Origin of the sequence: Streptomyces sp. NPDC101234 (assembly GCF_044767525.1) — a bacterium.
In the GTDB taxonomy this organism is placed as follows: domain Bacteria; phylum Actinomycetota; class Actinomycetes; order Streptomycetales; family Streptomycetaceae; genus Streptomyces; species Streptomyces sasae.
Genome location: NZ_JBIWOA010000038.1, coordinates 56,077 through 107,009, shown reverse-complemented (window position 1 = coordinate 107,009; position 50,933 = coordinate 56,077). Strand labels below are relative to the sequence as shown.

General features: G+C 70.8%; 42 protein-coding genes (1 of these 42 running past the window's edge). 24 read left to right on the top strand and 18 right to left on the bottom strand.

What is annotated here, in order from left to right:
• The first annotated feature begins 254 nt into the window (after positions 1-254).
• From ACIRR9_RS45215 to ACIRR9_RS45200, 4 genes are all read left to right on the top strand, one after another.
• Complete coding sequence (locus ACIRR9_RS45215) at positions 255-7,037, top strand: polymorphic toxin-type HINT domain-containing protein (RefSeq protein WP_403764812.1); 6,783 nt, start codon at positions 255-257, stop codon at positions 7,035-7,037.
• A gap of 127 nt (positions 7,038-7,164) precedes the next feature.
• A complete protein-coding gene (locus ACIRR9_RS45210; protein WP_403764810.1) occupies positions 7,165-7,761 on the top strand; it encodes a hypothetical protein in 597 nt (198 codons plus the stop codon).
• 53 nt (positions 7,762-7,814) lie between these two features.
• On the top strand, positions 7,815-8,204 hold the full coding sequence (locus tag ACIRR9_RS45205; protein WP_403764808.1) for a hypothetical protein: 390 nt from the start codon (positions 7,815-7,817) through the stop codon (positions 8,202-8,204).
• Positions 8,205-8,367: 163 nt separating this feature from the next.
• Positions 8,368-11,118, top strand: coding sequence for an AAA family ATPase (locus tag ACIRR9_RS45200; protein WP_403764806.1), 2,751 nt, complete (start codon positions 8,368-8,370; stop codon positions 11,116-11,118).
• On the opposite strand, the gene ACIRR9_RS45195 is transcribed toward ACIRR9_RS45200, so the two are convergent.
• Positions 11,102-11,521, bottom strand: coding sequence for a hypothetical protein (locus ACIRR9_RS45195; RefSeq protein ID WP_403764804.1), 420 nt, complete (start codon positions 11,519-11,521; stop codon positions 11,102-11,104). The two genes, ACIRR9_RS45200 and ACIRR9_RS45195, sit on opposite strands and share 17 nt — an antisense overlap.
• Before the next feature lie 294 nt (positions 11,522-11,815).
• Between ACIRR9_RS45195 and ACIRR9_RS45190 the strand changes: the two genes are divergently transcribed.
• Together ACIRR9_RS45190 and ACIRR9_RS45185 are read left to right on the top strand one after the other, a co-directional pair.
• Positions 11,816-12,709, top strand: a complete 894-nt coding sequence (locus ACIRR9_RS45190; RefSeq protein WP_403764802.1) for a glycosyltransferase family 2 protein — start codon at positions 11,816-11,818, stop codon at positions 12,707-12,709.
• A gap of 436 nt (positions 12,710-13,145) precedes the next feature.
• The gene (locus ACIRR9_RS45185) at positions 13,146-16,337 is read left to right on the top strand and encodes an AfsR/SARP family transcriptional regulator (RefSeq protein ID WP_403764826.1); all 3,192 of its coding nucleotides are present in this window, start codon (positions 13,146-13,148) and stop codon (positions 16,335-16,337) included.
• 13 nt (positions 16,338-16,350) lie between these two features.
• On the opposite strand, the gene ACIRR9_RS45180 is transcribed toward ACIRR9_RS45185, so the two are convergent.
• The 3 genes from ACIRR9_RS45180 to ACIRR9_RS45170 form a co-directional block, all read right to left on the bottom strand.
• Positions 16,351-18,039, bottom strand: coding sequence for a bifunctional 3'-5' exonuclease/DNA polymerase (locus ACIRR9_RS45180; RefSeq protein WP_403764800.1), 1,689 nt, complete (start codon positions 18,037-18,039; stop codon positions 16,351-16,353).
• A 108-nt stretch (positions 18,040-18,147) separates the two neighbouring features.
• Entirely contained in the window at positions 18,148-18,912 is a 765-nt protein-coding gene (locus ACIRR9_RS45175; RefSeq protein WP_403764798.1) for a Clp protease N-terminal domain-containing protein, read from the bottom strand.
• Between the two features lie 51 nt (positions 18,913-18,963).
• Complete coding sequence (locus ACIRR9_RS45170) at positions 18,964-19,590, bottom strand: LysE family translocator (RefSeq protein WP_403253077.1); 627 nt, start codon at positions 19,588-19,590, stop codon at positions 18,964-18,966.
• A 134-nt stretch (positions 19,591-19,724) separates the two neighbouring features.
• Here ACIRR9_RS45170 and ACIRR9_RS45165 point away from each other — a divergent pair, with 134 nt between their 5' ends.
• Positions 19,725-20,855 carry a DUF2786 domain-containing protein gene (locus ACIRR9_RS45165; RefSeq protein ID WP_403764796.1) on the top strand — a complete coding sequence of 377 codons (1,131 nt, stop codon included), beginning with the start codon at positions 19,725-19,727 and terminating at the stop codon, positions 20,853-20,855.
• A gap of 106 nt (positions 20,856-20,961) precedes the next feature.
• On the opposite strand, the gene ACIRR9_RS45160 is transcribed toward ACIRR9_RS45165, so the two are convergent.
• Together ACIRR9_RS45160 and ACIRR9_RS45155 are read right to left on the bottom strand one after the other, a co-directional pair.
• Entirely contained in the window at positions 20,962-21,495 is a 534-nt protein-coding gene (locus tag ACIRR9_RS45160) for a DUF4232 domain-containing protein (RefSeq protein WP_403764824.1), read from the bottom strand.
• A 153-nt stretch (positions 21,496-21,648) separates the two neighbouring features.
• Positions 21,649-22,122 (bottom strand): hypothetical protein, encoded by a 474-nt coding sequence (locus tag ACIRR9_RS45155; RefSeq protein ID WP_403764822.1) that lies wholly within the window; start codon positions 22,120-22,122, stop codon positions 21,649-21,651.
• Between the two features lie 306 nt (positions 22,123-22,428).
• Here ACIRR9_RS45155 and ACIRR9_RS45150 point away from each other — a divergent pair, with 306 nt between their 5' ends.
• The 4 genes from ACIRR9_RS45150 to ACIRR9_RS45135 all read left to right on the top strand — a co-directional run bounded on the left by ACIRR9_RS45150 (position 22,429) and on the right by ACIRR9_RS45135 (position 24,093).
• Complete coding sequence (locus tag ACIRR9_RS45150) at positions 22,429-22,806, top strand: VOC family protein (RefSeq protein WP_403764794.1); 378 nt, start codon at positions 22,429-22,431, stop codon at positions 22,804-22,806.
• Positions 22,807-22,819: 13 nt separating this feature from the next.
• On the top strand, positions 22,820-23,173 hold the full coding sequence (locus ACIRR9_RS45145; RefSeq protein ID WP_403764792.1) for an ArsR/SmtB family transcription factor: 354 nt from the start codon (positions 22,820-22,822) through the stop codon (positions 23,171-23,173).
• Entirely contained in the window at positions 23,170-23,673 is a 504-nt protein-coding gene (locus tag ACIRR9_RS45140) for an SRPBCC domain-containing protein (RefSeq protein ID WP_403764790.1), read from the top strand. The genes ACIRR9_RS45145 and ACIRR9_RS45140 overlap by 4 nt, the downstream gene beginning before the upstream one ends.
• A 150-nt stretch (positions 23,674-23,823) precedes the next feature.
• Positions 23,824-24,093, top strand: a complete 270-nt coding sequence (locus tag ACIRR9_RS45135; RefSeq protein WP_185149204.1) for a DUF397 domain-containing protein — start codon at positions 23,824-23,826, stop codon at positions 24,091-24,093.
• A 90-nt stretch (positions 24,094-24,183) separates the two neighbouring features.
• Here ACIRR9_RS45135 and ACIRR9_RS45130 read toward each other — a convergent pair whose 3' ends face one another.
• A complete protein-coding gene (locus tag ACIRR9_RS45130; protein ID WP_365338643.1) occupies positions 24,184-24,663 on the bottom strand; it encodes an ATP-binding protein in 480 nt (159 codons plus the stop codon).
• A 354-nt stretch (positions 24,664-25,017) separates the two neighbouring features.
• Between ACIRR9_RS45130 and ACIRR9_RS45125 the strand changes: the two genes are divergently transcribed.
• The 3 genes from ACIRR9_RS45125 (at position 25,018) to ACIRR9_RS45115 (ending at position 28,104) form a co-directional block, all read left to right on the top strand.
• A complete protein-coding gene (locus ACIRR9_RS45125; RefSeq protein ID WP_365338768.1) occupies positions 25,018-25,842 on the top strand; it encodes a helix-turn-helix transcriptional regulator in 825 nt (274 codons plus the stop codon).
• Positions 25,843-25,997: 155 nt separating this feature from the next.
• Positions 25,998-27,458, top strand: a complete 1,461-nt coding sequence (locus ACIRR9_RS45120; protein ID WP_403764788.1) for an aldehyde dehydrogenase family protein — start codon at positions 25,998-26,000, stop codon at positions 27,456-27,458.
• Between the two features lie 109 nt (positions 27,459-27,567).
• Positions 27,568-28,104: a DinB family protein gene (locus ACIRR9_RS45115; protein ID WP_403764786.1), complete on the top strand. Its 537-nt coding sequence runs from the start codon at positions 27,568-27,570 to the stop codon at positions 28,102-28,104.
• Positions 28,105-28,110: 6 nt separating this feature from the next.
• Here the strand turns inward: ACIRR9_RS45115 and ACIRR9_RS45110 are convergent, their stop codons facing one another.
• Both ACIRR9_RS45110 and ACIRR9_RS45105 read right to left on the bottom strand, forming a co-directional pair.
• Complete coding sequence (locus tag ACIRR9_RS45110) at positions 28,111-29,520, bottom strand: glutamate decarboxylase (protein WP_403764784.1); 1,410 nt, start codon at positions 29,518-29,520, stop codon at positions 28,111-28,113.
• Positions 29,521-29,551: 31 nt separating this feature from the next.
• Entirely contained in the window at positions 29,552-30,838 is a 1,287-nt protein-coding gene (locus ACIRR9_RS45105; RefSeq protein ID WP_403764782.1) for an ion channel protein, read from the bottom strand.
• Between the two features lie 113 nt (positions 30,839-30,951).
• Here ACIRR9_RS45105 and ACIRR9_RS45100 point away from each other — a divergent pair, with 113 nt between their 5' ends.
• Positions 30,952-31,713 carry a MerR family transcriptional regulator gene (locus ACIRR9_RS45100; protein ID WP_365338633.1) on the top strand — a complete coding sequence of 254 codons (762 nt, stop codon included), beginning with the start codon at positions 30,952-30,954 and terminating at the stop codon, positions 31,711-31,713.
• 12 nt (positions 31,714-31,725) lie between these two features.
• Here the strand turns inward: ACIRR9_RS45100 and ACIRR9_RS45095 are convergent, their stop codons facing one another.
• Positions 31,726-32,091, bottom strand: a complete 366-nt coding sequence (locus ACIRR9_RS45095; RefSeq protein WP_365338631.1) for a YbjQ family protein — start codon at positions 32,089-32,091, stop codon at positions 31,726-31,728.
• Positions 32,092-32,247: 156 nt separating this feature from the next.
• Between ACIRR9_RS45095 and ACIRR9_RS45090 the strand changes: the two genes are divergently transcribed.
• Entirely contained in the window at positions 32,248-33,174 is a 927-nt protein-coding gene (locus ACIRR9_RS45090; protein WP_403764819.1) for a DedA family protein, read from the top strand.
• Between the two features lie 124 nt (positions 33,175-33,298).
• On the opposite strand, the gene ACIRR9_RS45085 is transcribed toward ACIRR9_RS45090, so the two are convergent.
• Together ACIRR9_RS45085 and ACIRR9_RS45080 are read right to left on the bottom strand one after the other, a co-directional pair.
• A complete protein-coding gene (locus ACIRR9_RS45085) occupies positions 33,299-34,954 on the bottom strand; it encodes a threonine/serine exporter ThrE family protein (protein WP_403764779.1) in 1,656 nt (551 codons plus the stop codon).
• A gap of 129 nt (positions 34,955-35,083) precedes the next feature.
• Positions 35,084-35,575, bottom strand: a complete 492-nt coding sequence (locus ACIRR9_RS45080; protein WP_046730908.1) for an inorganic diphosphatase — start codon at positions 35,573-35,575, stop codon at positions 35,084-35,086.
• A gap of 124 nt (positions 35,576-35,699) precedes the next feature.
• On the opposite strand from ACIRR9_RS45080, the gene dacB reads away from it, so the two are divergent.
• The 6 genes from dacB (at position 35,700) to folE (ending at position 43,446) form a co-directional block, all read left to right on the top strand.
• Positions 35,700-37,331: a D-alanyl-D-alanine carboxypeptidase/D-alanyl-D-alanine-endopeptidase gene (dacB, locus tag ACIRR9_RS45075; protein ID WP_403764817.1), complete on the top strand. Its 1,632-nt coding sequence runs from the start codon at positions 35,700-35,702 to the stop codon at positions 37,329-37,331.
• A 78-nt stretch (positions 37,332-37,409) separates the two neighbouring features.
• Positions 37,410-38,543 carry a zinc-dependent metalloprotease gene (locus ACIRR9_RS45070; RefSeq protein ID WP_316780070.1) on the top strand — a complete coding sequence of 378 codons (1,134 nt, stop codon included), beginning with the start codon at positions 37,410-37,412 and terminating at the stop codon, positions 38,541-38,543.
• Between the two features lie 192 nt (positions 38,544-38,735).
• Positions 38,736-39,830, top strand: coding sequence for a tRNA lysidine(34) synthetase TilS (tilS, locus tag ACIRR9_RS45065; protein WP_403764777.1), 1,095 nt, complete (start codon positions 38,736-38,738; stop codon positions 39,828-39,830).
• Positions 39,831-39,896: 66 nt separating this feature from the next.
• Positions 39,897-40,457 carry a hypoxanthine phosphoribosyltransferase gene (hpt, locus tag ACIRR9_RS45060; RefSeq protein ID WP_123981585.1) on the top strand — a complete coding sequence of 187 codons (561 nt, stop codon included), beginning with the start codon at positions 39,897-39,899 and terminating at the stop codon, positions 40,455-40,457.
• Between the two features lie 209 nt (positions 40,458-40,666).
• Positions 40,667-42,706 (top strand): ATP-dependent zinc metalloprotease FtsH, encoded by a 2,040-nt coding sequence (ftsH, locus tag ACIRR9_RS45055; RefSeq protein ID WP_403764775.1) that lies wholly within the window; start codon positions 40,667-40,669, stop codon positions 42,704-42,706.
• A 134-nt stretch (positions 42,707-42,840) separates the two neighbouring features.
• On the top strand, positions 42,841-43,446 hold the full coding sequence (gene folE, locus ACIRR9_RS45050) for a GTP cyclohydrolase I FolE (protein ID WP_384483346.1): 606 nt from the start codon (positions 42,841-42,843) through the stop codon (positions 43,444-43,446).
• A gap of 12 nt (positions 43,447-43,458) precedes the next feature.
• Here folE and ACIRR9_RS45045 read toward each other — a convergent pair whose 3' ends face one another.
• From ACIRR9_RS45045 to ACIRR9_RS45020, 6 genes are all read right to left on the bottom strand, one after another.
• Entirely contained in the window at positions 43,459-43,944 is a 486-nt protein-coding gene (locus ACIRR9_RS45045) for a DUF3180 domain-containing protein (RefSeq protein ID WP_123975255.1), read from the bottom strand.
• 50 nt (positions 43,945-43,994) lie between these two features.
• Positions 43,995-44,606: a 2-amino-4-hydroxy-6-hydroxymethyldihydropteridine diphosphokinase gene (folK, locus tag ACIRR9_RS45040; protein ID WP_365338621.1), complete on the bottom strand. Its 612-nt coding sequence runs from the start codon at positions 44,604-44,606 to the stop codon at positions 43,995-43,997.
• Complete coding sequence (gene folB / locus ACIRR9_RS45035) at positions 44,603-44,962, bottom strand: dihydroneopterin aldolase (RefSeq protein ID WP_365338619.1); 360 nt, start codon at positions 44,960-44,962, stop codon at positions 44,603-44,605. Before folB ends, folK begins: the two co-directional genes overlap by 4 nt.
• Before the next feature lie 296 nt (positions 44,963-45,258).
• Positions 45,259-45,762: a nuclear transport factor 2 family protein gene (locus ACIRR9_RS45030; protein WP_365338617.1), complete on the bottom strand. Its 504-nt coding sequence runs from the start codon at positions 45,760-45,762 to the stop codon at positions 45,259-45,261.
• Positions 45,759-46,673, bottom strand: coding sequence for a dihydropteroate synthase (folP, locus tag ACIRR9_RS45025; protein ID WP_365338615.1), 915 nt, complete (start codon positions 46,671-46,673; stop codon positions 45,759-45,761). The genes ACIRR9_RS45030 and folP overlap by 4 nt, the downstream gene beginning before the upstream one ends.
• A 100-nt stretch (positions 46,674-46,773) precedes the next feature.
• Positions 46,774-48,585, bottom strand: a complete 1,812-nt coding sequence (locus tag ACIRR9_RS45020) for a phosphatidylglycerol lysyltransferase domain-containing protein (RefSeq protein WP_403764771.1) — start codon at positions 48,583-48,585, stop codon at positions 46,774-46,776.
• Positions 48,586-48,808: 223 nt separating this feature from the next.
• Here ACIRR9_RS45020 and ACIRR9_RS45015 point away from each other — a divergent pair, with 223 nt between their 5' ends.
• Positions 48,809-49,936: an alpha/beta hydrolase gene (locus ACIRR9_RS45015; protein WP_403764769.1), complete on the top strand. Its 1,128-nt coding sequence runs from the start codon at positions 48,809-48,811 to the stop codon at positions 49,934-49,936.
• 97 nt (positions 49,937-50,033) lie between these two features.
• A protein-coding gene (locus ACIRR9_RS45010) for a hypothetical protein (protein WP_403764767.1) crosses the window boundary here: on the top strand, positions 50,034-50,933 show its 5' portion. The gene runs 309 nt beyond the window's last position; 900 of the gene's 1,209 nt are visible here — the first part of the coding sequence; the start codon lies at positions 50,034-50,036; its stop codon lies beyond the right edge, outside the window.

The following is a 50,933-nucleotide window of genomic DNA, read 5'->3' as shown; positions in this document are numbered from 1 at the left end:
ATTACGCAACACCGCGCGGTGGTTTGGGGGGGGGGGGCCCCCGCGGCCCCCCGGGGCGAGTTCGGGCACCCCCCCCGGTTTGGGGGCCCGGCCCGCCGCGGGGGGGGCCGGGCCCCCACTCCCGGGCCACCTGCCTCACTCCGCCGTGTGCGGCCCCCTGCTGCCCGCGGAGCACTCAACGGGAGGAAGACAGCCCCGCAATGAAGACCAGACGACGCACACGAACGGGCCTTCGGCCATGGCCCCGGGTGGCCATGGCCACGGCCGCTGTGCTGACCGCGACACTGCTGCAGGCGTCGGGAGTGCCCGCCGTCGCCCAGGGCTGGCGCAAGCCGGCGCTGCCGCAGGCCGAGTCGCCGGTCGCCGGCGGTCCGGTGGGCAAGGCGTTGCCCCGCAAGGTGATGAAGGGGCCCCGGACGCCCGCCGAGGCGCCGGCCACCGGCTGGCCGAAGGCGAGCACGGTGAAGGTGACGCTCCGTCATGAGCCCACCCCGGTCAAGGGACTCCCGCTCACCCTGGGCACCGAGGCGGAGCGGTCCGCGGCCGCCGGCGCCTACACCGTGAGCACACTGTCGCGCGGCGCGGCGCGGAAGACGGGTGTCGACGGACCGGTCTTCGCACTGACCCCCGGCCGCAGCGGTGGCACCCAGCGCGGCGGCAAGGTGCGCGCCGGGCTGGACTACTCCTCGTTCGCCGGCCTGTACGGCGGCGGTTATGCGTCCCGGCTGACCCTCGTCCGGCTGCCCGCGTGTGCACTGACGACCCCGCAGAAGAAGCAGTGCCGTACGACCCGGCCGGTGGCGACGGTCAACGACACCGAGAAGCAGACGCTGACCGCGAACTCGGTCACCCTCAGCGCGAGCACGGCGACCGTCCTCGCGGCGACCGCCTCGGCGAGCGGCGACAGGGGCGACTACAAGGCCACCTCCCTGTCCTCCTCGTCGACGTGGAGCACGGATCAGAGCAGCGGCTCGTTCGCGTGGTCGTACGACATGGCGGTGCCGCAGGTGCCCGGCGGGCTGACCCCGCAGGTCGGGCTCTCGTACTCCTCCGGTGGCGTCGACGGCCGTACCGGCAACACCAACAACCAGGCCTCGTGGGTCGGTGACGGGTTCGACCTGTCGCCCGGCTTCATCGAGCGCAGCTACAAGGGGTGCGCGGACGACGGCGCGACCAACGCCGACGGGAACAAGCCGGGCGACCTGTGCTGGGCGTACGACAACGCCACGCTGTCGCTGAACGGTTCGGGCGGGGAGTTGGTGCCGAACGGCACCAACTCCTTCAAGCTGCAGAACGACGACGGCACGAAGATCGACCGGATCTACGGCTCGTCGTCCGACGTGCGCTCCAACGGCGCCCGCAACGACGAGTACTGGCGGGTGACGACCCCCGACGGCACCCAGTACTACTTCGGCTACAACCGGCTGCCGGGCTGGGCGACCGGCAACGAGACCACCGACTCGACCTGGACGGTGCCGGTCTTCGGCAACAACACCGGCGAACCGTGCAACGCCTCGACGTTCGCGGCCTCCTGGTGCCAGCAGGGCTGGCGCTGGAACCTCGACTACGTCGTGGACCCGCACGGCAACGCGGTCGCGTACTACTACGACAAGGAGACCAACTCCTACGGCCGCAACCTGACCGCCGCCGACGACACGACGTACGTCCGCGGCGGGACGGTGGACCGCATCGAGTACGGGCTGAAGAACACGGCCATGTACTCGGCGAAGGCGCTGGCCAAGGTCAACTTCACCAGCAGTGAGCGGTGCATCCCCGACAGTTCGACCACGTGCTCGTCCATCTCCACGGACTCCCAGTACTGGTACGACACCCCGTGGGACCTGAACTGCGAAGCGGGCACTGACTGCGACAACGGCCGCTACTCCCCGGCGTTCTTCACCCGCAAGCGGCTGACCGGTGTCACCACCCAGGTACTGGTGTCCGGTTCCTACAGCAACGTCGACGGCTGGAAGCTCACCCACCGGTGGGGGATGGCCGACACCGACTACCAGTTGCTGCTGGACTCCGTCCAGCGCACCGGCTACGACGGCACCAGCTCGGTCACCCTGCCGAAGGTCACCCTCGCCTACACCCAGCTCGCCAACCGGCTGGACAAGATCGGCGACGGCTACGCCCCGTACATCAAGTCCCGGCTGTCCACCGTCGCCGACGAGTCCGGCGGCCAGATCGACGTCGGCTACTCGGCCCCGGTCTGTGACGCGGCCGCGCTGCCCACGCCGCAGACCAACACGACCCGCTGCTTCCCGCAGTACATCGGCGGCAGTACGACCGACGACCCGGACCGGCAGTGGTTCAACAAGTACGTGGTCGACACGGTCACGTCGACCGACCGCACCGGCGGCGCGCCCGACCAGGTCACCATGTACGACTACCTGGACGGCGCCGCCTGGCACTACGACGATGACGACGGGATGACCAAGGAGAAGTCCAAGACCTGGTCGCAGTGGCGCGGTTACGGCCATGTACGGGTGCGCACCGGCGGGCAGGGCGGCGCGTCGGCGATGAAGTCGCAGACGGACACGTACTTCCTGCGCGGTATGGACGGCGACCGGCAGAGTTCCTCCGGCGGCACCAAGAGCGTGTCGGTCACCCTGGACTCCGGCGAGGGCGACCCGATCACCGACCACGAGTCGCAGGCGGGGTTCGCCTACAAGACCGTCACCTACTCCGGTCCCGGCGGCAAGGTGCTCTCCAAGACGGTGAGCCGGCCCTGGTACCAGCAGACCGCGAAGAAGGTCCGGGACTGGGGCACCGTCACCGCCAACCTCACCGGCTCCGCCTCCACCAGGTCCTGGACCTCGCTGGACGACGGCGCGGGCGTCAAGTGGCGGACCACCGCGGGCTCCGACACCCATGACACCACCACCGGCCTGGTCACCCAGAGCGAGGACCTGGGCGACACCACGACCGCGGCCGACGACCAGTGCACCCGCACCACCTACGTCTCCGGCAGCGTCCCTGTCGACGCCCCCGTGCGGGTCGAGACGGTCGCCAAGGCCTGCGACGCCACCACCAGCCGCCCGGCCGACGTGCTCTCCGACGTCCGCACCGCCTACGACGGCGGGGCGTACGGTGCCGCAGCGACGAAGGGCGACGCCACCAGGACCGCGAAACTCAAGGCGTACAGCGGCACCACCGCGGCCTATCTGGAGTCCGCCTCCACCTACGACGGCTACGGACGGGCGCTGACCACCACCGACCTGACCGCCGACGTCACGGTCACCTCCGGCGGCACGCTCACCCGCACCGCGCGTTCGGACGGCCGTACCACCACCACCGCGTACACCCCGACCACCGGATTCCCGACGAGCAGCACGGTGACCACCCCGCCCGCCACGGCCGGGGACAGCACGACCGCCCAGACGTCGACCACCGCCTACGAGGCGCTGCGCGGGCAGCCGCTCACCGAGACCGACACCAACGGCAAGGTCACGACGTACGCGTACGACCCGCTGGGCCGTTCCATCAAGGTGTGGCTGGCCGACCGCACCACGAGCCAGACCCCGAGCTACGAGTTCACGTACACCATCACCGACGCCAAGCCGGTCGCCGTCGGCACGAAGACCATCGGCAACTCCGGCACCCAGGACACCTCGTACGCCTTCTACGACGGCTTCCTGCGCCCCCGCCAGACCCAGGCGCCCGGCCCGAACGGCGGAACGCTGCTCGCGGACACCTTCTACGACGAACGCGGCCAGGTGACCAAGGAGTTCGCCACCTACTACACCGACACCACCGCGCCCTCCACGACGATGTTCAAGCCCGAGAACGCGCTGAGCGTGGAGACCCAGAACCGCTACACCTACGACGGTCTGGGCCGGCCGACCGAGCTGCGGCAGATCGCCGGCAACGGCGACGGCGGCACGGTCCTCGGCATCACGAAGACCCTCTACGGCGGCGACCGCACCACCGTCATCCCGCCGGTAGGCGGCACGGCCCAGACCACCGTCACCGACGCCCGCGGCAACACCACCGAACTGCGTGAGCTGCGCTCCCGTGACGCCGACGCCGCCTACGACACCACGTCCTACGGCTACTCGCCGCGCGGTGAGCTGACCAGGGTCACCGACCCGGCGGGCAACGCCTGGACCTGGACGTACGACCTGATGGGCCGGCTCACCGACACCACGGACCCCGACAAGGGCGCCACCCACAACGAGTACGACGACCGCGCCCAGCTGACCAGCACCAAGGACGCCCGAGGCACCGTCCTCGCCACCGCCTACGACGGTCTGGGCCGCAGGACCGAGCTGCGGGACACCTCCTCCACTGGCACCCTGCGCGCCAAGTGGGTCTACGACACGATCAGCGGCGCCAAGGGCCGGCTCGCGTCCAGCTCGCGCTACAGCGGCGGCCAGGAGTACAAGTCCAGCGTCGTCGCCTACGACCGGCTGTACCGGCCCCTGCGCACCTCGGTGACGATCCCGTCGACCGAGGGCGCGCTGCAGGGCACCTATCTGTCGACGACCACCTACAACGCGTCGGGCACGGTGCAGGGCGTCGGCTACCCGAAGGCCGGCGACCTGGCCGCCAACACCGTCGCCTACACCTACGAGGACGGCACGCTGCGGCCCGTCAAGGTCAGCGGCCCGCAGAACCTCACCGGGACCACCTCCTACAGCTCCGTCGGCAAGCCGCTGCAGTACTCGCTGGCCGCGAACGGCGGAAAGGCCACGTACGAGACCAACACCTACCAGTGGGGCACCCAGAGGCTGGCCACCACACGGGTGGACCGCCAGGACGTCTCGGGCGTCGACCAGTACAACACCTACTCCTACGACGAGGCGGGCAACGTCCTGTCCGTCTCGGACACCTCACGCTCCGGCACCGACAACCAGTGCTTCACCTATGACTATCTGGGCCGGCTGACCGAGGCGTGGGCCCAGTCGACCACCGGCTGTGTCACCACCCCCACCGCCGCGACGCCGGGCGGCCCGGCCCCGTACTGGACCTCCTACACCTACGACAAGGTCGGCAACCGGCTCACCGAGACCCAGCACGCCACCACGAGCGGTGCCTCGGACACCCAGCGCAGCTACCACTACCCCGACGCGGGTGCGGTCCGGCCGCACACGCTGGGCTCCGTGGACACCACCACCGGCACGGTGAAGTCCACCGACAGCTTCACCTACGACGTCGCGGGCAACACCCACACCCGTCTGCTGGGCAACGGCACCTCCCAGACCCTGGACTGGGACGCCGAGGGCCACCTCGCCAAGGTCACGCAGCCGGTGGAGGGCGGCAGCGACAAGGTCACCGAGTACCTGTACGACGCCGACGGCAACCGCCTGATCGGCCGCACCCCGACCGAGACCACGCTCTACCTCGGTGCGACCGAGATCACCCTGGCGACGGGCGCCACGACGGCCAAGGGCACCCGCTACTTCGACCTCGGCGGCGGCCACCAGGCCGTGCAGGCCAATGACGGCACCGTCTCCTTCACCCTGGCCGACCACCACGGCACCGCCCAGCTGTCCGTCAACGCCGACACGCAGGCGCTGACCCAGCGCCGGAGCCTGCCGTTCGGCGGGCTGCGCGGCACCGTGCCGAGCACCTGGACCGGCACCAGGGGCTTCGTCGGCGGCACCAACGACACCGCGACGGGCCTGACCCATCTCGGCGCGCGCGAGTACGACCCGGCGACCGGCCGCTTCCTGTCGGTCGACCCGGTCTTCACGGCCACCGACCCGCAGCAGATGCACGGCTACACGTACGCCGACAACAACCCGCTGACCTACTCCGACCCGGCGGGCACGGAGATCGGCTCCAAGCCCAACTCCTGCCAGTACGACATCAAGTACTGCAGCAAGCACGAGCAGGAGGAAGTCGGCTACGACGCCAGGACCGGCACGTCCGACTACCACCGGGGCAACATCTACAAGCGCTCCCAGGCGGCGAAGAAGCACTGGGTGGCGTCGAACACCCCCGTCACCAACGACATCGACAAGCTGGCGGACAACTTCTGGTCCCCCCGGATGAACGGGGAGTTCACGGACGACTTCTGGTACAACCCGGCCTACGAGTCGTCCACGGCGGGCTCCGCCTGCTACGGCCGCGAGGGATGCCGCCAGGCCTACCTCTACGTGCTGCACGGCGGCAAGGACGTAGCGAAGGCCAAGGAGATCGCGGCGACCTACTGCGTCTACCACGCCGACCAGTGCGCGGACGAGGCCAAGGAGGTCGCCCGGGGCAAGGTCATCGAGGGCATCACCAGTGAGGTGTTCCTGGCCTATCTCGGCGGTGCGCGGGGAATCGAGGACGACGGGACGCCCTGCAACAGCTTCGCCCCCGGTACCGGAGTCCTGCTGGCCGACGGCACCACCAAGCCGATCGAGGAGATCAGGACCGGCGACAAGGTCCGCACCACCGACCCGAAGACCGGCCGCACCAGCGTCAAGACGGTCACCGCCGAGATCACCGGCAAGGGCCTGAAGCACCTTGTGAGGATCACCCTGTCCGTCGACGGCGAGAAGCGGAAGGTCTCGCTCACCGCGACGGACGGCCACCCCTTCTGGGTGCCGGAGCTGGGCAAGTGGATCGACGCCACCCACCTCGTCCCCGGCGAGTGGCTGCTCGCCGCCGACGGGACCACGGTCCGGGTGACGGGGATCGACCGCTGGACCGGCTTGGCCACCGTGCACAACCTCACTGTCGCCGATGTGCATGCGTACTATGTGCTCGCCGGGTCCACGCCGGTGCTCGTGCACAACTGCCCCAGGAGGGTGTCGCCGGGCAACGCCGTTCCGGAGACCCCCAAAATCGTCCACGAGGGCGTCGCGGACATCCAGCTCAACGGACGCCCGCAGCGGCTGGACGAGAACGGGGACCCCGACTTCTTCACGGTGCGCAAGACCACGCCGCTGCGGATCGCCCGAAAGTGGGGCGGAGCCAAGATCTACGACATCCCGAACGGCGGTAACAACTACCGGGTGCTGATCAACAGTCACGGTGACATCGGCTGGGTCAGGAACCACAACTACAACGCGATCTACCCCTACACCCCTCCGGGGACGTAAAGGGTCCTGAAGGTATCCGCCGCGTGCGTCGTGGCGCGTCAGGTCGCCGGGGAGGCAGGATTCTCCCCGGCGACCGGCTTCATGTCGGCTCAAGGAGCCTTGAGATGGGTGAGAAAGGTTGCCCCCCGTGAAAGAAGCAGAGTTCGCGGCGTCGCTCGCGGATGCGGGCTTGCAGTGGTGCGCGGCGGAAGGTGCAGACGGCACACTGCCCGTCGCGGCCGCCTGGCTCGCCACGAGCTGCCGCCGGGAGGACGGACGGCGCGACGAGACCGTGCGCAGGGACGATCCGCGGCTGATCGAGAAAGCGAACGACGGATGGTTCCGGCTGGCGCTCGACTACGGGTTCCTCGGAGACGACCGGGAGTTCCTGCTGGGAGTGAACCACGCCGACGACGACTCGGTGCCGATCCTGCGCTGGGCGCGCGTCCGGCTCCGCGAGGAGTGGGACATCATGGGGGCCGGTGCCGCGACCGGAGTGCTGGGATCGGCGGCGGGCTCTCCCGAGTTCGCCATGCTCTCGCTCGACGGCAACGTCATCCTGCGAGGCACCACATGGCAGGAGTCCATCGGCTCCCTGGTGGTTCCCGACCCGCATCGGGTGAAGGTCATCCGTGACTACGTGGAGCGGCGTTCCGCCAATCCGCGCACTCCTGCAGCGGAGCGCGCCGAGGGGGAGACCTGGCTCAGGAGGCATCCCCCGGAGCAAGTGCCCGAACAGGAGTAATGCCTCTGTGGGCGCGGCCGTAGGCGAAGAGCAGAGGCGTAACGGTGAAGGTCTTGCGCGGTGATTCGACCGGGGAGCTGGAGCTCTCCGGCACCCGCTCCGAACTGCGGTCCCTGGGACGTCAGTTGCGGAGCGGGCAGGGAGAGATTCTCCTGGAGTGGGTCTCTGATCCGTTCCCGTACAGCAGGTCGTTGTCACGGATGACATTCCGGCAGACGAGCGGGAAGATCACGATCTCGTCGTCCGGGGACAGCGGGTCCATGGATCTGCAGGGCGGCCCGGAGTCCTTTTCGCTCCTCGCCGAGAACATCGAGGGCTTCGCCGCGGAGGCGGATCAGGACGACCATCTGCACGTGGACTGCTTTCCGGACCACGGCTGTCTGGCCGAGGGATCGGGATCAGTGGTCGTCGCCATCGACGGCGATGTGATCCCGACGTCCTGAGGCAGAGAGCCCTCGGCCGAAGCACTGAGCCCGCCCCGTTCCCGACGGGGTGGGCTCACTCCGTCTCCGGGGATTCGCCGGAGATGTCCCCCGGGCCTTGTCGCGGTCCTAGAGTGGTGCTGCCACGCGGCGCAGGGTCCGGGAACGGATGGGGGCGGTCGCCATGGCCGAACGCTACGGCGTGGGCTGCGGGTTCGTGGGGCGTGGGGCGGAGCGGGTGCTGCTGCGGCGGCTGTACGAGGAGGCCGCGTCCGGGCGGCCGCGGGTGGTGGTGGTCGAAGGGGCCGCCGGGATCGGGAAGACCGCGCTGGTGCGGAGGTTTCTGGGGGAATCGGGCGCCGGGTGCGTGATCGGCGGCGGTGGTGCGGAGAGCGAGACCGCGCTGCCGTACGGGGTCCTGGCGCAGCTGCTGGGGGAGGGGCGGGAGTATCCGGATCCGCTGGCCGCCGGGTCCTGTCTGCTGGAGACGGTCGGGGAGTCGCAGGGCGGCCGTGGGGCCGTCGTGCTGTTCGTCGACGACCTGCACTGGGCGGACGCCCCGTCGTTGCACGCCCTGGCCTTCGTCCTCCGGCGGCTGCGCGCCGACCAGGTGCTGGCCGTGCTGACCGTCCGGGACACCGAGGCGACGCGATTACCGGAGAGCCTGCGCCGCGTGCTGGCAGAGGACTCCGTCGTGCGGCTGCGGCTGGGCGGGCTCACGCCGTCCGAACTCACCGAGCTCGGCGTCCGCACGGGGCTGGTGACCGCCCTGCCGGCGCGGGCGGCGCTCCGGCTGCACGCGCACACCGGGGGCAACCCGCTGCACTGCCGGGCCCTGCTCGAACGCCTGCCGCAGGAAGTGATCGGCGCGGACGACGCACCGCTGCCGGTTCCCGAGCCGTACGCCGCGATCGTGCTGCGCCGGCTTGCGCGCTGTGCCCGTCCCACGCGGGACCTCGTCATGGCGGCCGCCGTCCTCGGCACACCCTGCCCACTGGAGGCGGCGGCCCGGCTGGCGGACCTCGCCGAACTGCTCGAACCCCTCGAAGAGGCCTTTCGGGAAGGCTTGTTGACCGAGCTGCGGCACGGCTGCACCACGAAGGTCGACTTCCCGCACCCCCTCTCCCGCGCCGCTGTCTATCACGCGCTCGGGCCCGCGCGACGCACCGAACTGCACAGTCGGGCAGCCGAGTTGGCCGAGGGGGAGTTCGCCCGGTTACGGCACCGGGTGCGCGCAACGCACGGCCCGGACGACCGGCTCGCCGCCGAACTCGCCGACTGCGCCGGCCGGCGCGCCACGGACGGCCGGTGGGCGGACGTGGCAACCCTTCTGCACGACGCCTCACGACTGGCCCGCTCGGACACCGAGCGGGTCCGCCTGGGTGTCGAGGCGGTGGAGGCGCTGCTGCTGGACGGCCGCGTGGACGAGGCGAGCTGTCTGCTCGACGAACTGCCGCGCGGTACGGCGCCCGCGGCCCGGCGGTACGCGCAGGGATGTGTCGCCGCGACCCAGGCGCACAACACGCGGGCCACCGTGCTCTTCGAGGAGGCCTGGCGACTGCTCGGCGGGGGCCGGGACCCCGTGCTCGCCCATCGCACCGCGGCCCGGCTGGCGGCGATGGCGCTGCTGCGCGGGCGCGGGGAGGCAGCCCGGCAGTGGGCGGAGGCGGCGTTACGGCATGCGGGCACCGCTCCCGCCGTCCGCATGCTGCGCTACAGCCACCTCATGGCCCTCGGTCTGAGCGGCCGGGGCGACGAGGGGCTGGCCCGCACGGACGGCCTACCGGATCCGGCCCTGGTACCACCGCAGGACGTGGATCTGCTGATGGGGCGCGGCATGCTGCACCTGTGGCGGGATCGGCTCGCTCTGGCACACCGTGAGTTCGAGGCGGCGGCCGAGGCGTTGCGGCAGGGGCCCGTACCGCTGCGGGCGTTCGCGCTGTGTCTGGTGGGGGAGGCCGAACTGCGGCTCGGCCGGTGGGACGAGGCGGTGACACATCTGGAGTGCTCGGCCTCGATCGCCACCGACGGCAACCAGGTCTGGCTCACCTCACTGCCGCACGCGGCGGCCGCCGTCGTCCTCGCGGCACGGGGCGAGGACGAACGGTCCGCATGGCATGTGCACTGCGCGGCCACCGCGCCGGACCACACGGAACCCATCGACGCGGCGCACTGCCACACGGCGTGCGCCCGGGCGTTCCTGGCGACCGTGCGCGGCAGGCCCGCCGAGGTCGTCGCCGCGCTACGGCCGCTGCTCGCCTGCGACCGGGACCACGCGGCCAACCTGCCCGGGGTGCTCGCCTGGCGCGACCTGCTCGCGGACGCGCTCATCGCCGAGGGCCGTCTGGACGAGGCCGAAGCCGTGCTGGGGCCGTACGAGAACGTGGCGTTCGCGCACCGACAGCACTCGGACCTGGCGGCGGCCTGCCGGGTGCGCGGCAACCTGCATGCCGCCCGCCATGAGACGAAGGCCGCCGAGGAGGCGTACGAGACCGCCGTCGAGCACGCCGTGCGGGTCGGGCTGCCCTTCCACCGCGCCCGCGCGGAGAGCGACTTCGGTGTCTGGCTGCGCCGGGCCGGCCGGCGTGGTGCGGCCCGGGAGCATCTCACCGTGGCACGGACGCTGCTGGCGGAGCTGGGCGCCGTGCCCTTCGTGACGGTCTGCGACCGCGAGCTCAGCGCCTGCGGTGTCCGCCCTGGCGGAAGCGGCGGGAACGGCGGAAGCGGCGGCGGTGGGGTACGGGTGCCGGACGGGCTCACTCCGCAGGAGCACGCCGTGGCTCAGCTCGCGGCGACCGGGCTGACCAACCGCCAGATCGCCCGCGAGCTGATCCTGAGCGTCAAGACCGTCGAGTACCACCTCAGCCATGCCTACGCCAAGCTCGGCATCGGCTCTCGCATCGGTCTCGTCGCCCACTTCAGGGCTGGATCATGAAAAGGGGGCTGGTCGCGAGGGTCGCGCCGGATTCGTCGTCGTTGCCGTAGACGACCGAGCCGTACGCCTGGAGCAGGTGCTCCCTGCGGCCGCTCAGTTCGGTCGCGGGCACCAGGAAGGCAAAGGTCGCCGCGAGATGCTGCCAGTTGCTGTCCCTGAACCTGCCCACCACCTTGTTGGGCGTCGTGACGGTCTGCACGGTGGCGGGGATGAGGGTGCCGTCGCTGAGGTCCCTGATGACGAGTGTGACGAGGTAGTCCCCGCCCAACCCGTGCAGGGTGTGGCCGGCCTCCGCCTCCACCACGATCTCGGCGTTGCCGTTGGCCTTCAGCGTGAAGTCGGCGATCAGGCCCTTCTCCTCGCGGCTGAAGATGCGGACGATCTGCGCGTCGTTCGGTCCCATGTCGTGGTGCTCCTCCCGTTCGCGGCCGGTGGCCCCGGCCGGACGTTCCGGACACTAGGGACGGAGCGGCGGCCGGGCCTCCGGGGCCGCCCAGGGGAAAACCCCGGGGTGCGGGACCGCCCGAACACATGGGCGGGCTTCCAGTTCGTCCGGCACAAGGAAAATCACCGTAAAAGGGCTGCAAACTAAATGGAAGTCAGGAGTACCGGCGCACCTGGGGCAACATCTTGGTGAACGACGAGTGTCGCGCGGTCAGGGCGCGGGCACCGCCGTCGGCCGGATGGGGTGAGGGAGATGGCGGAGCCGAGGCTCGCGGTTGCCGTGGTGACCATGGGGAACCGGCCCGACGAAGTCGACGCCCTGCTCAGGTCCGTCGCCAAACAGGACCTCGCCCCGGCCCGCATCGTGATCGTCGGCAACGGCTGCCCGCTGCCCGAGTACGCCCGCCGCCTCGACCTCCCCGGCGAGGTCACCGTCATCGACGTCGAGGAGAACCTCGGCTGCCCCGGCGGCCGCAATGTCGCCCTCGCCAGGCTGCGTGAGTACGGCGACGTGGACGTCGTCGTCGAACTGGACGACGACGGGGTGCTCGTCGACGTCGAGGTGCTCCGGCACGTCCGCGACCTGTTCGCGGCCGAACCCCGTCTCGGCATCGTCGGCTTCCGGATCGCGGACGAACACGGCGAGACCCAGCGGCGGCACGTGCCGCGCGTGGGCAACGCCGACCCGATGCGCGGGGGTTACGTCACCAACTTCCTCGGCGGCGGCCACGCCCTGCGCATGACCATGCTCGCCGAGATCGGTGACTGGCCCGCCCAGTTCTTCTTCGCCCACGAGGAGACCGACCTCGCCTGGCGGGCCGCCGATGCCGACTGGAAGATCCGCTACGCGCCCGAACTGCTTCTCCAGCACCCCCGGACCTCGCCCGCGCGGCACGCCGTCTACTTCCGGGTCACCGCCCGCAACCGGGTCTGGCTGACCCGCCGGCGGCTGCCCCTGCCGCTGATCCCGGTCCATCTGGCCGTGTGGACGGCGATCACTCTGCTGCGCACCCGTTCGACGGGCGGGCTGCGGGCCTGGTTCGGGGGCTTCGTGGAGGGGATACGCGAACCCGCCGGCGAGCGTCGGCCCATGCGCTGGCGCACGGTCTGGCGGCTCACCCGGCTCGGCCGCCCGCCTGTCATCTGACCTGCGGGAAACGGCAATTCGCCCGGCAGGTGCGGAAAGCGGGACGAGGGTTCCGGTCGTTCACCTCCGACGGCCGGAACCCTCTCGCGTCCCCGGAGCCAGGCCTGCGGCGACACTCCCCCGAGTTACGCGACATACGCGCGCGCCGTCGGGCCCGCTCCGATGCGAAGATCACATCAAGGCTCGCCAACGGATCGCTAACATGTGGCCAGTGGTTCTCCCGGGGGGCACCAACCGGTTGGCGAGAAGTGGACGTTCGTCTCCGGGGGGCGGGCCGGAAACCCTGCGGATTCCGGCTCTGACCGGCACAGAGAAGATGGCGGGAATCCGTCCCCGACGGGGTGGGATTCCGCCAGCAGTCATGACATGCACCGGCGGGCGGACCCGCCGCGCGGCGCATTCGCCGTGACCGTGCGGGAAGGCGATGGGCGGAGCGATGCGGCGGTACGAGCTGCGGTTCGGACTGCTGGGCCCGCCGGTCCTCTACGACGCGGGCGACGTGCGCCCGATCGGCAGCCCCAAGGTGCGTGTGCTGCTCGCCGAGTTGCTGCTGGAGGCCGGGCGGGTCGTCTCCGTCGAGTCCCTCAAGGAGGCGCTGTGGGGCGGGGCGCCCCCGGTGTCGGCGCAGGCTTCGCTGCACAACCACGTGACCCGGCTGCGCCGGCTCCTCGACGACCCCGAGCGGCTTCGGGCCGTACCGCCCGGGTATGTGCTGCGGGTCGACGGCGGTGAGCTGGACGTCGACGTGTTCGACGCCCGGGTGGCGCAGGCGCGTACGGCGCACGGGCGGCGGGAGTGGGCGCCGGTGCTGCGTGCCTGCGCCGACGCGCTCACCCTGTGGCGCGGCACCCCGCTCGGCGGCCTCCCCGCCGACTTCGGCGGCTACGCCTTCGTGCAGCGTCTGGAGGAGGCGCGGCTGCTTCTGCTGGAGTGGCGCTACGACGCGGAGCTCGCCCTCGGCGGACCCCGAACCGGCGGCCTGGTACCGGAGTTGGCGGCGCTCGTCGCCGAGCACCCACTGCGCGAGGCCTACCACCGCCAGCTGATGCTGGCCCTGCACCGCACGGGCCGGCAGGCCGAGGCCCTCGCGGTCCACCGCGACCTGCGTGACCGCCTGAGAGAGGAACTGGGCATCGACCCGGGCCCGGCGGTCCGCGACGCACATGTGGAGGTGCTGCGGGCGAGTGGCGCGGTGGGGGAGGGCGTGCCGTACCTGGGCGTGCCGGACGGGCATGTGCCGGATGAGGGCGCGTCGGCCGAGGGTGCGCCGGAGGACGAGGTGGGTGAAGGCGGTGGGGCGGGTGCGGGCCGGTCGGGGCTGGTCGCGCAGTTCCCCGCGCCCCCAGGGGGCGCTTCTGCCGGTCGTCAGTTGAAAGCCGAAGGCGTTGAAGTGCCTGCGGAGGGTGTCCCCGTCACGGACCAACCCGTCGGCCCCCGTTCTACGCGCGACGACCCCCGGACGACGCCTCGGCCAGCCCAACTCCCGCCGATCCCAGCCCACTTCACCGGCCGCATCGCCGTGCGCGAGGCGCTGCACCGCGCCCTGACCCCTGCGGCGACCACCCCCGCCGTCGCCGTGGTCAGCGGGATGGCCGGGGTCGGCAAGAGCGCGCTCGCGCTGTATGCCGCCCATCAGCTGCGGGAACGTTTCCCCGACGGTCAGCTCTACGTCAACCTGCACGGTTCCACCCCCGGCGTGCCCCCGCTCGCCTCCGCGCAGGCGCTCGCCGCGCTGCTGCGGGACCTCGGCGCCGACCCCCGGCACATCCCCGAACACCCGGACGCGGCCGTCGCGTTGCTGCGCTCCCTGCTCGCGCCCACCCGCACCCTGCTGCTGCTCGACGACGCCGAGAGCGCTGCCCAGGTACGGCAGTTGCTCCCCGGCGGGGCCGGCTGTGCGGTGATCGTCACCAGCCGGTCGCCGCTCACCGCACTGGACGGCGCCCACCGTTTTCCGCTCGGACCGCTGACCGGCGAGGACAGCGCGGCACTGCTCCGTACGGTCAGCGGGCGGGCGGAGATCGGTGCCGGGCACCCGCTCGTCGGCCTCACCGGCCGGCTCCCGCTCGCCCTGCGCGTGGTCGCCGCCCGGCTGGCCGCCCGCCGTGTCCTCACCCCCGAGACGCTGGCCGGTCAACTGGCCGCCGCGGCCAGCAGACTGCACCACCTCGAGTACGACGACCTGAGCGTCCGACGCTCCCTCGCCGTCGCCCATGACGCCCTCGCCGCCTCCGCGCGCGCCCCCGACCGCGACGCCGCCCTCGCTCTCCGCCACCTCGGCGCGCTCGATCTGCCCACCTACGGCGCCCCGTTGATCGCGCGGCTCACCGGCACCGACGAGCGCCGAGCCGAGGCCGCTCTGGACCGGCTGGTCGAGGTGGCCCTCCTGGAGGAGACCGCGTACGGCCGCTACACTCCGCACGACCTGGTACGCGACTTCGCGCGGGAGCTGGCCGAGGGCACCGGCCGCACCGGCCCCGCAGACCGCGCCGAGGCCGCCCTCACCGCCCTGCGCTGGTTCGCCGCCGTCGCCGAACGCGCCCTTGTCGCCATCGTCGAACCCGGCCTCGACCAGGGCGACCGCCGCCGTCCCACCGACGCCCAGCCCCCCGAACACCAGGCGTACGCCGCCGCGTTGCCCTCCTTCGAGTGTGCCGAGCACGCTTTCGCCTGGGGCGATGTGGAGCTGGAGAACATCGTCGCCCTGGTGGACCGGTACGCCGACACGGCCGACCGGCGGATCAGCGCCTATCTCTCCACACTCGTCCGGCTCCTCTTCCCGTACGCCCTGCGCAGGGGACGGGTCGCCGAGATGGAGGTGCTCGGCACCGCCGCCCTGGCCGCCGCCCGGCACCTCGGCGACGAGCCCGCCGAGGCCTACGCCCTGGGCGACCTCTCCGGGCTGCGCTTCCTGACGGGCCGGCAGCGGGAGGCCCTCGCCCTGACCGACCGGGCCCACGCCATCTGGCGGCGGCTGGACGTGGCGTCCTGGATCCGGCGCAGCCTGAACAACCGGGGGCTGCTGCTGGAGGGGCTGGGCCGTTACGACGAGTCGGGTGAGGCGCTGCGGCAGAGCCTGGACTACTCCCGGCAGCTGAACGACCCCTACGGCGAGGCCGTCACCCACAGCCACCTCGGCAACCTGTACGAGCACACCGACCCGCGCGCCGCCATCGAGCAGCACCGGCGCTCACTGGCGATCGGGGACGCGATCGGCGCCGTCATCGTGCAGCATGCCGCGCACTGCAACATCGGCTACGCCCAGCTCACCCTCGGCGAACCGGCCGCCGCCGTCGGGCACTTCGAGGAGAGCCTGCGCATCCTCGGCCGCCACGGCGACTGGCACGGCGAGTCCCAGACCCGGCTCGGCCTGGTGCGCGCGCTGCGCGGCCTCGGCCGCACCGACCGCGCCCACCACGAGTGCGCCGAGCTCCTCCAGCGCGCCGACGCCCGCGCGGACCGCCACGCCGGCGGCCTCGCCCGCCATCAACTCGGTCTGCTCCTGCGGGAACAGGGGCGTACGGGCGAGGCGTACGACGTCTGGCGCGCGGCCCTGGCCGCCCTGGACGGCACGGACGAGCCCGACGTCCTCGCGGACCTGCGAGAGCTGTTGTCCGCCGACGGCTGACACGTGCCTCCGGTCACTTCGCGTCGGCGTAGCACTCCACCACCGCCGTCGTGAACGGGAATCTGACCGGGGTCTTTCCGAATGTCAGCCGTCCCGCCAGGTCGGCCGCCTCCCGGATCGCCGCCACGATCGCCTCGGTCTCCTCCTCGGGACAGTGCACGATCACCTCGTCGTGCTGGAAGAAGACCAGCTCGGCGGCCATGTCCGCGCAGGTCCGGCGAAGTGCCGCGAGCATCAGCAGAGCCCAGTCGGCGGCGCTGCCCTGGACGACGAAGTTGCGGGCGAAGCGGCCTCTGGCACGGGAGTTGCTGGAGGCGTACCCCGGCACCCAGCCGTCGGCGGGCTGCTCCTCCGGCTCCTCCTGGGGCATCCCCGCCTCCTCGGTGCCGTCGCCGGCCCCGGCCGCCGGCGGACAGGTCCGGCCCAGCCAGGTCCGCACCAGCCGGCCCTCCTCGCCGGCCCGCGCCGCGTCGTCGACGTACGCCACCGCCCGGGGGAAGCGGCGTCTGAGTGCGGCCAGGTTCTTCAGGCCGTCGCCGGAGGTCTGGCCGTAGACCGCGCCGAGGACGGCGAGCTTCGCCTGTGCGCGGTCGCCGGAGAACGCGCGGTCGGAGACGGACTGGTAGAGGTCGGTCTCCCGGCCCGCGACCTCCATCAGCCCGGGGTCGCGGGAGATCGCCGCGAGCACGCGCGGCTCCATCTGGTCGGCGTCGGCGACGACCAGCCGCCAGCCGGGGTCGGCGACCGCGGCCCGCCGGATGACCTTGGGGATCTGCAGGGCGCCGCCGCCGTTGGTCACCCAGCGCCCGGTGACCGTGCCGCCCGCGTGGAACTCGGGCCGGAACCGGCCGTCCCGCACCCAGTCCTGGAGCCAGGTCCAGCCGTGGGCCACCCAGATCCGGTACAGCTTCTTGTATTCGAGGAGCGGTTTCACGGCCGGGTGGTCGATGCCGGAGAGCTCCCAGCGGCGGGTGGACTTCACCTTGATCCCGGCCTGGGCGAAGGCCTTGATCACATCGGCCGGCAGGTCCGGGCGCACCCGCCTGCCGAACGCGGCCGACACCTCGTCCGCCAGCTCGGCCAGCCGGCGCGGTTCACCACCACCCGCGTACCGCTCGCCGAGCAGTTCGCGCAGCAGCTCGCGGTGGACCTCGGCGCTCCACGGCAGGCCCGCGCGGTTCATCTCGGCGGCGACCAGCATCCCCGCCGACTCCGACGCGGTCAGCAGCCGCATCCGGTCCGGGTGTTCGGCCCGGTCGTGGCGGCGCTGCTGCTCGGCGTAGACCGCCAGGATTTCGTCGAGCGTCAGACGGGCGCTGCCCTCCGGCTCGAAGAGCGGGGACTGCGCGCCCGGCTCGGCCGCCCGCTGTGGTGGATCGGGCGGTACGGGGCCGCCGCGGAGGCGGGCCAGGGCAGCGGCGGCCGAGCGTGGCTCACCCAGCCGTCCCTCGTGGCCCAGCAGCAGTGTCTCGGCGTCCTCGATGTCGTAACACCGCTCCACTCGCACCCCCGTGGCGAGCAGACGCGGATAGACCTCGGCGGTCGACCGCCACACCCAGCGCGTCACCTCCGGGCGGCCCCTGACCGCCCCGGCGAGATCGGGCTCCCGCCGCACCGGCCCGACGGGCAGCCCGTCCGGACCGAGGGGGGCGACATCCACGCCGCCGTCCTCGGCCGGAGCGAGCGCCCACCGGTCGGTCATGCAGCGAGTCTGGCAGGCACCACTGACAATGGCCTTGACCTGCGAGTTTGCCGTTTCGAGCGGGCAGGTCGGGGCAGGTCCGGGCCGGTCGGGTCCGGACCTGCCCGGCTACTCCGGGTCCTCGGCCGCGCCCGCGGCTTCCGTCGCGGCCTTCTGCTGGTCCGCCCACAGGGCCAGCACCTTGGCGATGTACTTCTCGGTCGCGGGCTTGGTGATGCCGAGGCCGTTCAGGACGCCTTCGCCGTTCTCGTGTTCCAGGAGGGCCAGCAGCAGGTGCTCGGTGCCGACATAGTTGTGGCCGAGGCGCAGCGCCTCGCGGAAGGTGAGTTCGAGGGCCTTCTTGGCCTCGGGACCGTAGGGGACGAGGTCGGGGACGTCGTCCGCGGCCGGCGGGAGCGCGGCCGTCGCCGCCTGGCGCACGGTGTCGAGCAGGACGCCCTGCGCGAGGATCGCCTTCGCCGCGATGCCATCGGGCTCGGCCAGCAGCCCGAGCACCAGGTGTTCGGGGCGGCCCTCCGGGTTGCGCGCCGCGAGCGCCTCGTTGTGGGCCGCCATGACCACGTTCCGCGCGCGGGGGGTGTAGCGGCTGAAGCCCTGGTTGGGGTCGAGGTCGGCCGACTCCTTCGGCACGAACCGCTTCTGTGCCGCCTGCCGGGTCACGCCCATGCTCTTGCCGATGTCGGTCCAGGACGCGCCCGAGCGCCGCGCCTGGTCGACGAAGTGCCCGATCAGATGGTCGGCCACGTCGCCCAGGTGGTCGGCGGCGATCACCGCGTCCTGGAGCTGGTCGAGGGGTTCGGGGTGCACCTTCTTGATCGCCGCGATCAGGTCGTCGAGGCGTACGGATGCCGTGATGTTCGGGTTGGTCGCCATGTGTCAACCGTAGGTTGACACCCCGGTGGTGTCAACCTTGGGTTGACACATCTACTTCGGGGTCGCCGCCAGCCGTACCGCCAGGCCCGCGAACACCGTCCCGCTGAAGTAGTCCAGCCCCCTGGAAACGCGCCGGCTGCGGGCCAGCAGCGCGCCGAGCTTCCCGGAGAGGAGCCCGACCGAGCCGTCGACGAACACGCCCATGACCGTGATCGTGCTGCCCAGGACGAGGAACTGCTCGCGTATGTGGCCCAGTTCGGGGTTCACGAACTGCGGGAGGAAGGAGACGTTGAAAAGGATCACCTTCGGGTTGAGGAGATTGGTGACCGCGCCTCGCCAGAAGGCCCGCCGCCGCCCCGGGTCCGCCGTGGCGTCCGCCTCGACCGGGCCGCCGCCGCTGCGGAACGCCTTGACCGCGAGGTACAGCAGATAGGCCGCGCCCGCCCAGCGCAGCACGTGGTACAGCGTCGGCAGGGTCAGGAACAGAGCCGACAGACCGAGCGCGGCGGCGACCGAGTGCACGAACATCGCGCACGCGACCCCCACGGCGGCGGTCACCCCGGTCAGCGGGCCGCCCCGGGCGCCCACCGCCACGATGAACATCATGTCGGGTCCGGGGGTGACGCAGAGCGCGAAGGCGGCGACAAGGAAGGCCGCGTAGAGAGACGTGTCCACCATGCCCAGCATGCTTGGTGCCGCCTCACGCGCGTGCGAACGGATTTCGGCACCTGAGACGGAGTGGCGTCGGACAGTTGTCCACAGGGTGTGGACGGCCGCCGCGCGTTGTCGGCGGCGCATGGCACGATCGACGTGTGACCAGCACCGATCCCAGCACCGTCGACCGGGCCTTCCGGACGGCCCTGTACGACGACACCGACTCCGGCCTCGACACGGGCGCCTCCCTGCTCGCGGCCGACTCCGGCGCGGACGCGGAACTCGCGCGCCGGGGCCGGGAGTTCGTCGCGGCGGCCTGGCGGCGCGGCTGGCAGCCCGCCGACGTCGTACGGCTGGTGCGGCGCGAGCTGGACGATCCGCATGTGGGCCTCGCCGCGGGGCTGATCCGGGCGCAGGTGCCGGACGACCGGCCGCGCGGCCCGCGCTGGAAGGCCCAGCTCGACACGCTGCCGGACGGCCACGCGCGCGTGGGCGACCGTTTCTCGCACGCCACCGCAGTCCTGGAGCTGTACCGGCTGCTGCTGCGGCTGCCCGCCCTGGAGCCCCTCGACGAGCCCGGCCCCCGTGCGGACGCGCACCGGCCGGAGTCCCGCATGCTGACCCGGATACGCGCGCTGCTCGCCAAGGCAGAGGCGACCGGCTACCCGGAGGAGGCGGAGGCGCTCAGCGCCAAGGCGCAGGAGCTGATGGCACGGCACAGCGTCGACGAGGCGCTGCTCGCCGCCGGGGCGCCCGCGCCGGACTCGCCCGGAGCCTGCCGGCTGGGGGTCGAGCCGCCGTACGAGCAGGCCAAGGCGGTGCTGCTGGACGCGGTCGCCACGGCCAACCACTGCCGGGCGGTGTGGAACGAGCCGCTGGCCTTCTCCACGGTCGTCGGCTTCGAGGCGGACCTGGAGGCGGTCGAACTGCTCTACACCTCGCTGCTGGTGCAGGCCACGCACGCGATGACGAAGGCGGAGGCGGCGCAGCGCGCGGGCGGCCGCAGACGGACCAAGACCTTCCGCCAGTCGTTCCTGGCGGCCTACGCCCACCGCGTCGGCGACCGGTTGGCCGCCGCCGCGGAGTCGGCCGTGGCCGAGACCGGGGCGGCGGCGGATCTGCTCCCGGTACTGGCGAGCAGGGAGGTGGCCGTGACCGGCCGCATGGAGCAGATGTTCCCGGAGACGACCACGACCCGCCTGCGCGGGGTGACCGACGAGGCGGGCTGGACGGAGGGGACCAGGGCGGCGGACCAGGCGCAGGTCCGGTCCCGCACCCAACTGTCCTGAGGCTCCCCGCGCCAGGCCGGCGCCGACGTTCGGCCAGCCGAATCCCGGCCGAACCGCCCCTCAGCCCGGCCGAACCATCACTGAACCCGACCGAACCACCCCTGAATCAGTCGCCGGCCTGCTGGAACGCCCCCACCGACGCGTTCGGCTTCTCCGCCGAGCCCTTCCCCGCCAACGGCCCGTACTTCCACGGGAAGCTCTGCGCCGCGTCGCTCCCCGGCAGGGACACCGTCATCGACGTGGCCGCGAGGCTCGCCGCGTCCCCGTCCTTGCCCCGCACGTAGCTGATCGAGAACGTCGCGGAGTCGCCCTTGGCGAGCTTGAGCTTCTGGTTCTTCGCGCCGGACAGCGAGGAGAGGGAGGCGGACGTGCCGCCCGCCTTCAGCGTGACGCCGGCGAAACCGTCCAGTGTGCACGGCGCGCTCTGGTTCGTGATGCTCACGGGCACCTCGCCGCTGTCGCCCGCGGTCGGCGCGACGCTCGCGGAGCCGACCTGGACGGAGACCTTGCCGATCTCGCAGGTCGAGCCGTTCTTGCTGCTGGAGCTGCTGCTGTTACTGCCGCCGCTACTGCTGTTGCTGCAGGCGGTCAGGGCGAGAGCGGCGGCGAGGGCCGTGACGGTGAGCGGAATGGCGCGCATGAGATAGATCCCCATCGAGGTCGTGACGGTATCCCAGCATCATCACGCCCCCGCCCGGGTCCCGCTCGCCCGCCCCCGTTCTTGACCGCTTCACGGCGTGTTCCCAACGCTTCGTGTGCGTCGGCGGGAGCGGGCGACGATCACCGTGCGGCCCTATTGCCCAAGGCCTGCCGTCGGCAGCCCCGACGGCAGTTTGCCGCCCTCCGCCTTGGTGTAGGTCTCCTCGCCCGTCTTTCCGGACCAGGTGACCTTCATACCGCTCTTGTTGACCGAGTCGACCATTCCGGTGGCCCGGTTCTTGTTGCCGTCCGTGCAGCTGAGGTGGATCATCCGCATCCCGGCCTCCTCGCCTGCGGTACCGCTGCACACGGCGCCGCCGGTCTCGAAGAGCCCGGCGGACTTACCGGTGACCACCAGCGCGACGATCTTGCCGCCGCTCGTGGTGATCCAGCTGCCCTGCAGCACATCGGCCGAGGTCGTGGCACTCTCCGACCCGGCACTGGCGGTCGCGGCCGCGGACGTCGTCCGCGACGGGCTCGCCGAGGAGTCGCTGTCGGAGCCGCTGCACGCGGTCAGCGCGAGCGCGCCCACCAGCCCCGCCACGGCGGCTCCGATCCGTACGGGCATATGCCCGGTCGGCCGTACGCCCGGCCCCGCGGGCGCCAGGGCCGAGGCGCCGCGCACCTCGGTCGAAGCCGTCTCCGTACCTGCCGTAGCCGTAGCCGTAGTCACCGCAACGCTCCCAAGCTCTAGCCAGCCCTAGCCGGTCGGTCGCCCGGCCGCCCGAACGACAGCGGCAAGCTACCAGGACTCCCCAGGAGGATCTGCGTACGTCAGGTAGGCATCCGCTGTGGGCCTGGTGCTCGCGCGCCGGATGCGTAGGTGTTTCCCTACGTTTGACTGGTAGGGAAACACCTACCTATCCTCCTGTGCATGTCCACGCACATCACGCACGCCTCCTTCATCACCCTCCCCGTCGCCGACCAGGACCGCGCCCTGCGCTTCTACCGGGACGTCCTCGGTTTCGAGGTCGCCGCGGACCTGGAGACGCCCCCGGGGCGCTGGCTCCAGGTCGCGCCCAGGGGTGCGCAGACCGTCTTCACGCTCTCCGGCCCGGGGATGGGCGATTTCGAGCCCGGTTCGGCTCGGGGGATCATGTTGGTGACGACCGATGTCGACGCGGACTGCGCACGGCTCGCCGAGGCGGGCACCGACGTGCACGGTCCGGACGAGTTCCCGTGGGGCCGGATGGCCTCCTTCCGGGACCCGGACGGCAACGGTCTGATGCTGCTCACGGAGGACCTGCGATAGGGGAGGACCCGGCATGACCGCGACCGGCGCCGCCGAGGGGGTCGAGGACCGGGTCTTCGCCGCGCTCGCCAACGCCACCCGGCGTGAGGTGCTGCGACTGCTGCGCGACGGCGGGCCCCAGCCGGTCCAGGCCCTGGCCGACCACTTCGACATGCGCCGCCCCAGCCTCTCGGAACATCTGAAGGTGCTCCGGGCGGCCGGTCTCGTCTCCGAGCAGCGCTCCGGCCGGCAGCGTATCTACCGCCTGGAGCCGGCGCCCCTCGCCGACCTGCAGGACTGGCTCCACCCGTACGAGCGGTTCTGGCGCGACCGGTTGAAGGATCTCGGCGCGCTGCTCGACCGGATGCCGGACGATGAGCAGCCATGACGAACGAGCGCACCCCCGACGGTGACGGCCCCGGCGATGGCGGCCCCGGCGACGACGACCTGACCACCATCCGCGTGGACCAGTTCCTTCCGCATCCGCCCGCGAAGGTCTGGCGTGCCCTCACCGAACCGGAACTGCTCGTGCAGTGGCAGATGCCGGGTGCGGAGAACTTCCGTCTCGAGGTCGGCCACCGGTACCGGATGACCTCGGTCCCGCGTCCGGGCACCCGCTTCTCCGGTGTGGTCGACGTGCAGGTTCTCTCCTACGACCCGGAGCGGACGCTGTCCGTCCAGTGGTCCGATCCCGATCCGGCCAATCTCGCTCACTGGACCATCACATGGACGCTGGAACACGAGGGCCGCGGTACGCGTCTGTTCCTAGTACATGAGGGGTTCGATCCGGACGATCCTGCGCAGATGATCGCGCGCAAGATCATGGGCGGGGGCTGGCGATCGCATGTCATGCGAGCTCTGGGGCAGACGCTGGAACGGGTTGAGTAAAGCGGACGTCAAAGCTGTAACCGCAGGAACACCCCGCGTGCACGTGCATCTGCTCATGCATCTGCACATGAACAGGGTTATGATCCGGGTCAGTTGACCACGGCATCACTGGTCACATCAGCCAGTTAGTGCACCACCGGGGAGCGACCTGTGGACCTCGACGTTGACGGCGTGTACGAGGGGTTTGACGTGTACAACGGCATGGCTGCCACGCAGCTGGACGGAGTCGCCTGGCAGAAGAGCAGGCACAGCAACTCGCAGGGTTCCTGCGTCGAGTTCGCCCGGCTGCCGGGCGGTGACGTGGCGGTCCGCAACTCGCGCTTCCCGGAAGGGCCGGCGCTCGTCTACACGCGCGCCGAGATCGAGGCGATGCTGCTCGGTGTCAAGGACGGCGAGTTCGACCACCTGATCGTGAGCTGACGGCGGCCATACTCAGGGCAACACGGTGCATTCGCGGCACAACGCACGGTAACGCGCGTAGAAACCCGGCGTCCGAAGACGCCGGGTCGGCTACTCGCCGGGCTGGAGCCGGAACAGCGCCCACACGACCTTGCCGTTGAGGGTGCCGGCCAGCGGATGCCAGCCCCAGCTGTCGCTGAAGGACTCGACCAGGAACAGCCCGCGGCCCGACTCCGCCGAGAAGTCGTCCGAGTCACCGGGGGCCGGGGTCTCGTGGCTGGGGTCGCGCACCGCGCACACCAGCCGCTCCGTCCACCGCATCAGGTGCAGCCGCACGGCCGGTGCCTGCGGCGCGGCGAGGCAGTCGGTCTCACCGGGCACCGCGTGCCGCAGGGCGTTGGTGACGAGCTCCGACACGACGAGGCAGACGTCGTCGAAGCGGTCGCCGACGTCCCACTGGTCGAGGGTTCTGCGGGTGAACGACCGGGCTTCGCGCACCGCTTCGTAGCGGGCGGGCAGGGCGCAGGAGGCGGCGTTGGACACGGCCGCGGGATCAAGCGGCGGAAGGCCCTGCCGTAATGGCTTGAGCATGGTCGATCCATTCGTCCCCATGCGAGGCACTCCCGGGAATTCGCGGTCGTTGCGATGCAGCGGTGGCGCGAGACCATGGTTTCGGATGCGCACAGCAGATGCAAGGGCAGATGCACGTGCACGCGACCGAATTGGACCCTCCCGTACCGCTTGTTGGCCATTTTTTCCGCCAACTTTGCATCCTTGGCTTACTACCTGCTTGCAAGTTCCTGTGCTTAGACTTTGGCCTCTTTCCGTTTCCGTAACCGGACGAGTACTGCTCGAAGTGTTTTAGTGGCAGACTGCGGGCCCTGAAGACGGTTGGGGAGGCTGGCGAACGTGAGCGCGGGAGAGCCCGGATCGGTGGTGCGGCGAATGCTGCTCGGCTCGCAACTCAGGCGGCTGCGCGAGGCCCGGGGGATCACCCGCGAAGCCGCGGGGTACTCGATCCGCGCCTCCGAGTCCAAGATCAGCCGCATGGAGCTGGGCCGGGTGAGCTTCAAGACCAGGGACGTGGAAGACCTGCTGACGCTGTACGGCATCACCGACGAGGCGGAGCGCGAGCAGCTCCTCTCCCTCGCCCGGGAGGCCAACGTGGCTGGCTGGTGGCACAGTTACTCGGACGTCCTGCCGAGCTGGTTCCCCACCTATGTCGGCCTGGAGGGCGCGGCGCATCTGATCCGGGCCTACGAGGTGCAGTTCGTCCACGGCCTCCTCCAGACCGAGGACTACGCGCGAGCGGTGGTGCGCCGCGGTATGAAGGGTGCCAGCGAGGCCGATGTCGAACGCCGGGTCACGCTGCGCATGGAGCGGCAGAAGTACCTGGTGTCCGAAAACGCACCCGACTTCCACATCGTCCTGGACGAGGCCGCCCTGCGCCGGCCCTATGGCGACCGCGAGGTGATGCGCGGCCAGCTCCAGCATCTCGTCGAGATCTCCGAGCGGTCCAACGTACGGCTCCAGATCATGCCGTTCAGCTTCGGCGGCCACTCCGGGGAGGGCGGCGCCTTCACGATCCTGAGCTTCCCGGAGTCGGACCTCTCCGACGTGGTCTACCTGGAGCAGCTCACCAGCGCCCTCTATCTGGACAAGCGCGAGGACGTGGCCCAGTACGAGCACGCACTGAAGGAGCTCCAGCAGGACAGCCCGGGACCGGACGAGAGCCGGGACCTGCTGCGGGGGCTGTTGCAGCTGTCGTAGATATATCGATGCACCTGGGGATTCCCCTAGATCATCGAACTGATGCCCCAACTCCCTTGTGACGCCAGTAGCATGACGCGTGATCAGACCGTGATGTGGGTGTGGACCGGGTGTCCGCATCGACTGCCGTCGCAGCAGGGGATCGAGGGATCACATTGTCGTCCTATTTCACCGACCTGGCCCAGCAGTACATCGACGGTGAGTGGCGCCCGGGGACCGGTTCCTGGGACATCATCGACTTCAACCCGTACGACGGCGAGAAGCTGGCGTCGATCACCATAGCCGCGGTCGAGGAGATAGATCAGGCCTACCAGGCCGCCGCGCGCGCCCAGAAGGAGTGGGCCGCCACCAACCCCTACGCCCGCCGTGCCGTCTTCGAGAAGGCCCTGCGCCTCATCGAGGAGCGCGAGGCGGAGATCACCGAGGCGATCATCGCGGAGCTCGGCGGCACGCATCTGAAGGCCGGCTTCGAACTCCACCTCGCCAAGGAGTTCCTGCGCGAGTCGATCCAGTGGGCGCTGCGCCCCGAGGGCCGGATCCTGCCCTCGCCGGTGGACGGCAAGGAGAACCGCGTCTACCGCGTGCCGGTCGGTGTCGTGGGCGTGATCAGCCCCTTCAACTTCCCCTTCCTGCTGTCGATCAAGTCGGTCGCCCCGGCGCTCGCGGTCGGCAACGCCGTGGTCCTCAAGCCGCACCAGAACACCCCCATCGTGGGTGGCACCCTGGTCGCGAAGATCTTCGAGGACGCGGGTCTGCCGGGCGGACTGCTCAACGTGGTCGTCACCGACATCGCGGAGATCGGCGACGCCTTCATCGAGCACCCGATCCCCAAGGTCATCTCCTTCACCGGCTCCGACAAGGTCGGCCGGCACGTGGCCACCGTCTGCGCCTCGCTCTTCAAGCGCTCGGTGCTCGAACTGGGCGGCAACAGCGCGATCGTGGTCCTCGACGACGCCGACATCGACTACGCGGTCGACGCGGCGGTCTTCAGCCGGTACGTCCACCAGGGCCAGGTCTGCATGGCCGCCAACCGCGTGCTGGTGGACCGCTCGATCGCGGACGTCTTCACCGAGAAGTTCGTCGCCAAGGTGCGCACCCTCAAGTCCGGCGACCCGCGCGACCCGCAGACCATCATCGGCCCGGTGATCAACTCCCAGCAGGCGGAGTCGATTTCGGCCACCGTAGAGCAGGCCGTCGCCGAGGGCGGCACGGCCCTGCTGCACGGCACCACCACCGACAACCTGGTCGAGCCCTCGGTCCTCACCGGCGTCCCCGCCGGCTCCGACCTGCTCCGCCAGGAGGTCTTCGGCCCGGTCGCCTTCCTCATCCCCTTCGACGGCGAGGAGGAGGCCGTACGCATCGTCAACGACACCCCGTACGGCCTGAGCGGCGCCGTCCACACCGGGGACATCGAGCGGGGCGTGGCCTTCGCCAAGCAGATCGACACCGGCATGTTCCACGTCAACGACGGCACCGTCCACGACGAGCCCCTCGTCCCCTTCGGCGGCGAGAAGCACTCCGGCATCGGCCGCCTGAACGGCGAGACGACCCTGGAGGCCTTCACCACCCTGAAGTGGATCTCGGTACAGCACGGCCGGAGCGGCTTCCCGTTCTGACCGGGAAACCCGGTTCGGCGGCCCGGGCCCTTTAGGACGCCACCTGTCCTAAAGGGCCCGTAGCTTCGGTCGTGTCAGGGAAACACGACCCGAGGAAAGGCGGCCGACCATGGTCACCCACGTTCCCGCGGAAGCACAGGGCGACGAGCGCGGAGCACTGCTCTCCTTCATCGAGGAACAGCGCGGCGGTATCCGCCGGGCGCTGCTCGGCCTGACCGACGAGCAGGCGGCGAGCAAGCCCAGCGCGAGCGAGCTGTCACTGTCCGGCCTGCTCAAGCATGTCGCCGAGGTCGAGCAGAGCTGGATCGCCCGCGCCAAGCAGGAACCGCCGGCCACCGAGCGCGACCAGTCGAACTGGCACGAGACCTTCCAGCTGGTCGGCGACGAGACGGTGGCCTCCCAACTCGCCTACTGGGAGCAGGTCGCCGCCGAGACCGAGAAGTTCATCCGCTCGGTCCCCAGCCTCGATGACAGCTTCCCGCTCCCCAAGGCCCCCTGGTTCCCGGAGGGCAGCGTCTCCATGCGCTGGGTCTGCCTCCACCTGATCCGCGAGACCGCCCGGCACGCGGGCCACGCCGACATCATCCGCGAGTCCCTGGACGGCAAGACGGCCTTCGAGCTGGTGGAACTGGAGCGGGCCTCCTAGCGGCCCCTAGTGGTGGAAGCCGGTCGCCGCCTCCTTGTCCCGGATCAACGGATGCGGCTGGCGGCGCAGTTCGGGGAGCAGCCGGGTCAGGTCCGCCAGGAACAGCTCGGCCAGGTCCTTCGAGAAGCCGTTGCGGCACACCACCCGCAGCACGGACAGGTCCTCCCGGTTCGCCGGGAAGGTGTACGCGGGCACCAGCCAGCCGCTCTCGCGCAGCCGCCGGGAGACGTCGAAGACGTCGTACGACGTCACGTGGTCGGCGGTGGTGAAGGCGAACACGGGAAGCTCGTCGCCCCTGGTCAGCAGCCGGAAGTCGCCGAGAGCCCCGATGCGTTCGGCGAGCCCGGTGGCCACGTCCCGCGAGCACTGCTGCACCGCGCGGTAGCCGTCCCGGCCGAGCCGCAGGAACGTGTAGTACTGCGCGACCACCTGGGCGCCGGGGCGGGAGAAGTTGAGGGCGAAGGTGGGCATGTCGCCGCCCAGGTAGTTGACCCGGAAGACGAGTTCCTCGGGCAGCGCCTCCTTGTCCCGCCACAGCGCCCAGCCGACGCCCGGGTAGACCAGGCCGTACTTGTGCCCCGAGGTGTTGATCGACGACACGCGCGGGAGGCGGAAGTCCCACACCAGGTCCTCGTCGAGGAAGGGCGCGATCATCCCGCCCGAGGCGCCGTCCACATGGACCGGGACGTCGATCCCGGTGCGCTCCTGAAGGGCGTCCAGGGCCGCGCAGAGGTCGGCGATCGGCTCGTACGACCCGTCGAAGGTGGAGCCGAGGATGCCGACGACCCCGATGGTGTTCTCGTCGCACAGGTCGGCGGCGGCCTGCGGGTCGAGGTGGTAGCGGTCGCCGTCCATGGGGACGAACCGGGCCTCCACCTCCCAGAAGTTGCAGAACTTCTCCCAGCAGACCTGCACGTTGATGCCCATGATCAGGTTCGGGCGCGCAGAGCCCGGATAGCGGTCGGCGTTGCGCTGCATCCAGCGGCGCTTCAGCGCCATTCCGGCCAGCATGCAGGCCTCGCTGGAACCGGTCGTCGAACAGCCGATGGCGGCGGCCGGATCCGGCGCGTTCCACAGGTCGGCGAGCATCACCACACAGCGCCGCTCCAGTTCGGCGGTGCGCGGGTACTCGTCCTTGTCGATCATGTTCTTGTCCGTGCACTCCGCCATCAGGTGCCCGGCCTGCGGTTCCATCCAGGTGGTGACGAAGGTGGCCAGATTCAGCCGTGCGTTGCCGTCCAGCATCAGCTCGTCATGGACCAGTTGATACGCGGTCGTGGGCGGCAGCGGGGTGTCCGGCAGCCGGTGTGTGGGCGGGGCCTCGGCCATGCCGCCGACCGGGTTCGCCTCACCGAAGAACGGGTTGACGGACAGCGGTCGTTCCTGGTGCTTCTCGGAACCTTTGTGGAGCGGCATGAGTGGTGCCTCCTGGGAGTTTTCACAAGGGTCAGCGCAGGGCCGTACCGTCCGCCCGCAACTGCATCTTCGGCCGACCGGTCACCAGCAGCCAGGCCGGGAGCGACGCCGTGCACAGCAGGGCGAGCATCACCGGCGAGGCCACGAGCACCGCGGCCGTGAACAGGCTCACCCAGCCCTGCCGGGTGACGGCCAACAGCATGCCCAATACACCTGCCGCCACGCCCACCGAGGGCTGGACGGCGGGCACCAGGGCGTGGGCGCACAGCCCGAGGGCGGCGCCGATGAAAACCGAGGGAAAGATCCGGCCACCGCGGAAACCGCAGGCGGCGGCCACCAGCAGTGCGGTCAGTTTGACGACCGTCATCACGGCGAACTGCCCGGCCGTCCAGCCCTCCGGGTTCTTCGCCAGGTCCCCGACCTCGTCCAGCCCCTTGAAGAGCGTCAGGGGGCCGCCCAGTGCCCCCAGAAGGCCGAGGACGACCCCGCCGGCCGGAAGGATCAGCATGGGGTGCCTCAGGCGCCCGAAGGCTGAGTGGACGTACGGGAAGGCGTAGACCGCGCACATGCCGAGCAGCGCGGCCGCGGGGGCGATCACCAGGACCGACAGCAGGTCGGGCCAGCGGGTCCGGGTGAGCACGGGCAGACCGATGTCGAGGGACGGACGGGCCACCAGGGCGGTCGTCATCGAGCCCGCTCCGGCGGCCGCCAGCGGCCCGAAGAGGTTGTCCCACAGCGCTCCCTTCAGCGGCTTCCCGGCCAGCGCCTCGGAGATCACCAGGGCCGCCCCCACCGGTGTCCCGAACAGCGCGCCCAGCGTCGCCGCGTCGGCCAGCGCGGGCCACAGCGAGCCCGGCAGCCGGGGCATCGCGAGGCGCCCCAGCCACAGTGCGAGCCCGACGTTGACGGCGATCAGCGGGTTCTCGGGGCCGAGGCTCGGCCCGCCCGCCAGCATCAGTACGGTCGCCAGCACCAGGCCCGGCAGCACGGCCGGCGGCAGCGCCACCGCCTCCAGGCCCAGGGTGGCCGGATCGGGTCCCGCGTGCCCCGGCACCTTCCACACCACCAGCCCCACCGCGATCCCGGTCCCGGTCAGCATCACCAGCATCCACAGCACCGAGTACCGCCCGATGCCCAGCGCGTCCGGCAGGTTGTGCCACAGCACGTTCTGCAACCGTCCGGCCAGCGAGCTCACCAGCACGAACAGCAGGCTGCTGCAGACGCCGACGATCACGGAGGGCAGGATCAGCGGCAGCAGGGCACGCGCGGGGGCCGCGGGCGGGGTGGGGAGCGCCTGCTGCGCGGTGTCCTGGGCCACGGGCCCACCATAAGCGGGCAAAACAGACACAACATCCTGAAGGCTGCCGAGTGGAACGGGCTTGCACCTCACGCGGCGTGAGGCCCCAGGGTGGAGCGCGGAAAGGAGCGGAAGTGAGCTACTCCATAGGACAGGTCGCCGGATTCGCCGGGGTCACCGTGCGCACCCTGCACCACTACGACGAGATCGGCCTGCTGGTCCCGGGCGGGCGCAGCACCGCCGGGCACCGGCGCTACGGCGACGCCGACCTCGACCGGCTCCAGCGGATCCTGTTCTACCGGGAGCTCGGCTTCCCGCTCGACGAGGTCGCGGTCCTGCTCGACGATCCGGACGCGGACCCGCGCGCACACCTGCGCCGGCAGCACGACCTGCTGACCGCCCGGATCGAGAAGCTGCAGAAGATGGCCGAGGCCGTGGAGCACGCCATGGAGGCACGCAGAATGGGCATCAACCTCACCCCCGAGGAACGCTTCGAGGTCTTCGGCGACAAGGACCCGGACCAGTACGCCGAGGAGGCCGAGCAGCGCTGGGGCGGCACCGAGGCCTACGCCGAGTCGCAGCGCCGCGCGGCCCGCTACACCAAGGCCGACTGGCAGCGCATGAAGGCCGAGGTCGACGACTGGAGCGAGCGTTACGCCGCCCTGGTGGCCGAGGCCGAGCCGCCGGCCGGTGAACGGGCCATGGACATGGCCGAGGAACACCGCCTGCACATCTCGGCATGGTTCTACGACTGCCCGTACGACATGCACCGCGGCCTCGGCGAGATGTACATCGCCGACGAGCGTTTCAAGGCGTTCTACGACGCGATGGCACCGGGCCTGGCCGAGCACCTGAAGGAGGCCATCGACGCGAACGCCGCACGGCACACCGCCTGACCGGGCCCTCGGCTACTGCTTGTCGATGACGACGGCGGTGCCGTACGCGCACACCTCGGTCCCCGCGTCCGCCGCCTCGGTCACGTCGAACCGGAAGGCCAGCACGGCGTTGGCACCACGCGCGCGTGCCTGCTCGACCAGCCGCTCCATGGCCTGGTTGCGGGTCTGCACGAGCGTTTTCGTCAGGCCCCTCAGCTCACCGCCGATCATCGACTTCAGGCCCGCGCCGATCTGGCTGCCCAGGTGCCGGGAGCGCACGGTCAGCCCGAAGACCTCGCCGATGACCTCCCGCACCCGGTACCCGGGAACGTCGTTCGTGGTGACCACCAGCACATCGGACTGGGGTCCCTGACCGCCGCCGTACTCCTCGATGCCCATGTCCACAGCCTTTCCCCAGGCCGGCCACAGTGCATCCTGGATCCACCGGTGGAACCTGGGACGGACACATTCCGTTGATAGCTTTGTGCGCCCGCACAAGGAACGCGTAGTGCCCTCACCCCTCAGGAGCCCGGAACCGTGACGACCGGAACCGCGATGACGCTCGCCCTCGGCCCGAGCTGGATGGATCCGAACAACCTTCTCGACTCGTTCGGCATCTGGGGCCTGCTCCTGGTCGTCTTCGCCGAGTCCGGACTCCTGATCGGTTTCTTCCTCCCGGGTGACTCCCTCCTGTTCACCTGCGGCCTGCTGATCACCTCGCACCAGATGGACTTCCCCCTGTGGGGCGCCGTCGCCCTGATCTGCGTCGCCGCGGTCCTCGGCGACCAGGCGGGCTTCATGTTCGGCAAGAAGGTCGGCCCGTCGCTCTTCAACCGCCCGGACTCCCGCCTCTTCAAGCAGGAGAACGTCGAGAAAGCGCACGAGTTCTTCGAGAAGTACGGCCCGAAGTCCCTGGTCCTGGCCCGCTTCGTGCCCGTGATCCGCACGTTCACGCCGATCATCGCCGGCGTCAGCGGCATGAAGTACCGCTCGTTCCTGACGTTCAACGTCATCGGCGGTGTCCTCTGGGGCGCCGGCGTCACCCTGCTCGGCTCCTGGCTCGGCAAGATCGACTTCGTCAAGAACAACATCGAGGCGATCCTGATACTGATCGTCCTCGTCTCGGTCGTCCCGATCGCCATCGAGTTCCTGCGGGCCCGCTCGAAGAGCAAGAAGGCGGCGGCGCAGGAACCGCTCCAGCAGCACCCGACGCACCCGGCGCCCCCGGCTGCCCCGGTGATGGACGACGCGACGACCCAGCTCCGCAGGATCGAGCCGACCTACGAGCAGCCGCAGCAGCAGTACGTCCCGCAGCAGCCCCAGCAGCAGTACGGCCAGCAGCAGTACGGGCAGCAGCAACAGCAGTACGGGCAGCAGCAGCCGTACTACGGCCAGAACGGTTACGACCAGGGCGGCTACAGCCAGAACGGCTACGGCCAGCAGCAGTACCCGTACAACGAGGACCACTACCAAGCGCCGTGAGGTGACGCGCCCCTTCAGGGGCGCGCGGGGCTGTATTGAATTTGCGGCTACCGCCGCGTGGGCGCGAGCAACCACACACGACCCGCAGCCGCCGTCCCGGCCGAGGTCCCTGCCCAGTAGGCGCTCAGAAACCCCTCGTCCGCTTCGCGGCGCGCCGCTTCCCCGCCGACCCCACCCGCAGGGTCAACCGGGAGATCTCCGACCCCAGGTTGACCCCGATGGCGATCGCCATGGCCAAGGACGCCGCCTTGGCCAGCGACACCAGCCCCTTGTCGACCTCGTTCTGAGCCATCGACAGCAGCCCGAAATAGGTCGCCGACCCGGGCAGCAGCGGCCCGATCGCCGCCGTCGTGTACGGCAGTGCGGAAGCGAACCGGAACCGGGACAGCAGCTGCCCGAACAACCCCACGAGCCCCGCCGCGACGGCCGTGGAGGCGACCGGTGAGATACCCCCGGTGTAGTGCATCGCACCGTAGACCGACCACGCCACACCGCCGTTGAGGGTGACGGCCAGCACGGTGGATCGTTCCTGCTGGAGCAGCACCGCGAAGGTCAGCGACAGCACCATCGACGCGGCGATCTGGATCAGCGGACGCTCGGAGACGCCGAGCGCCACATCGGGGTTGAGGCTGCCGCCGAGCTTCACTCCGAAGTAAAGGATCGTCAGCACCCCGATGACGATGCCGACGAAGAAGTACATGACCTCCAGCAGCCGCGCGGACGCGGTGATGTAGAAGCCGGTCAGCCCGTCCTGGACACCCGCGACCAGCGCCCGTCCGGGCAGCAGCGCGAACAGCCCACCGGTGACGACGGCGGACGCCGCGACGTCGACGTGGGCGAGCGAGAACCCGACCCCGATCGCGGCCGGCGGCATCGCGGCGATCATGAACTGGTAGAACTCCGGCAGCCCCCGCCCCGCGCACAGCCACGCCAGCCGGTCGCCGAGCATCGCGCCGATCGCGGCCGCGACGAACACGAGGAAGTCACCGCCGACCAGCACGGAGGCGGCCCCGGCGAGCAGCCCGCTCGCGGCGGTCAGCGCCCAGCCGGGGTACGGGTGCCGGTTGCGGCGGATCACCGCGAGCCGCCGGTAGGCCTCCTCCAGGGAGACATGGGCCTCAGGGTCGGTGAGGTCGTCCACGAGCCGGAAGACGGCCGCGAGGCGCGTGTAGTCGGTCCCGCGCCGCCGCACCGTCCGGGACGCGGTCACGGGGTCTTCGACGAGCGAGGGCTGGTAGGAGATGGCGAGCAGCGTGAAGGTGACGTTCGGCTCGCACCGGTCGAGGCCGTAGGAGCGGCAGACCGCGAACATCGCGGCCTCCACGTCCTCCGCGCCCTCGCCGCCCGCCAGCAGCAACTCACCGATACGCAGCGTCAGGTCGAGCACGCGCGGGACGGCGGGACCGCCCTCCTCGGCCTTCGGCACCGGCTCCAGCGCCGGCCGCTCGGCCACCGGCATGCGCAGCATCGTGCGCATCCGGTCCTGCCAGGGCGCGTCCTTGACCAGACTGACGGCGGGAAACCCGGAGGCGGGCGTGAAGACGGGCGGGGCGTCGTGGGCGCTGTAGGTGCTCGGCACGCTGAACGCCGACCCCTCCGGTTCGCCCCCGACCGGCTGCGGCGCCGCCAGGCCCTTCGGCACGGCGAACTCGGACGTGGTCTCCGGCTCGGCGTCGCCCTCGGGGACCGCGATGCCCTCCGGAACGGCGAACTCGGACGTGATCTCCGGGTCGTACCGTGCCTCGTCCGACCGGGGCTTGCGGTCCTCCGCCTCCGTCACCGTCGTAACGCTCCCTGAACGACATCTCTACGTAGGGCTCAGTATGAGCATGGCCGCCCGGCGGACACGAAAAACGGGCCCCACGCGTGCGTGCGGCCCGTCTCCCGGTTACGGCATACCGGGGTGGTCTCAGTGACCGCCCTGCTCCTTGAAGCGCTTGTACGACCGCTCGATCTCGACCTCGGCGTCGGTGCGGCCCACCCAGTTGGCGCCCTCGACGGACTTGCCGGGCTCCAGGTCCTTGTAGACCTCGAAGAAGTGCTGGATCTCCAGGCGGTCGAACTCCGACACGTGGTGGATGTCGCGCAGGTGCTCCACCCGCGGGTCGGTGGCCGGAACGCACAGCAGCTTGTCGTCGCCGCCGGCCTCGTCCGTCATCCGGAACATGCCGATGGCGCGGCACTTGATCAGGCAGCCCGGGAACGTCGGCTCGTCCAGGATGACCAGCGCGTCCAGCGGGTCGCCGTCCTCGCCGAGAGTGTTCTCGACGAAGCCGTAGTCGGTCGGGTAGGCGGTCGAGGTGAAGAGACGACGGTCGAGGCGGATCCGACCGGTCTCGTGGTCCACCTCGTACTTGTTCCGCGAACCCTTCGGGATCTCGATCGTGACGTCGAACTCCACCGGTGGCTCCTCCATGATCAACACATAGTTCTGGTGGTTAAGTGTCCCTCACGCTGGTGTGTGATCGCGAAAGGGGCTGGTGGTCGTGCCAGAGCTGAGGCCGTGGCAGTCCGCGAAACCGCATATGCGGAAGATCGCGGGTGCCGTGCGACCGCGTCTGGCACGCCTTGCGACCGCCACGAAACCGCAGGTCAAACGGTTGAGTGGGGCAGTGGGGCCGCAGCTCGCACGCGTCACGCGCGCGACCGGACCCCGGCTGGCCACCCTGGTCCGCCTCCCTCGTGCCCCTCGCCCTCCTCGGCTTCGGACCCTCAGGACCTGGCAGTACACCGCGGGCGCCGCCACGGCCGGGCTCGCGCTGGCCGCCGGTGTGGTGACCGCGGCGGGCCCCTGGGACGCCGACGGTCAGCGTACGGCCGAGCGGGACCGGGCCGCCGCCCTGGAGCGGACGGGTGGCGCAGATCACGGCTCCGGTGCGGACTCCGTCACAGCCGACGGCGAGCCCAGCCCCGCCCCCAGCGCCGGATCCGTCCTGACGGGCCTGGGCGCGGCCATGAACACCGTGAAGTCGGCGCCCACCGGAACGGCCGCCGGAACCTCCGGAACGGCCCTCACGGGCGTTCTGGGGCCCCTCCTGGGCGCCTCGGCGCTCGGCACCACCCGTACCGCCGTGGTCGTCGACGTGGCCACCGGCAGGCGCCTCTACGGCACCGGCGCCGACACGCCCCTCACACCCGCCTCCACCACCAAGATCGCCACCGCCGTCGCCGCCCTCTCCGCCCTCGGCCCCGACCACCGCTTCACCACGCGCGTGGCCCTCGAACCCGGCACCAGGGAGGTCGTCCTGGTCGGCGGCGGCGACCCCACCCTCACCGCCCGCCAGAACGCGGACGGCTGGGCCGGTCTGCGCACTCTGGCCGCCCAGACGGCCAAAGCGCTGACCACGCGCGGCATCAGGCAGATCACGCTCTCGTACGACACCACGCTCTACACCGGCCCCGACCTGCACCCCATCGGCGTCAACGACAACCTCACGCGCGTGAGCCCCCTCATGGCCGACGAGGGCCGCACCGACGGCTCCAGCAACGGCCCGGCGGCCCGGGTGAGCGATCCGGCGGCCGACGCGGCGCAGAAGTTCGCGGGCTTCCTCGCGGACGCCGGCATCAAGACCTCGTCCCCCGGCACCTCCAAGGCGAGCGGCCGGGCCGCCACCCTCGCCACCGTCTCCTCGCCCCCGCTGTCCTCGATCGTCGAACGCATGCTGACCAACAGCGACAACGACATCGCCGAGGCCCTGGCCCGCCAGACCGCGCTGGCGAGCGGCCGGCCGGCGAGCTTCGACGGCGGAGCGGCCGCCATCGACGCCCAGCTCACCAGGCTGGGGCTGCCGATGACCGGCGCCGCCTTCCACGACGGCAGCGGCCTCAACCGCGACGACCGGCTCACGGCGGACCTCCTCACCGCCCTCCTCGCCAAGGCCGCCGACGCGGACCGGCCGGGCCTGCGCCCGGTCCTCACCGGACTCCCCGTGGCCGGCTTCACGGGCACCCTGACCAGCCGGTACACGAACGGCGCGGCAGGCTTCGTACGCGCCAAGACCGGCACCCTGACCGGCGTCAACACCCTTGCGGGCACCGTCGTCGACAAGGACGGCCGCCTGCTGGCCTTCGCTTTCCTGACGTCCAACACGACGAACCCGGAGGCGGCCCAGGAGGCACTGGACCGGACGGCGACGGCCCTGGCGGGCTGCGGCTGACGTACCGCCACGCGCCCCTCCCGCACCGCGAATCCCCATGGCCTGCCCCAAGTGGGACCGCTCACGTACGGTTGACGCATGACGAGCATCGGTGGCGCTGCTTCTTCAGGGATGGTCGACTGGAATCTCGCGGTGGCGACCGCGACCCGGCTCGTGCGGCCGGGCCCCGAGGTGAGCCGCGACGAGGCCCGGGCCATCGTCGCGGAGCTGCGACGGCACGCGAAGGCGTCGGAGGAGCACGTCCGGGGTTTCACCCGGATGGGGACCGACGACGTCCACGACACACCCGTCCTGGTGGTGGACAGGCCCGGCTGGGTGAAGGCGAACGTCGCCGGGTTCCGGGAACTCCTCAAACCGCTGCTCGACAAGATGCAGGAGCGGCGGGCCGGCACCCCGGGCGGCGCGGTCCTCGGCGCGGTCGGCGGCAAGGTCACCGGCGTGGAACTCGGCATGCTGCTGTCGTTCCTGTCCTCCCGGGTCCTCGGCCAGTACGAGACCTTCGCCCCAGCCTCCCGCGACCTCCCGGCGGACGAGCACGGCGGCGGCCGACTGCTGCTCGTCGCCCCGAACATCGTCCACGTGGAGCGCGAACTCGACGTCAAGCCCCACGACTTCCGCCTGTGGGTGTGCCTGCACGAGGAGACGCACCGCACCCAGTTCTCGGCGGTGCCCTGGCTGCGCGCCCACCTGGAGGGCGAGATCCAGTCGTTCCTGCAGGAGACCGACGTCGACCCGATGACCGTCCTGGAGCGCATCCGCGACGCCGCCCAGTCCCTCGCCGGGAGCCGCCCCGAGGCCGAGGAGGACGACGGCGGACGGTCGTTCGTCGAACTGGTGCAGACCCCCGCCCAGCGCGAGATCCTCGGCCGGCTCACCGCCGTCATGTCCCTCCTCGAGGGCCATGCCGACTTCGTCATGGACGGCGTGGGACCCGCGGTCGTACCGACCGTCGCCGAGATCCGCGAGAAGTTCCAGCAGCGGCGCGCCAAGGGTGCCTCCCGGCTGGACATGACCCTGCGCAAACTGCTCGGCCTGGACGCCAAACTCCGGCAGTACCGCGACGGGGAACGCTTCGTGCGGGCCGTCGTCGACCAGGTCGGCATGGACGGCTTCAACCGGGTGTGGACCTCCCCGAACACCCTGCCGACCAAGGCGGAGATCGCCAAACCGGCGGACTGGGTCGCGCGGGTGCACCGCAAGGCCGAGTCGTGAACCGGTCGAGCCGTGGTGGAACGTAATCCGGCCTACGGCAGGCGAACGCCCCGCCAATCACCCGTCCGAGGGACCGTGAGCGATGGGTAGGCGTGCAATGCTCGGGGAACGGCCCGTTTCTGTCACCATCGACACACTCTGAGTGACCGGCATCGGGCTCACCCCCCGAAAACTTCATGAAGGGAACCGGACATGGGTCCCCATCCTGCGGTCGCGGCGATACGCCTGGCGGTCCGCCGCGTACTCCACGACATCCTCACCGACCACAACCGCCACAGCCGCACCACCGGTGAACGCGCCGGTGGACGCATCGGCGGGCGCCTCGTACGCCCCATCGGAGACATCCCGGAGCAGACCCCGAACGAGCGGACCCCCTCCCCGCTCGTCCTCGTGGCGTGCTCGGGCGGCGCCGACTCCATGGCGCTCGCCTCCGCCCTCGCCTTCGAGGCCCCCAAGCTCGGCATCCGGGCGGGCGGCATCACCGTCGACCACGGGCTGCAGGCCGGTTCCGACCTGCGCGCCGAGGAGGTCGCCGTGCGGCTGCGTGAACTGGGTCTCGATCCGGTCGAGTCGATCACCGTGACCGTCGGCCGCGACGGCGGACCCGAGGCGGCCGCCCGCGACGCCCGCTACGCCGCCCTGGACGCCGCCCTCGAACGGCACGGCGGCGCCGCGATCCTGCTCGGCCACACCAGGGACGACCAGGCCGAGACCGTCCTGCTCGGCCTCGCCCGCGGCTCCGGTATCCGCTCCCTGTCCGGAATGGCCGCGGTCTCGGGGGCCGGCGGCCGTTACCGCCGCCCCTTCCTCCAGCTGGACCGGCAGACCGCCCGCAAGGCCTGCATGGTCCAGTCGCTCCCCGTCTGGGACGATCCTCACAACGCGGACCCCGCCTACACCCGCTCCCGGCTCCGCCACGAGGGCCTGCCCGCCCTGGAGAAGGCCCTGGGCAAGGGCGTCGTCGAGGCCCTCGCCCGCACCGCCCAGCTCTCCCGCGACGACGCCGACGCCCTCGACACCTGGGCCAGCCAGGCCGAGGCCTCCGTACGGGACGCCGCGGGCCTGCTGGAGTGCGCCAAGCTCTACGCCCTGCCCCCGGCCGTGCGCCGCCGGATCCTGCGCCGCGCCGCCATCGAGGCGGGCGCGCCGGCCGGTTCCCTGTTCGCCCGGCACATCGAGGAAGTCGACCGGCTGATCACCGGCTGGCGCGGCCAGGGAGCCATCAATCTCCCGGGCAAAGTCGTCGCCCAGCGTCAGGGTGGCAGACTGGTGATTCGGCAAGGCTGAATCCCGACCTCCCGGAGGGCTCCTCCGACGAGGTGGGTAGGCCGGTGGGACGACCGACCGAAAGTGATGCGGGTGGACGCGAAAGACATGGGTGCCGACCTCCAGGCGGTGCTCATCACCAAGGAAGAGATCGACGCGAAGCTGGTCGAGCTGGCCGCGAAGATCGACGCGGAGTACGCGGGCAAGGACCTGCTCATCGTCGGTGTCCTCAAGGGCGCCGTGATGGTCATGGCGGACCTCGCCCGGGCGCTGTCCACCCCCGTCACCATGGACTGGATGGCCGTGTCCTCCTACGGCGCGGGCACCCAGTCCTCCGGTGTGGTGCGGATCCTCAAGGACCTCGACACCGACATCAAGGGCCGGCACGTCCTGATCGTCGAGGACATCATCGACTCCGGCCTGACCCTGTCCTGGCTGATCAACAACCTCGGCTCCCGTGAGCCCGAGTCCCTGAAGATCTGCACCCTGCTGCGCAAGCCCGACGCGGCCAAGGTGGCCATCGACGTCGAGTGGGTCGGCTTCGACATCCCCAACGAGTTCGTCGTCGGCTACGGTCTCGACTACGCCGAGAAGTACCGCAATCTCCCGTTCGTCGGTACGCTCGCGCCTCACGTCTACGGCGGCTGAACCCCGGCTGATACGCCGGAGGGTCCACTTACGTAAGACGATCGGGAACCCCAGCGGGTTTCGCGCCGTTGGAGCATGCAGAGACGGGTTTTGCCAGCCGTCCGAGCCGCTCCGTGCGGCTTCGGGCACTCATGCTGGGGTACCGTCAGAAGAACTGTCTTATCAAACTCACTATGGCAGGAGGGACGGGGCGACACCGCTCCGTATGGATGGACGTGAAGCGATACTTCCGTGGGCCGGTCATGTGGATCGTGCTGGCCGTCCTTGCCGTGGTCGTGTTGATGCAGGTCGTCGGCTCGTCCGGCGGCTACAAGACGGTGGACACCGGCCAGGTCGTGGCGGCGATCAATGACAACAGGGTGGCATCGGCGAAGCTGACCACCGGTGACGAGCAGACCATCAAGGTCACGCTCAAGAGTGGCGAGAAGGTCGACGGCAGCTCGAAGATCCAGGCGAGCTACATCGGCGACCAGGGCGTGGCCATCGCCAACACGCTGCAGGGCAAGTTCCAGGACAAGCAGATCCCCGACGGTTACACCGTCTCGCCGACCAAGCAGAACGCTTTCGTCGGTGTCCTGCTCTCCCTGCTCCCCTTCGTCCTCATCGTGGTCGTCTTCCTGTTCCTGATGAATCAGATGCAGGGTGGCGGCTCCCGGGTCATGAACTTCGGCAAGTCCAAGGCGAAGCTCATCACCAAGGACACCCCGAAGACGACCTTCGCGGACGTCGCGGGCTGTGACGAGGCCGTCGAGGAGCTCCACGAGATCAAGGAATTCCTCCAGGAGCCGGCGAAGTTCCAGGCCGTCGGCGCCAAGATCCCCAAGGGCGTGCTCCTCTACGGCCGTCCCGGTACCGGCAAGACGCTGCTCGCGCGTGCCGTCGCCGGCGAGGCCGGAGTCCCCTTCTACTCGATCTCCGGTTCCGACTTCGTCGAGATGTTCGTCGGTGTCGGTGCCTCCCGTGTCCGCGACCTCTTCGAGCAGGCCAAGGCGAACGCCCCGGCGATCGTCTTCGTCGACGAGATCGACGCGGTCGGCCGCCACCGCGGCGCCGGCCTCGGCGGCGGTCACGACGAGCGCGAGCAGACACTGAACCAGCTGCTCGTCGAGATGGACGGCTTCGACGTCAAGGGCGGCGTGATCCTCATCGCCGCGACGAACCGGCCCGACATCCTCGACCCGGCCCTTCTGCGGCCCGGCCGCTTCGACCGCCAGATCGCGGTCGACCCGCCGGACCTGCAGGGCCGTCTGGAGATCCTCAAGGTCCACCAGAAGGGCAAGCCGGTCGCGCCCGACGTCGACCTCGCGGCGGTCGCCCGCCGCACGCCGGGCTTCACCGGCGCGGACCTGTCGAACGTGCTGAACGAGGCGGCGCTGCTCACGGCCCGCAGCGACCGCAAGCTCATCGACAACCAGATGCTCGACGAGGCGATCGACCGCGTGGTCGCGGGCCCGCAGAAGCGGACCCGGATCATGTCGGACAAGGAGAAGAAGATCACCGCGTACCACGAGGGCGGACACGCCCTGGTCGCGGCGGCCTCTCCGAACTCCGACCCGGTCCACAAGATCACGATCTTGTCCCGCGGCCGTGCCCTCGGCTACACGATGGTCCTGCCGGACGAGGACAAGTACTCGACCACGCGCAACGAGATGCTCGACCAGCTCGCCTACATGCTGGGCGGCCGCGCGGCCGAGGAACTGGTCTTCCACGACCCGACCACGGGTGCCGCGAACGACATCGAGAAGGCCACGACCACCGCTCGCGCGATGGTCACGCAGTACGGCATGACCGAGCGTCTCGGCGCGATCAAGTTCGGCGGCGACAACACCGAGCCCTTCCTCGGCCGTGAGATGTCCCACCAGCGTGACTACTCGGAAGAGGTCGCCGCTCTGGTGGACGAGGAAGTCAAGAAGCTCATCGAGAACGCGCACAACGAGGCCTGGGAGATCCTGGTCGAGAACCGCGACGTGCTCGACAACCTGGTGCTCCAGCTCCTGGAGAAGGAGACCCTGGGCAAGGAGGAGATCGCCGAGATCTTCTCGGCGCTCCACAAGCGGCCCGCACGGCCCGCCTGGACCGGCTCCTCCCGCCGCACGCCGTCCACCCGCCCGCCGGTGCTCTCCCCCAGGGAGCTCGCACTGACCAACGGGGCGAACGGCGCGACGCCGGCGATCAGCACGGTGAAGTCCACGGCGGCCGAGTCCGCCCCGGTGACCGAGACGGCCCCCGAGGACCGTCCCGAGAGCTGATCCCGCAGGCCTCACCAGGCCCGGAATGGATGCCGCGCCCCCCAGGATCTAGCCTGGGGGGCGCGGCATTTCGGTATGCCCGCATATGAGGCACGTGGTCCACACGCGCCCATCCGACGGAACGAGGCACCCAGATGACCGACCCCGTGACCCTGGACGGCGAGGGCACCATCGGCGAGTTCGACGAGAAGCGCGCCGAGAACGCCGTACGCGAACTCCTGATCGCGGTCGGCGAGGACCCGGACCGCGAGGGGCTCCGGGAGACTCCGGCGCGGGTGGCCCGGGCGTATCGCGAGCTGTTGGCCGGGAACTACCAGGAACCCGAAGAGGTCCTGACGACGACGTTCGATCTCGGGCATGACGAGATGGTCCTGGTGAAGGACATCGAAATCGTTTCGTTGTGTGAACATCACATGCTGCCGTTCCACGGCGTGGCCCATGTCGGCTACATCCCCGCGGAGACCGGCAAGATCACGGGCCTGTCGAAGCTCGCCCGGCTGGTCGAGGTGTTCGCCCGCCGTCTGCAGGTGCAGGAACGACTCACCACGCAGGTCGCGGACTCGCTCATGCGGATCCTGGAAGCCCGGGGCGTGATCGTCGTGGTGGAGGCCGAGCACATGTGCATGTCGGTGCGCGGGATCCGCAAGCCGGGCGCCAAGACGACGACGTCGGCGGTACGCGGCCAGCTCCGGGATGCCACGACCCGGGCCGAGGCGATGAGCCTGATACTGGCGCGCTGAGATCCCAGGGGGTCAGGCGACCGGCTCGGCCCCGCTGTGGTTGTCGTCGTCCTCCGGGAGTTTGCAGACGCGCTCCAGGAACATCGCCGCCGCTATGACGCCGATGCCGGCCACGACCGAGAACGCGGCGTAGAGGGCCTGGTCGCGGCGGGTGGGGAGGTCGAGGAGTTCCAGGAGGAAGACGCCCGTGCCGCCGTACATGCCGGCGACCAGAGCCGCGACCAGGGCGCTGGCCTGGCCGAAGACCACCGCGCGGGCGGCCATCAGAGGGTCGACGCCCTTCGCTCCCGGGCGGCGCTCGCGCTGGGCCTTGAGGCGGGCGCGCAGCGAGAGCGCCGTGGAGAGCAGGACCACGGCGATCAGGGCCAGCACGATGGGGGCGGCCACCGGCACATTGGGCAGGGTTCCCACCGAGTTCCACAGGCGGGCGGCCGCCCAGGACAGCACCCCGGCCACGACGAACACGCCGGCCAGCACCCTGATCCGCAGCTCTTTCACTGTGTTCCTTCAGCTCCCCCGCAGCGATGTGGTCGTGTCGACCTTAACGACTACTCGGGCAGTCGTAGTTCCAGGTCCGTGCGCGGCTCCACACCGTGCCGGGTGACGAACGCCAGCAACTCCGCCACCGAGCCGCGGCCGGGCAGCTGGGCCTCGGGGTCGACGTCGTACCAGGGGGCGAGCACGAAGGCACGCTCGTGGGCGCGCGGGTGCGGGAGGGTGAGCTGCGGGTCGGCGGAGACCACGTCGGCGTACGCGACGATGTCGACGTCGAGGGTGCGCGGGCCCCAGCGCTCGTCCCGCACCCGGTTGAAGGCCTCCTCGACCGCGTGTGCCCGCTCCAGCAGCGAGGACGGCGGGAGGGTGGTCTTCAGCACCACGACCGCGTTGTAGTACGTCGGCTGGCTGCCGGGCTCGACGCCCCACGGCTCCGTCTCGTACACCGGCGACACGGCCTTGATGCGGACGCCCGGGGTGTCCTCCAGGGCGTCGACGGCGCCCTGGAGGGTCTCCAGGCGGTTGCCGAGGTTGGAGCCGAGGGCGATCACGGCGCGTTTGGGGTTGGACAGGGTGGTGTCGGCGGCGTCGACCTGCTCGACGACGGAGGCGGGCACCGGCTGTACGGTCGGGTCGCTGGGACCCCGCAGGGAGGATGCGGTCATACTCGGCTCCGGGTGATGGTGACGGTGACGTCGTCGAAAGGGACGGTGATGGGCGCGTCGGGCTTGTGGACGCAGACCTCGACCTCTTGTACCCCCTCGTGCTTCAGGCAGGCCTGGGCGATCCGCTCGGCGAGCGTCTCGATCAGGTTCACCGGCTCCCCCTCGACCACGGCCACGACCTCTTCGGCCACGATGCCGTAGTGCACGGTCCTCGTGAGGTCGTCGTCGGCCGCCGCCGGACGGGTGTCCAGGCCAAGGGAGAGGTCCACGATGAAGGTCTGGCCCTCCTCGCGTTCCTTGGGGAAGACACCGTGGTGCCCGCGGGCCCTCAGGCCGCGCAGCGCGACACGATCCACGCGAATCACTCCTGCAATCGTCGGTAACGGCGGGGTCGCACCGCGTGCGGGCGATGGACCGGCCACAGACGAATCTACCTGCGGGCACTGACAGAGCCGGGTCACGAGGCGCGGCCCCCGGCCGGGGGCCGCAGGGTTCATCGCGCGTTTTCCCCGGAGAACCCGGCGGCTTCATGGGCTGGTAGCCGGACCTACCCGTCAGTTCGTGATTCCAACCACTCCTTGCTCCGCGAGTGGGCCGGAGGAGGCAGCAGGAGGCAAAAGGTGCTCGGGAGGAGGTGCTCAGGAGGAGGTGCTCAGGAGGGTGTGTCCTCGTCCTCGTCCTCGTCGGTCTCGGACAGTACGGGGGAGGCGTGGTGGGACCAGAGCTTCCAGCCGTCCGGGGTGCGCCGGAACACGTTCGTGGCGACGACCAGCTGCCCCACGAGCGGGCCGAGCTCCTGGCCGCCCTCGGGGGCCGGGCCGCCGCTCAGGATGTTCTCCGTGCAGGTCACCAGGGCGGTGTCGCCGGTGACGGAGACATGCACATCGGTGAGGAAGAACTGGATGTAGTCGGTGTTCGCCATGATCAGCGCGTACGACCTCAGGACCTCGCCGCGGCCGGTCAGCACCGGCCAGCCCGGGTGCACGCACGAGATCACTCCGGTGTCCGCCGGATCGTGGTACTCCTCGTCGACGCCCAGGTCGGCGGGGGTGAGCCAGAGGCCGGACACCGCCTCGAAGTCGCCGCGCTCCAGCGCCTCGTAGAAGGCGGTGTTGGCGGCCTCGACCTGCTCGACATCGGTGTGTGGGGCGCTCACCGGGCTCCTTCTGCGCCGTTCGGGGTCCGCGCGCCCGGCGCGGCACTCTTCTCGCGCGCTGCCTCTATGGCACGCGCGACCCGCACCGCGTCCGCCGTGGCGCGCACCTCGTGCACGCGCACCGCCCACGCTCCGGCGTGCGCCGCGAGCGCGGAGACGGCGGCCGTCGCCGCGTCGCGCTCCCGGGCCGGCGGGGGTGCCCCCTCGGGCCCGGCCAGGACCCGGCCGAGGAACCGTTTCCGGGAGGCGGCGACGAGCAGCGGGTGGCCCAGGGCGTGCAGCCGGTCGAGGTGGGAGAGGAGGGTGAGGTCGTGCTCGGAGTCCTTGGAGAAGCCGAGGCCGGGGTCGACGACGATCCGGTCGGGGGCGATGCCGCCGGCGAGGACGGCGTCCACGCGCGCGTGCAGTTCGTCGAGGACCTCGGCGACGACGTCGTCGTACACGCCCTTGACGTTGCCGCCCTCCAGGAAGCCGCGCCAGTGCATGACGACGAAGGGGGCGCCCGACTCGGCGACGACGGGGATCATGTCGGGGTCGGCGAGGCCGCCGCTGACGTCGTTGACGAGAGCGGCCCCGGCGGCGAGGGCCTGTGCGGCGACGGAGGCGCGCATGGTGTCGACGGAGACGACGACGCCTTCGGAGGCGAGGCCGCGCACGACGGGGATGACACGGCGCAGTTCCTCGTCCGCGTCGACGCGGGTGGCGCCGGGGCGGGTGGACTCGCCGCCGACGTCGACCAGGTCGGCGCCCTCGGCGACGAGGTCGAGGCCGTGCTTGACGGCGATCGTCGTGTCGAACCAGCGGCCGCCGTCGGAGAAGGAGTCGGGGGTGACGTTCACGACCCCCATGACCGCGCACCGGTCCCATCCCGGAAGCCCTGTCACCTGGCCACGTCCGCTGTGGTTGCTCATACGTTCAGCGTAGGCCCCGGGCCGGGGGCCGCGGTCGTGCGGCCCGAGCGGAGCCCCCGGGCTGGAGGGGGAGGGCGTCCGCTCGGGCCCGTCGGCGGGGTCAGGCCGCCCGTACCTCGTGCTCGGCCACCTGGTGCGGGCAGGGGCGGGGGGCCGGGGCGTTGCGGCGCAGGAAGCGCGGCAGCGGAAGGGCGAGGTTGACGAAGCCCTCGGCCTGCATGGCGGCCAGGCCGATGCGCGGGAGGTCGCCGGAGGCCCGGTAGACCACGAAGCGCGGCTCCCAGCGGGGCTGGAACTTGGCGTTGAACTTGTACAGGGACTCGATCTGGAACCAGCGGGACAGGAAGACCAGCAGTCCGCGCCAGGCGCGCAGCACCGGGCCCGCGCCGATCTTCTCGCCCCGTGCGAGCGCCGAGCGGAACATCGCGAAGTTGAGGGAGATCTTGGTGATGCCGAGCTTCGGGGACGCCTGGAGGGCGGCCACGATGAGCAGTTCGTTCATGCCGGGGTCGGCCGCGCGGTCCCGCCGCATCAGGTCCAGGGAGACACCGTCGGTGCCCCAGGGGACGAAGTGCAGGATCGCCTTGAGGTCGCCGTAGGGGCCGGGCTGGTCGTCGGCCTTGTGGGCGGTGGCGATCAGGCAGTCACCGTCGGCGGCGTCCCCTATGCGGCCCAGGGCCATCGAGAAGCCGCGCTCGGTGTCGGTGCCGCGCCAGTCCTCGGCGGCCCGCCGGATGCGGTCCAGCTCGGCCTCCCCGAGGTCACGGATACGCCGTACCCGGGTTTCGTAGCCGGCCCGCTCGATGCGCTTGACCATCTGGCGCACGTTGCGCATCGCGCGTCCGGCGAGTGAGAAATCCGCTACGTCCACCACCGCCTCGTCGCCCAGTTCGAGCGCGTCCAGGCCGGTCTCGCGGGTCCACACCTCGCCGCCCGTCTCCGAGCAGCCCATGACGGCGGGGGTCCAGGAGTGGGCCTTGGCCTCGTCCATGAAGCGTTCGATGGCGCCGGGCCAGGCCTCGACGTCGCCGATGGGGTCGCCGCTGGCGAGCATCACGCCGGAGACGACGCGGTAGGTGACCGCCGCCTTGCCGCTGGGCGAGAAGACGACCGCCTTGTCGCGGCGGAGCGCGAAGTGGCCGAGGGAGTCGCGGGCGCCGTGCTTCTCCAGCAGGGTGCGCAGCTGGGCCTCGTCCTCCTCGGTGAGGTGCGCGGCGGGGTGCTCGGGGCGGAAGGCCAGGTAGATGGTGGTGACCGCGGTGATCAGGCCGAGCGCGCCGAGCGAGAAGGCGACCGTCCAGGAGGCCGAGCCCTCGTAGTTGACGGGGCCCTCGAAGCCGAACAGGCCGTACAGCACGTGCGTGAGGCGGTCGGCCAGGCTCGGGTCGCCGATGGTGCGCTTCGGATGGGCGCTGACGATCACCAGTCCGAGCGCGAGCGAACCGGCGCTCATGAGTACGAAGTTGGTAAGAGCGCGCCACCGGCTGCGCGGGTCGGGCAGCGCCTTGAACTCGTCGCGGTGGAGCACGAGCGGCACGAACAGCGCCAGCGAGATGAGTGCTCCCACGACGGAGTGCCGGTACACGAACTCCGACACCGCACCGGCCGGCAGGAGCGCGACCGCGGCCCGCCACGCCCGGCGCTTGCGCCGCTTGAGCCCGTGCGCGAGCAGCAGCAACAGCACCCCGACGCTGAGCGAGAGCGCCGCGGCGAACGGCCCGAGCGAACCGGGCAGTACCTCGGCCATGGCGTGCATACGGCTGTGACGGAAGCGCGGGAACACACCCGCCGCGATGTCCAGGACGCCCACGACGGCGCATGCCCGGCCCACCAGAGCGGGAACGGCCTCCGGCCGCGGACCGCGGACTATGCGCCGCGCCCGGCCTGATCGGCTCGGAACCTCGCTCGACATTTCCCCATCTATCCTGACAGACATCGCATCCCGTAGTTCTGCGAGAGACCTTGAATCCGGTGCCGATCGGGCATCCGGCGACATTGCGCCCTCTAGGACGGTGTCTCGGGGGAAGAGGTTCACTCCCCACCGGAAAGCCGGGTCAAAGGCCAGGAAAAGCTCGGGGCAAGTCTCGCTGAAAGCGGTGCTCGCCACGGATGGAAGCGCAGGCAGGAAGCACCTCATGGGTCTCACGAGCAATAAAATGCTGGCGTTGGCGATGTTGTTCGCCGCACTGCTGTTCGTCGGCACGGTGTGGCTGTGGCCTCGCCTGGCCCGCAGAGGCTGGCGGGCCGTCAGCGGCCGTGTCGGTCTTCTGCTGGCCACCCAACTGGCGCTCTTCGCGTGCGTGGGGATAGCGGTCAACCAGGCCTTCGGTTTCTATGCGAGCTGGGGTGACCTGCTCGGTACGGAGACCGACCAGGGCGTCGTCGTCGACCACACACTGGGCGGCCCGCACAGCGGCCCCGTCCGGTTGGTCTCCACGTCCGAGGTGCACGGCATGGGCGGCTCGCTGCCCCGGACGGCCGGTCAGATCCAGCAGGTCGACATCGTCGGCCGTACCACCCACATCGCCACGCCCGCGTACGTGTACCTGCCGCCGGAGTACTTCCAGCCGCAGTACCGCACGCGTACGTTCCCGGTGACGGTCGTCCTCAGCGGCTACCCCGGCACCGCGCTGGCCCTGGTCGACAAGCTGCACTACCCGCGCACGGCGCAGCACCTGGCCAAAGCCGGACAGATGCGGCCGATGATCCTGGTGATGCTGCGGCCCACGGTCGCCCCGCCCCGGGACACCGAGTGCGTGGACGTCCCGCACGGCCCGCAGACCGAGACCTTCTTCGCCAAGGACCTGCCCGACGCCGTGCGTGCCCACTACCGGGTCGGCGGGAGACCGGGCCGTATGGGGATCGTCGGCGACTCGACGGGCGGGTACTGCGCGCTCAAGCTCGCGATGCACCACCCCGACGTGTACGCGGCCGGTGCCGGACTCTCCCCGTCGTACAAGGCACCCCTCGACCCCACGACCGGCGACCTCTTCCAGGGCGACCAGAAACTCAAGAACCGCGCGAACCTGTGGTGGTTCCTCGGGCACGAACCCGCTCCGAACACGTCCCTGCTGGTCAGCAGCAGCAAGATCGGAGAAAAGAACTACAAGGACACACTGAAATTCATAACGCGTGTGCAGGCCACGAACGTCACCCGGATCTCGTCGATCATCCTCGACAGCGGCGGCCACAACTTCAACACCTGGCGCCGTGAGATCCCCGCGACGCTCCAGTGGATCAGCGACCGACTGGGCGATCACTGAACCCCGGAACCGTCGATGCCATACGAAGACTTCGTCGTCGCTGTGTTTTTACGGCCCGGGGCACCACGATTCGCCTACGCGCGGTAAGTTTCTGGCCATGCCACGTGGACGTCACCGTCATTCCCCGCCCTTGCACAGGCTGTTGCCTCCTTCGGCGATCGCCGGTGTCTCCCTCGTCTGCGCTCTCGGCCCCTGGTTGTCCTCCCAACCGACGGTGCTGCGCACCCTGGCCGCGATAGCCGCGGCCACCGCCGCCGTCGGTGCCGCCGTCATGCGCCGCTGGGACAGCGACGCGGGCAAGCAGGTGGCCGACATGTCACGCGCGCGTGCGAGCGACGAGTGGCGTCACGAGGAGCGGATCGCCGAGCTGGAGACCGACCTCGAGGAGTCGCGGGAGCTGCGCACCAAGCTGGAGCAGCGGCTGCGCGCGAAGCGTGCGGAGCTGGCGGGGCTGCGCAACGAGCACGCGTCCCTGCTGCGCCGCTACGCCACCGCCGAGACCGAGCGGGCCAGCGCCCTGGAGGGCCGCCGCCTGCTGGAGATCGAGGCCGCCGAGCCGTCGAACGCGCTGCCGGCCGCCCCGGCCGCAGACGAGGTCGAGGAGGCCGTCGAGGAGCTGACGGTCGAGGAGACGACTCCCGCGGTCTTCTCCCCGGAGGGTTCCAAGCTGTTCCTGCGGGCCAAGGTGGCATTGGCCCGGTTCGACGAAGGCGACGCCCCGGAGGCGGACGCCGAGACCGAGGGCGTGACGGAGACGGCCGTCGAGTCCGAGGCGCCCAAGGGCGAGTCCACGCCGGAGGACGAGGAACAGGGGCAGCCCGAGGCGGCCGACGAGCATGAGCACGCGGCCGCCGTCACCACGGACGAGCCTGCGGACACGGCCCCGGAGGACACCGCGCCTGCGGACACCACCTCTGCGGACAGCGACCCGGCACCGGTGGAGCAGGGCACCCACCCCATGACGGCGCCGTCCGCCAACTCCGTCCAGCCCACGGGG

Excerpts from the sequence above, each read along its gene's own strand:
- ACIRR9_RS45175 (WP_403764798.1), bottom strand. The coding sequence starts at position 18,912 with ATGGCGACCAACCCGAACATCACGGCATCCGTACGCCTCGACGACCTG.
- folK (WP_365338621.1), bottom strand. The coding sequence starts at position 44,606 with ATGACCGCATCCTCCCTGCGGGGTCCCAGCGACCCGACCGTACAGCCG.
- ACIRR9_RS45015 (WP_403764769.1), top strand. The coding sequence starts at position 48,809 with ATGGGTCTCACGAGCAATAAAATGCTGGCGTTGGCGATGTTGTTCGCC.
- ACIRR9_RS45200 (WP_403764806.1), top strand. The coding sequence starts at position 8,368 with ATGGCCGAACGCTACGGCGTGGGCTGCGGGTTCGTGGGGCGTGGGGCG.
- ACIRR9_RS45115 (WP_403764786.1), top strand. The coding sequence starts at position 27,568 with ATGGTCACCCACGTTCCCGCGGAAGCACAGGGCGACGAGCGCGGAGCA.
- folP (WP_365338615.1), bottom strand. The coding sequence starts at position 46,673 with ATGAGCAACCACAGCGGACGTGGCCAGGTGACAGGGCTTCCGGGATGG.
- ACIRR9_RS45070 (WP_316780070.1), top strand. The coding sequence starts at position 37,410 with ATGACGAGCATCGGTGGCGCTGCTTCTTCAGGGATGGTCGACTGGAAT.
- ACIRR9_RS45145 (WP_403764792.1), top strand. The coding sequence starts at position 22,820 with ATGACCGCGACCGGCGCCGCCGAGGGGGTCGAGGACCGGGTCTTCGCC.
- tilS (WP_403764777.1), top strand. The coding sequence starts at position 38,736 with ATGGGTCCCCATCCTGCGGTCGCGGCGATACGCCTGGCGGTCCGCCGC.
- ACIRR9_RS45185 (WP_403764826.1), top strand. The coding sequence starts at position 13,146 with ATGCGGCGGTACGAGCTGCGGTTCGGACTGCTGGGCCCGCCGGTCCTC.
- folE (WP_384483346.1), top strand. The coding sequence starts at position 42,841 with ATGACCGACCCCGTGACCCTGGACGGCGAGGGCACCATCGGCGAGTTC.
- dacB (WP_403764817.1), top strand. The coding sequence starts at position 35,700 with ATGCGGAAGATCGCGGGTGCCGTGCGACCGCGTCTGGCACGCCTTGCG.
- ACIRR9_RS45190 (WP_403764802.1), top strand. The coding sequence starts at position 11,816 with ATGGCGGAGCCGAGGCTCGCGGTTGCCGTGGTGACCATGGGGAACCGG.
- hpt (WP_123981585.1), top strand. The coding sequence starts at position 39,897 with ATGCGGGTGGACGCGAAAGACATGGGTGCCGACCTCCAGGCGGTGCTC.
- ACIRR9_RS45090 (WP_403764819.1), top strand. The coding sequence starts at position 32,248 with ATGACGCTCGCCCTCGGCCCGAGCTGGATGGATCCGAACAACCTTCTC.
- ACIRR9_RS45130 (WP_365338643.1), bottom strand. The coding sequence starts at position 24,663 with ATGCTCAAGCCATTACGGCAGGGCCTTCCGCCGCTTGATCCCGCGGCC.
- ACIRR9_RS45095 (WP_365338631.1), bottom strand. The coding sequence starts at position 32,091 with ATGGGCATCGAGGAGTACGGCGGCGGTCAGGGACCCCAGTCCGATGTG.
- ACIRR9_RS45125 (WP_365338768.1), top strand. The coding sequence starts at position 25,018 with ATGCTGCTCGGCTCGCAACTCAGGCGGCTGCGCGAGGCCCGGGGGATC.
- ACIRR9_RS45020 (WP_403764771.1), bottom strand. The coding sequence starts at position 48,585 with ATGTCGAGCGAGGTTCCGAGCCGATCAGGCCGGGCGCGGCGCATAGTC.
- ACIRR9_RS45160 (WP_403764824.1), bottom strand. The coding sequence starts at position 21,495 with ATGCGCGCCATTCCGCTCACCGTCACGGCCCTCGCCGCCGCTCTCGCC.
- ACIRR9_RS45140 (WP_403764790.1), top strand. The coding sequence starts at position 23,170 with ATGACGAACGAGCGCACCCCCGACGGTGACGGCCCCGGCGATGGCGGC.
- ACIRR9_RS45150 (WP_403764794.1), top strand. The coding sequence starts at position 22,429 with ATGTCCACGCACATCACGCACGCCTCCTTCATCACCCTCCCCGTCGCC.
- ACIRR9_RS45110 (WP_403764784.1), bottom strand. The coding sequence starts at position 29,520 with ATGCCGCTCCACAAAGGTTCCGAGAAGCACCAGGAACGACCGCTGTCC.
- ACIRR9_RS45195 (WP_403764804.1), bottom strand. The coding sequence starts at position 11,521 with ATGGGACCGAACGACGCGCAGATCGTCCGCATCTTCAGCCGCGAGGAG.
- ACIRR9_RS45215 (WP_403764812.1), top strand. The coding sequence starts at position 255 with ATGGCCACGGCCGCTGTGCTGACCGCGACACTGCTGCAGGCGTCGGGA.
- ACIRR9_RS45155 (WP_403764822.1), bottom strand. The coding sequence starts at position 22,122 with ATGCCCGTACGGATCGGAGCCGCCGTGGCGGGGCTGGTGGGCGCGCTC.
- ACIRR9_RS45170 (WP_403253077.1), bottom strand. The coding sequence starts at position 19,590 with ATGGTGGACACGTCTCTCTACGCGGCCTTCCTTGTCGCCGCCTTCGCG.
- ftsH (WP_403764775.1), top strand. The coding sequence starts at position 40,667 with ATGGACGTGAAGCGATACTTCCGTGGGCCGGTCATGTGGATCGTGCTG.
- ACIRR9_RS45180 (WP_403764800.1), bottom strand. The coding sequence starts at position 18,039 with ATGACCGACCGGTGGGCGCTCGCTCCGGCCGAGGACGGCGGCGTGGAT.